The sequence below is a fragment of the Trichocoleus sp. DQ-U1 genome, assembly GCF_039961925.1.
Lineage (GTDB): Bacteria > Cyanobacteriota > Cyanobacteriia > Cyanobacteriales > FACHB-T130 > FACHB-T130.
In genome coordinates this window covers 1-49,740 of sequence record NZ_JAMPKB010000044.1, presented here as the reverse complement: position 1 = coordinate 49,740, position 49,740 = coordinate 1, and the positions used below count along the sequence as shown (strand labels likewise).

General features: G+C 46.5%; 20 protein-coding genes, 1 tRNA gene, 2 pseudogenes and 1 CRISPR repeat array. Of the genes and pseudogenes, 10 read left to right on the top strand and 13 right to left on the bottom strand.

The window, feature by feature from the left end; genetic code table 11:
• Positions 1 to 112 precede the first annotated feature (112 nt).
• Positions 113 to 1,192, bottom strand: a pseudogene (locus NDI34_RS18125) (class I SAM-dependent DNA methyltransferase); the annotation flags it as partial.
• Positions 1,193 to 1,260: 68 nt separating this feature from the next.
• Positions 1,261 to 1,689: a MerR family transcriptional regulator gene (locus tag NDI34_RS18120; RefSeq protein ID WP_348233385.1), complete on the bottom strand. Its 429-nt coding sequence runs from the start codon at positions 1,687 to 1,689 to the stop codon at positions 1,261 to 1,263.
• Between the two features lie 69 nt (positions 1,690 to 1,758).
• Here NDI34_RS18120 and cas12k point away from each other — a divergent pair, with 69 nt between their 5' ends.
• The gene (cas12k, locus tag NDI34_RS18115; protein WP_348233384.1) at positions 1,759 to 3,609 is read left to right on the top strand and encodes a type V CRISPR-associated protein Cas12k; all 1,851 of its coding nucleotides are present in this window, start codon (positions 1,759 to 1,761) and stop codon (positions 3,607 to 3,609) included.
• 535 nt (positions 3,610 to 4,144) lie between these two features.
• Positions 4,145 to 4,620: a CRISPR direct-repeat array (repeat unit 37 nt; unit sequence GTTTCAACGACCATCCCAACTAGGGGTGGGTTGAAAG).
• A gap of 222 nt (positions 4,621 to 4,842) precedes the next feature.
• On the opposite strand, the gene NDI34_RS18110 is transcribed toward cas12k, so the two are convergent.
• The 9 genes and pseudogenes from NDI34_RS18110 to NDI34_RS18070 all read right to left on the bottom strand — a co-directional run bounded on the left by NDI34_RS18110 (position 4,843) and on the right by NDI34_RS18070 (position 28,169).
• A tRNA-Arg gene (locus NDI34_RS18110) sits at positions 4,843 to 4,915 on the bottom strand.
• Positions 4,916 to 5,081: 166 nt separating this feature from the next.
• Entirely contained in the window at positions 5,082 to 12,143 is a 7,062-nt protein-coding gene (locus tag NDI34_RS18105; protein ID WP_348233383.1) for an ATP-binding protein, read from the bottom strand.
• A 400-nt stretch (positions 12,144 to 12,543) separates the two neighbouring features.
• Positions 12,544 to 13,824 carry a class I SAM-dependent methyltransferase gene (locus NDI34_RS18100; RefSeq protein WP_348233382.1) on the bottom strand — a complete coding sequence of 427 codons (1,281 nt, stop codon included), beginning with the start codon at positions 13,822 to 13,824 and terminating at the stop codon, positions 12,544 to 12,546.
• 514 nt (positions 13,825 to 14,338) lie between these two features.
• Entirely contained in the window at positions 14,339 to 18,772 is a 4,434-nt protein-coding gene (locus tag NDI34_RS18095) for a nitric oxide synthase oxygenase (RefSeq protein WP_348233381.1), read from the bottom strand.
• Positions 18,773 to 19,153: 381 nt separating this feature from the next.
• On the bottom strand, positions 19,154 to 20,080 hold the full coding sequence (locus tag NDI34_RS18090) for an acyl-CoA desaturase (protein WP_348233380.1): 927 nt from the start codon (positions 20,078 to 20,080) through the stop codon (positions 19,154 to 19,156).
• A 127-nt stretch (positions 20,081 to 20,207) separates the two neighbouring features.
• Entirely contained in the window at positions 20,208 to 21,449 is a 1,242-nt protein-coding gene (locus tag NDI34_RS18085; protein ID WP_348233379.1) for a peptidoglycan DD-metalloendopeptidase family protein, read from the bottom strand.
• Between the two features lie 241 nt (positions 21,450 to 21,690).
• On the bottom strand, positions 21,691 to 23,619 hold the full coding sequence (locus NDI34_RS18080) for a glycosyltransferase family 39 protein (protein WP_348233378.1): 1,929 nt from the start codon (positions 23,617 to 23,619) through the stop codon (positions 21,691 to 21,693).
• Between the two features lie 281 nt (positions 23,620 to 23,900).
• Entirely contained in the window at positions 23,901 to 24,443 is a 543-nt protein-coding gene (locus NDI34_RS18075) for a hypothetical protein (protein WP_190425580.1), read from the bottom strand.
• 170 nt (positions 24,444 to 24,613) lie between these two features.
• Positions 24,614 to 28,169, bottom strand: a pseudogene (locus NDI34_RS18070) (AAA family ATPase).
• Between the two features lie 600 nt (positions 28,170 to 28,769).
• On the opposite strand from NDI34_RS18070, the gene NDI34_RS18065 reads away from it, so the two are divergent.
• The 4 genes from NDI34_RS18065 (at position 28,770) to tilS (ending at position 31,620) form a co-directional block, all read left to right on the top strand.
• Positions 28,770 to 29,126, top strand: coding sequence for a DUF565 domain-containing protein (locus tag NDI34_RS18065; RefSeq protein WP_190414525.1), 357 nt, complete (start codon positions 28,770 to 28,772; stop codon positions 29,124 to 29,126).
• Positions 29,126 to 30,184 (top strand): glycerate kinase, encoded by a 1,059-nt coding sequence (locus NDI34_RS18060; protein ID WP_348233386.1) that lies wholly within the window; start codon positions 29,126 to 29,128, stop codon positions 30,182 to 30,184. Before NDI34_RS18065 ends, NDI34_RS18060 begins: the two co-directional genes overlap by 1 nt.
• A gap of 78 nt (positions 30,185 to 30,262) precedes the next feature.
• Positions 30,263 to 30,565 (top strand): KGK domain-containing protein, encoded by a 303-nt coding sequence (locus tag NDI34_RS18055; protein ID WP_348233377.1) that lies wholly within the window; start codon positions 30,263 to 30,265, stop codon positions 30,563 to 30,565.
• The gene (tilS, locus tag NDI34_RS18050) at positions 30,565 to 31,620 is read left to right on the top strand and encodes a tRNA lysidine(34) synthetase TilS (RefSeq protein ID WP_348233376.1); all 1,056 of its coding nucleotides are present in this window, start codon (positions 30,565 to 30,567) and stop codon (positions 31,618 to 31,620) included. The genes NDI34_RS18055 and tilS overlap by 1 nt, the downstream gene beginning before the upstream one ends.
• Positions 31,621 to 31,697: 77 nt before the next feature.
• Here tilS and hmpF read toward each other — a convergent pair whose 3' ends face one another.
• Entirely contained in the window at positions 31,698 to 33,509 is a 1,812-nt protein-coding gene (gene hmpF, locus NDI34_RS18045; protein WP_348233375.1) for a pilus motility taxis protein HmpF, read from the bottom strand.
• Positions 33,510 to 34,034: 525 nt separating this feature from the next.
• Between hmpF and NDI34_RS18040 the strand changes: the two genes are divergently transcribed.
• The 5 genes from NDI34_RS18040 to NDI34_RS18020 all read left to right on the top strand — a co-directional run bounded on the left by NDI34_RS18040 (position 34,035) and on the right by NDI34_RS18020 (position 47,256).
• Complete coding sequence (locus NDI34_RS18040) at positions 34,035 to 35,339, top strand: response regulator (RefSeq protein ID WP_190414519.1); 1,305 nt, start codon at positions 34,035 to 34,037, stop codon at positions 35,337 to 35,339.
• Positions 35,340 to 35,623: 284 nt separating this feature from the next.
• Entirely contained in the window at positions 35,624 to 35,989 is a 366-nt protein-coding gene (locus tag NDI34_RS18035) for a response regulator (protein ID WP_190414517.1), read from the top strand.
• A 111-nt stretch (positions 35,990 to 36,100) separates the two neighbouring features.
• The gene (locus NDI34_RS18030) at positions 36,101 to 36,631 is read left to right on the top strand and encodes a chemotaxis protein CheW (RefSeq protein WP_190414516.1); all 531 of its coding nucleotides are present in this window, start codon (positions 36,101 to 36,103) and stop codon (positions 36,629 to 36,631) included.
• A gap of 85 nt (positions 36,632 to 36,716) precedes the next feature.
• Entirely contained in the window at positions 36,717 to 39,578 is a 2,862-nt protein-coding gene (locus NDI34_RS18025; RefSeq protein ID WP_348233374.1) for a methyl-accepting chemotaxis protein, read from the top strand.
• 229 nt (positions 39,579 to 39,807) lie between these two features.
• Positions 39,808 to 47,256, top strand: coding sequence for a response regulator (locus NDI34_RS18020; protein WP_348233373.1), 7,449 nt, complete (start codon positions 39,808 to 39,810; stop codon positions 47,254 to 47,256).
• A 189-nt stretch (positions 47,257 to 47,445) separates the two neighbouring features.
• Here NDI34_RS18020 and prfC read toward each other — a convergent pair whose 3' ends face one another.
• Positions 47,446 to 49,095: a peptide chain release factor 3 gene (gene prfC, locus NDI34_RS18015; protein WP_348233372.1), complete on the bottom strand. Its 1,650-nt coding sequence runs from the start codon at positions 49,093 to 49,095 to the stop codon at positions 47,446 to 47,448.
• Positions 49,096 to 49,740: the final 645 nt, after the last annotated feature.

Below are 49,740 nucleotides of genomic sequence, written 5' to 3'. Positions count from 1 at the left end.
TATGAACTTCGGCTCAGTCAAAGGTAAGATGAGTAAAACTTATGACTGGCAGCTAGCAATCGTCTAATTTTAGACCCCATATTACCCCAGCGACGACTTTTGCAAGAGGTCTAATAAAACTTTCCCGAATCTTCTTCTCCTCACCCCCCCGAAACAGCACCCCATGCGGCATCACTGTCGCCATCATCCCATCCGTCTTCAGAACAGACAGCATATGCTGGGCAAACATCAAATCTGCCTTCTTCCCCGTTTCCGGACACCACCCATGCATAAACCGCCCCGAAAAGTGCATTCCTTCACGGATATAGTTTTGGGAGAAAGGGGGATTGCTGATTACCCGGTCAAAGTGCATCAATTCCCCGCCTTCAACGTGTAAGGGATTGAACAGCGTATCATCATTATGAATATCCGCATCCCGAATCCCATGCAAGAGCATATTAATCTTGCAAATTGCCCACACCCCGCCGTTATTATCCTGACCATTCAGTGCTAGATTTCTCGCATCACCGCCGCACTCTTCGACATACTGCTTCGACTGAATCAGCATTCCCCCAGAACCACAACAGGGATCGTAAACCGACATTCCCTCCTGGGGTTTCAACAGCCGCACCATCAACTGCACCACCTCACGCGGCGTATAAAACTCGCCTCCCTTCTTCCCGGCAGAATCGGCAAATTCCGCAATCAGGTACTCATAAGCCGCACCCAACAAGTCAGGAAAAACAAAATCCTCATTCCGTAACCGATACCTGCTGAAGTGCTTAATCAGTTCCCGCATCTTCACATCAGGAATGCGGCTTCTCCCCACCTGACGATTGAAATCAATGTGAGTCAGCACACCCGCCAGCGCCTGGTTATGTTCCTCCAGTGCTGCCAATGCCTTATTCAGTCCATCCGCCACATTTTTATGCAGCTCATCCCGAATATATCCCCATCGCGCCTTCTCTGGCACAAAAAAAGCGTTTCTGTAGCTCAGAGGATTTTCCGCCCTCTTTTGTGCTTCTTCCTCTCCCCGATGTTTGTTTCTCTCTAAAATTTCCCCGTAGTGTTGCTCGAACACATCCGAAGCGCGTTTGAGGAACAGCATCCCGAAGATGTACTCCTTGAACTCCGAAGCATCCATCTTGCCCCGCAGGATATCCGCAGCCGAGAAGAGATGACGTTCCAGTTGGGGTAGAGTCAGTTTGCCCATAGATAATGTTTACTTTTCCTCAAGATGTTCTGTGACGCGATGCTTTATCGCAATAAACGCGATCGCGCTCAACTCTTCAACCTAACCGCCAATTGCTGATGAATCTCGTCCAACCATACCGGAATTACAGGTTGACCATTATCTATAGATGAGATCGCCTCTTCCCTTTCAAACTCCTCCAACCGAAAATCCTTCTCCTTTCTATTCCAGACCAACATAAATCGCTTCTGCACCACTGGATCGGAAAAATCCGGCGCTTTATGTTTCAAAGCCTGCAAAGCCCTAGCCGCTACCTCAAAACTCAATCCCACCGATAGCCAGTATTCCATCACTGCCAACTCAGCTAACTCAGAACGAGAGTAATAAATACTCCTTCCCGTTCCAGTGGCACTAATCGGAGGTACAATAACTCCCCTTTCCCGCCAATACTGCAACTGGCGCAAACTACAGCCTGTAATCTCAGCCGCTTCCTTACTGCTAAAGAATGTTTCTGACATAACCTCTGATTTTACAGAAGGCAGTTATAATACATTTATGTGCGTATTGAACAATGATGTTCAAAAAGTATGAGCCAGATAACCATTCAGTGTCATTTAGTTGCAAGCGAATCAACTTGCCATCATCTCTGGAAACTGATGGCAGACCTGAACACGCCCTTAATTAACGAATTACTGGCGCAAATGGCTCAACATCCTGAGTTTGAAACGTGGAGAAAAAAGGGCAGACTTCCGGCTGGAATAGTCAAACAATTGTGCCAACCCCTCAAAACTGACCCTCGCTTCACTAATCAACCTGCACGGTTCTATGCAAGTGCGATTGCCGTCGTTGAATACATCTATAAATCCTGGTTTAAACTTCAGCAACGCCTAGCACAAAAACTGAGTAGGAAAATTAGTTGGTTAGGAATGCTCAAAAGCGATGAAGAATTAACCGCAGAAAGTAACACTTCTGTTGAGGTAATTCGCACCAATGCCGCCGAACTCCTCAACTCCCTATCCTCTGAAGAGGGTAGTATTTATACCAAACTTTGGAAAGTATATAACGATGCAGACGACATCCTTACTCGCTGCGTCGTCTGCTACTTATTCAAAAATAGTAATGAAGTTCCTGAAAAATCTGAAGAAAACTTAAAAGAATTTGCTGAAAACCGTCGCAAAACTGAAATTCAGATTGAACGAATAAAACAGCAATTAGAAAGTCGCATACCCAAAGGTCGAGATTTAACATGGGAAAGCTGGCTAGAGACATTAGCGATCGCATCTACAACTGCTCCCACAGATGAGTCAGAAGCTAAATCCTGGCAAAATAAACTTCTAACTAAACCAAAGCCAATACCCTTTCCAGTGGGTTATGAAACTAATGAAGATTTGACTTGGATTAAAAACGAAAAAGGTCGCCTTAGTGTTCAATTTAATGGCTTAGGCAAACATACGTTTCAAATCTACTGTGACCAACGCCAGCTTAAATGGTTTGAACGCTTTTACGAAGATCAAGAAATCAAAAAAGGCAGTAAGAATGAATACTCTAGTGGTCTTTTTACTCTGCGCTCAGGAAGGATTGCTTGGCAAGAAAGCACAAATACAAATAAAGACGACCCTTGGAAAATTCATCAACTCATCCTCTACTGCACCGTAGATACCCGTTTATGGACGGCTGAAGGCACAGAGCAAGTTTGCCAAGAAAAAGCGGAAGATATTGCCAAAACCCTTACCAACATGAAGGAAAAAGGCGATCTCAATGACAAACAGCAAGCCTTTATCCGCCGCAAACAATCAACCCTAGCTCGACTTAACAACCCCTTTCCCCGTCCCAGCCAACCCCCCTATCAAGGTCAGCCTCATATTCTTATAGGTGTGGCGTTAGAACGACATAAACCTACCACAGTAGCAGTTGTTGATGGGACAAAAGACAAAGTAATTACTTATCGTAGTTTCAAACAATTACTCGGAGATAATTACGGGCTGTTAAACAAACGACACCAGCGTAAACAAAAGGAATCTCATCAACGCCACAAAGCTCAAAGAGATGGAAGCTCCAATCAATTCGGAGATTCTCAATTAGGCGAATATATAGATCGTTTAATAGCCAAAGCTATTGTCACATTTGCTCAAACCTATCATGCAGGTAGTATTGTGTTACCAAAGCTGGGCGATATACGTGAGTCTTTTGAGAGTAAGATTCAAGCGCAAGCAGAGCAGAAATTTCCGGATCTTATGAAAAACAGAAAAGAATACCTCAAGCGCTATCGAATTCAAGTTCATCAGTGGAGCTATGGAAGATTAATAAACGATATCAAAGCCCAAGCCAGCAAATTAGGTATTGTTGTTGAGGAAGGACAACAACCCATCCGAGCAAGTCCCCAAGAAAAAGCTAAAGAAGTAGCAATTTCTGCTTATCGCAATCGTCGTAAATCTTGAAACCTAATTTAGACTCAGTACCTTGACAATAGAATATAATTATAAATGCGCCACAGGTCATGTTCGTTTGAACCTCTGATCTGGAGACAATTATGGGTTTGTTTGACTGTCGGAAGACAGTTGTACTTTCTATTCCCTAGTAGCTGTCCGTCCAGGATGCTGATATCTAAGGTTCCGGCTGTAGAAATGATTAACTTGTAAGTTGAAGTTCACTAGGACTTTAATCTTATGGGGTAGGAGCGCTCCCATGCAAACTGGATGTGGGTTTACCACAGTGATGGCTACTGAATTACTCTTGACCAAGGGGATTACTCTTGACCAAGGGGGCACCCTAATTTTTTATTTTTCGTGAACCCAAGCGGGGGCAAAATTCCTGGGAGGTTTACGAAAACTGTGAATCCCTTATGGAATATTGATTCCAGTATTTCTGTGGGATGGTTGCTCCTGTAAATACAGGACAGATAAAGCGAAAATTTTAGAGGGTTACGAAAATCGCCTCTAAAAGCTCCTCCAGGTAACTGTTGTAGCGATCGCTGTTTCGACGACCATCCCAACTAGGGGTGGGTTGAAAGGACGGCAATGCTACACAGTGCAGTCTTCTCGAAAGTGGTTTCAACGACCATCCCAACTAGGGGTGGGTTGAAAGAAGTGTTATATCGGTCATGAATAGCAGCAGTGATAAGTTTCAACGACCATCCCAACTAGGGGTGGGTTGAAAGCCAAATTATAAAGAAGGGAAGTACGGAGACTGGACGGTTTCAACGACCATCCCAACTAGGGGTGGGTTGGAAGTCGATAGAGGCTGAAGCATCTAAGCCGACCTTTGGGTTTCAACGACCATCCCAACTAGGGGTGGGTTGAAAGTTAGAGGAGTATGGTAACTTTATTAACACTGCCACGAGTTTCAACGACCATCCCAACTAGGGGTGGGTTGAAAGAATTAAGACACATCAGCCGCAATATCAACAATTATAGTTTCAACGACCATCCCAACTAGGGGTGGGTTGAAAGTTGGTTAAATATTTTTTAGGGGGTTGAAAGGATAGAGCATCAGATTCTGCTTCAAAAAGAAGTTTTTAAACTTAAAAAATAGCAGAGAATGCCTAAAGCATAGATATGCTAGGTAAATCATTAACAAGTAGTCAAATCAAGCTAACTTCAATGAGGTCAAATAACTTGACAAGACGACATTAATTTGACAACGATGACAAATAATTAGTCAATCGACATCAACGAGCATGGAGGGATTCGAACCCCCGACCCTCAGAACCGGAATCTGATGCTCTATCCACTGAGCTACATGCCCTAATAACTTGAATAGTATAACATTTTTTGGGATTTAGCAATTCGGGCATTCCAGATGCTGTTACTTTACGGTAAATTGGTCAGCGGTTGGGCGATGCCTCTCAAAGAAAATGATTCGCTTTGCACCTGACGCCAGAAGCCTTCATTTTGATTGCTCCTGGTCTATATCAGCCTTTTTTTTGCTGCTGAATCGGAATCTCAATAATAAACTCTACGCCCTGTAAGGGTGATGAAATACAGCGAATCTGTCCCCCGTGACGTTCCACCACAATCGAGTAGCTGATAGATAATCCCAAGCCAGTGCCAGCTCCCACCGGCTTCGTCGTAAAGAAGGGGTCAAATATCTTCTTTTGCACTTCCTCTGTCATGCTAGGCCCATTATTCCCAATCCGGATTGCAACCCGATCCTCCTCTACAACAGAGGTGCGAATCCAAATCGTAGGTGATTGTTCATGATTCATGGTTGATTGTTCATGGTCATGACCCGCGAACGATAAACCACAAAACTCTTCTAAGGCATCGATTGCATTACTGAGAATATTCATAAATACCTGATTCAACTGACCCGCATAACAGGCCACTTTAGGCAGGCGAGCAAATTCTTTAACCACCTCAATCCCCAATCGGTTTTTCTGGGGTTTGAGCCGATGCTGCAAAATTAACAAGGTAGATTCAATGCCTGAATGAATATCTACTGGCTTCATTTCTGCTTCATCCAAGCGCGAGAAGTTTCTCAATGACAGCACAATAGATTGGATACGTTCGGCTCCTACCTGCATAGAAGATAAGATTTTCGGGAAGTCTTCTTTCAAATATTCCAATTCAATTGTCTCAATCTCCCGCTGAATTTCTGGAACTGGATCGGGGTAAAACTGCTCATACATCTGTATAAGATTGAGCAAGTCTCGCGCATAGTCATTTGTAGGGGCAAGATTGCCGTAAATAAAATTTACTGGGTTGTTAATTTCATGGGCTACTCCTGCCACCAGTTGCCCAATACTAGACATTTTTTCTGCCTGAATCAGCTGGGCTTGGGTGCGTTGCAATGCGCTTAAAGTGAGTTCTAGCTGTTGTGCTTTCTCTCGTTCTCGCGCTTCTGCTTGCCGCAGCGCCTCCAGATTAGATAGCTGAAGATGAAGGTTGATGCGTGCTAGAAGTTCATTTTTCGAGATTGGTTTAATGAGATAGTCGTTGGCACCAGACTTAAATCCTTCTACCAGGTCTGATACTTGATTTTTGGCAGTTAACATCAAAATGGGAAGTTCGTTCAGCGAATACTGTTCGCGAATTTTCTTGCAAACTTCATAGCCAGTCATGCGCGGCATCATTACATCCAATAAAATGATGTCAGGTCTTAGCCCCTGCGCGATCGCTGCCAATGCTTCTATGCCATTAAAGGCTTGAGTTAAGGAATAGTTTTGCTCCGATAGATAGTTGACCAGCACCTGCACGTTAACTGGCTCATCATCCACTATCAAAATCTTGATGTCGCCACTTTGGGTTGCAAATTGCTGTTTAGCAGGTTGCAGGTTTCCAAGTCGAGGTTTCAATTCTTTAAACTTAAACCTTTCTTCAACCTTCAATTCTTCAACCTTCACCTCTTTCGAGAGGGGTAGGGTAAACGTAAATTGGGAACCAACGCCCATTTGAGATTCTACGCAAATTTCCCCATTGTGCAATTCCACTAGCTTTTTAGTAATCGCCAGACCAAGACCAGTCCCTCCATAAATTCTTGCTGTTGAGCCATCAGCTTGTTCAAAAGATTCAAAGATTTTGCCAAATTTCTCTGGGGGGATACCAATTCCCGTATCGGCAACGGTAATCGCTAGATAAGGTAAATATTCAGCGTTAGAAGAATCTTCCTTCTGCTCCTCCTCGACCACAGATGCCGACACTTCTACTACACCAGAATCAGTAAATTTAATAGCATTTCCGACCAGGTTGTAGAGAATTTGTTGCACCCGATCTTCATCAGCATTAACAGACGGTGTATTGGGAGAAATTTTATTGAGCAGTTGCAAAGATTTCTTACCAATTAGAGGCTGGCTGAGAGTCAGCACTACGTTGGTAATTTCTCTCATTCCCACCGGCTTGATTTTAAGTGGTAGATTTCCATGTTTCAGTTTAGAAAAATCAAGGATATCGTTGATCAAATTGGATAGCCGGTGAGCGCTCGATACTACCATCGATAGATTATAAATTGTCTTCTCAGGCAAATGCCCCGTTACACCATCTATCAAAGATTCGGTAATGCCAATGATGCCATTAAGCGGGGTGCGGAGTTCGTGGGAGGTATTTGCCAGAAACTCGTCTTTTAACTCCTCCATCCGTTTGCGTTCGGTAATGTCTTGGAATCCACTCAGCATTGCTTGCTCGCCGTTGAATGCGATTGGCTGAATGGATAAATTAATCCAAAATGGCGTTCCATCTACCTTTTTCGCCTGAAATTCGTAGTTGCGGACGTACCCATTTTTAGCCAGTATCTTCAGCAACTCTTTTCGAGCCTCAGGATCGTAATGAAATTCTTGTGCCTGACGACCTATCAATTCTTGCGTGGATAGACCCAAAGTTGAGCTACACGCCATATTCGCATACAGAATTTGGCTGTCAGATACACGACTTATCAGTAGAGGAACCGGAGTAGTTTCGGCAATCAATCGAAATCGCTCTTCGCTTTCGCGTAAGCGATTTTCTGCCTGCTTGCGCTCGTCAATTTCTTGCTTGAGGTCAGCATTTAATGCTGTCATCTCATCATAGAGTTTGGCATTCTCTAGAGAGATAGCAATTTGAGAAGACAGCATTTCCAAAACTTTCAATCGGTCAGGTGTAAAAGCATTAGTTGTCAGATTGTTTTCAAGATAAAGCAGACCAATTAGATGCGTTTGCTTAATAATGGGAAGACATAATATAGATTTAGGTTGATATTGTAAAACGTAAGGATCTGATTTAAATAAGCCTTGGTTAGTGGCATCGTTTAAAACTAAATTATTCTTCGTTCTTTTTACATAATTGACAATAGCAGGAGAAACCTTCTGACTGGATTCTACGGGAATAAATTGGAGAACGGTTACCTCAGCCCGATCGACTTCTCCCTCAGCAGCGATCGCTAAGCTGCCTGATTCTTCCAGAATGAGAAAGCCTTTCTGCGCTCCAGCATTCTCAATCACAATTTTCATCAACTTTTCTAACAACTTGTCTAAAACGATCTCACTCGCTAAGGTTTGGCTGGCTTTCACGACTGTCGTTACATCCAACAATCCCGAATCGCTGCCAGTACTAGAAGAAATTATGTTGCTCACACCCCCAGCTTTGCCGGTTACAGATACTCCGGAAAAGAACTGCGGATATTTTTCTTCCACATGATTCACTTTAGCGATCGCGCCCCATTTAAGATAGCCATAGTGAGCTTCCAGAATATGGGCTTTTGCTAGCACAGTGTATCCTTTACCGAGAAATAACTTTGCCGCTAGTTCATTGGCTATCGCTTCGTTCTGGATATAATCATTTTCTCTAGCTGAGTTAATTGACTTTTCATATAAATCCAAAGCCTCCCCCTCTTTGCCGGTAATTCGCGCTATTTCAGCGGACATTAGTAAATATTTGTGCAAAAAGTTGTCTGGGCAAGCTTCAGACCACTTCCTCATCTTTTCTAGATTTATCAATAGATTTTCCATTGCCTGCTCTTTCTCTGCTTCCAGCAAAGTAGGATAAAGAGCTGTTTGAATTAAAGTAGAATAAAAATAATGTTCCGGTATCATGATGGTCGCAAAGGGAATCGAGATCAGTGTTTCCCCTTCTGCGATCGCTTTCATCGCATCATCATATTCTTCGTATAAATAAAGTATTTGAGCCTTTAAAATACAATAAGTAACATAAAGAGCTGGAACTTTTTTCAATTCATCCCAATGCTCTTCTTCTTTAAAATTATTATCGTTAAAACTTGTTTTTTGTTTTGTTTCTCCTTTTAAACTTAAAGCAAACTTTTGGATGACTAAAAACATATCAATAAAAGAGCGTATTTTCTTTTTTGAGGTAAATTCTAAACATTTTTGGGCTTCTTGATATACTTCATCCAAATTATCTCCTTTAAATGTTAATTTAACAGCTCGGTAGTAAGCTGAATAAGTAGCCCATTGAAAATCACCAATTTCAATTCCGTCCTGAAAACCATTTTTTAGATATCCCTCACACTCTGTCCTCAAATGATTTTTCCAATGACTAATATAGGAACCAAAAATCATGTTAAGCTTACATTTAAAAGTTATATTATTAAATTTTTCATTCACTTTTAAAGCTAATTCACCATATTGATAAGCTGATTCAAACTCATCTCTTCCTGCCAGAGTCCATCCATAGGACATATAGGCAAAAGAAGTAACATTTGAATTGCCATATTTTAAAGATATATTCACCATTTTTAACATTATTGAATCAAATATATGCTTTCCAATAAATCGGGCAGGTGGAGTCATATTTATAAGAATCTTTGTAGCAGCTACTTTCTCCAAATCGGTCATATCTGGCGCATCAATCAAATCCTTAACCTCTCTCCCTGCCAGATTAGCTTTAACCTTTTGGGTCTCAGATTCTATTAGTTTCCTTAGTTCCTTTTCACCATCGGGGAGAGAGATACCAAATAACCTCAATCCTGCTTTACCGATTTCAATCGCTTCTTTAGTTTTCATCAAGTTAGTTGTATATATAATGATTTTCATAATATATACACTTGCTTTTTCTAAATTAGACGCGGCTTTATTTAAAATAATTTCAAAAAAATTTTCACATTCATCAATGTTTCCGTTCAGGTATTCGCATTCTGCGCGTTCTTTATAAAGAGATAATATTAACGGATGCTGGAATTCCCAGTCTTTCTCTGAAAGCAGTTCCATTCCAGCAGTTATATATTTTAATGCCGGTTCAAAAGCTGTAGATAGCTTTGCTTTTTTACCAGCGGTTAGATTTAAATTTGCTAGTTCATATCTTTCCTCTTGATTATTTATGATATCCTTGCCGCAATTAAGCTGATTAACTATATCAAAAATTTTGTCTTCTAGTTCTTCTCGATCTGTATTTTTAAGTAATAGCTGACCTACTTTGAGATGAACCTGTTGTTTATCAGTTTCTGGGATTAAGGAATAAACTGCCTGCTGTACGCGGTCATGCAGAAATTTGTAGGCAACAGCTAAATCATTATTGAGAGAAGCATTTAAAGTATCTTCTGTATAATCTTGAACGTATTTATATGCGTTCCCAATGGGTATAATCAGCCCTTCCTTAAGGGCTTCCCTAAGTTCACCAGAAGTTTCTACTTGAGACTTTTCATTAACAATCGATAAAACTTTTAAATTGAATTCGTTGCCAATACAAGCTGCAAGTTTTAGGGATTTCTGAGTAGACTCAGAAAGCTTTTTAACTTTTATCACCATTAACTCAACTACATTATCCGTGATTTGCATTCCTCGAATTTTTTTAAGATCCCACTGCCAACATCCCTGTTTTAAGTTAAAGTTAAACAAATTTTCTTCATAAAGAGATTTTAAAAACTGAGTTAAAAAGAAGGGATTACCATTAGTTTTATTAAAAACTAACTTTGCCAAAGAATTTGTTTTTGTTGATTCAGACTTAAATGTGTCGGCAATCAGTGAATTAACATTATTAATAACTAAAGAGTTAAGAGAGATATTATTTACTGCAATATCGCTCTTTTTCAGTTCGTCCAATGTCAGCATTAAAGGATGAGTTGCACTCACTTCATTATTTCGGTAAGCCCCAATCATGAGTAAGTATTTACTATCCGGATCGGTCATTAGCAGATAAATTAATTTTAATGAGGCTGAATCGGCCCATTGTAAGTCATCTAGAAATAAGACTAGGGGATGGTCTTTTGTCGTAAAAACACTGAGAAACTTTTGAAAAACTAAATTTAATCGATTTTGGGCTTCTGTCGGAGCAAGTTCCGGAACTGGTGGCTGTTTGCCGATAATGAGTTCCACTTCTGGAATTACATCAATAATGACTTGACCGTTGCAACCTAGAGATTCTAATAGTTGTGTTTTCCAAAAGTCTATTTTTTCTTGGGTTTCTGTTAAAAGTTGTCGAACTAATTCTTGAAAAGCTTGAATTAAGGAAGCATAGGGAATATTCCGTTTAAATTGGTCAAACTTGCCGGAAATAAAATAGCCTCTTTGCCGTACAATTGGTTTATGAATTTCATTAACTAAAGCTGATTTACCAATTCCAGAGAATCCTGAAACTAGCATCATTTCAGTCGAGCCAAGGCTGACTCTTTCAAAAGCTGCCATTAGAGAAGCAATTTCAGAGTCTCGACCATAAAGTTTTTGGGGGATTTGAAATTTATCAGAGATATCGTGTCTACCGAGTGGGAAATCGCCAATTTTCCCCGTACTTTCTAGATGAGTTAGACAAGTCTCTAGATCGGCTTTGAGTCCAAAGGCACTTTGATAGCGATCTTCAGCGTTTTTAGATAATAACTTCATCACGATGTCAGACACCGCTGGTGGAATGTTTGGATTCAGATGGTTGGGTGGAATTGGAAGGCTGGCAATATGGCAGTGAACTAACTCCATCGGATCGTTAGATTGAAAAGGCACCCTTCCAGTTAGCATTTCGTAAAAGGTGACACCTAAGGAATAAAAGTCGGTACGATAATCAATTGAGCGATTCATTCTCCCCGTTTGCTCTGGTGATATGTATGCAAGGGTGCCTTCTAGCAAATTGGGGTTGCCAATCATCTGGTTTTCTCTGGACAGACGCGAGGCAATGCTAAAATCGGTAATTTTTACCAATCCCGTTTCCGGATTAATAAGTATATTTTGAGGCTTAATATCCTTATGAATAATGTTATTTTGATGGAGTTGACTAATTGTTTCTGAAACATTAATAATTATTTGAATAATTCTTTTTAAATCAATTTTGTTTTTCAAGAGAAAATCCTGTAGCGAATCTCCTCCAAAATCTTCCAAGATTAAAAACAAATATTGATTATATTTTTCTAGTTCTAAAGGTTTAACAATTCCTGGGATAGGTAAGTTATAAGCAATTTCATATTGATGTTTAAGCTTGGCAATTTCCGTGAGAGCTGGATACTCTTGCCAAAGACTCTTAACAATAACAGGTTGCTCATCATGATGGCGATATCCTCGATAAACAACGGTTTTTGTTCCCTCGTAAATTTTTGATGTGATTGTATAACCTGGAATTTTTAGCATAATTTGGTTTGTGTCTCAACTGGTAACTAGAGTCAAATACAGTGTTCGACTGGTCAGGAATATGCCAGGGTATTTATACAGTAATCGTCCGCCAAAGTGCGGAGTTGATAATCTGGCTACAAATGTTGCTGTCAGCCTATCTTTGGTATAAGGTTAGCCAGAAAAGTAATGACGCAGACTAAATTTAAACGGGGAATCAGTGTAAGAACTTCTGTATTTAAATGTTCAATCTGCTGGCAACACAGCGTCAGAATTGCTGATTCTGCTCTTGATGCCTGAAAAACAATCCAGCTTTGCTGTTTTCTGGGCATAGTGGTCTACTAAGGCGGTGAGTATTCTGATTGTACAGAGTGACGGCTGTGGCATCACTCTGTAGTAGAAACAAGCAATATTAAAACTCTTAATATAACCAATCTTTACGGGTAAACGGCAATTTCCACGCTTTATCTGCTCGTCGCCGCAATAGGACTTGATAAAGCCCCATGTGGTTCTGTTCAAAGGCAAGAGCGAAACCGATGAGATAGAGCCGCCATAATCGGACTTTACGTTCGCTGCTGAGGGCGATCGCTTTCTCCATCACTGCATCCAAATTAGCTGCCCAACAGCGCATTGTTTTGGCGTAATGCATCCGCCAAGCATCAACATCGACAATCTCCCATCCCGTCTCTTCAGCGACAGCTAAAGAATCGGACAACCTGGACAGCTCTCCGTCTGGGAAGATATAACGTTGAACAAAGCGTTCGTTGAGGCTGGAACCGTCCCATTTTTCTGACGCGGTGATGCCGTGATTGAGAAACAAACCCCCAGGCTTCAAGGTAGATAAGGCACTTTGAAAATAAATCGGGTAGTTTTTAATTCCTACGTGTTCAACCATCCCAACTGAAACAATTTTGTCAAAGGTTGGCGTTTGGGGTAAGTTTCGATAGTCGAGAAGCTCGACTTTTAGCTGGGTGTCCAAACCTTCTTTCGCGATCGCTTGTTGGTTAAAAGCCAGCTGCTCTTTACTCAGAGTAATGCCATATCCCTTCACTCCGTAATGAGTTACAGCCCAGCGTAGCAAAGCTCCCCAGCCACAGCCAATATCTAATAAATATTCGCCGGGTTTTAATTGGAGTTTACGGCAGATCAAATCAAGCTTTGCCTGCTGAGCTTCTTGCAGGCTCATCTGAGGATGTTCAAAATAGGCACAAGAATAGACGAGTAAAGGATCGAGCCAAAGACGGTAAAAATCATTGCCAACATCATAGTGATATTGAACAACTGCCAAGTCGCGATCGCGACTATGAGCGATCAATTTCTGCCAAGGTGATTTCTCTGGCTGCGATAAAGGCAATTGGGGTAGACTCAGTGCTTCCATCCAAGCTTTGATTGCTGTGCTGCGATCGCATTGGGTAAAGGAAAGCGCTTCTAAGCGCATCAGATCGTCGATGTTACCTGTAAAGTCCAAAAAGCCCCGAAGGTAAGCTTCCGCTAGAACCAAAGGATCTTGACTCAGAATTAGACTTCGGATAACTCCAGGATGATGAATCTGCAAAGTGAGTTGAGAAAGCGAGTCATCAAAAGTTTCATTGGTCATTATCTTGTCTGTCCCCCAGCAATCGATGCAGAATTTCAGAGGCAGGAGAGAAAACCGTTCGCTCAAGATATCTCGGATGCCGGTAGGAACAGAAGAATATGACATAGTTGATTTAGCGTGTTAGTGGTTATGTGTCAGTAGCAATTGGGGATTTTGGATTTGCTCTCACCCAACGGTGAGGCAACCTTAGCCTGACGATGTAGAGCAACAACGCCGAAATGGTACTAATGCTAAGTTTTCAACTCAGCACCATTCATATCTACAGAGGAATAACCATTAATCACTAACAGCGCCTAAAATTTTTCTACACCTGTCTAATCGCAGGCGAGACGACTGCGCGAACTGACAAGTCAGCGCAACGCGATCGCATCGCAAAATATATAAACACGGCAGTAGAAAATAAACCTAATTTGTACCGGAGTGCAGGGTAAGGGACAAGCAAGTAAGCTAAAAGTCATCAAACCATTGCTCTACAAACAAGTCCCATGCAGTTCGGCTTAACCCTCACCCAGGTTTCTTCAGCGACAGCTTTTCATCGCATCAATCAATTTAAACAAAATTAAGGAGCCGGAAACGAAAAGACTTCAGGCTCCTTTTGTTAATGCTTGCCGCCCCAAATTTAGACAGTTAGCGGTTGCACCAATTCCTTGACTGGTGCTTCACTGTCACCTGGCTGCTGGACTCGAATTAGCCACCCTTCAGCTTTAGAGTAGTTATCTTTTTGCACTTGTTTGATAGCCTGTTTGAAGTTCAACTGCACGCCCCAAACATCGCTCGTGAAGCGCTTTTCTTGCTTCATCTTGTCGAAGAAACCGACGGCTTCGGGGTGTGATAAACCACCTTCGGTTTTAGCAATAGAGAGCATCACGTCAAACACATCATCCGCCATCTTCGCATCCCCACAAACGTAGTAGTGACACTTGGGATGACTTAGCTGTTTCCAGACATTCTGGGACTTCTGCTGCATCAAGTTTTGCACGTACAGTTTTTGGTCGCCAAGACGGGAAAATGCTACTTCCAGACCGGAAAGAACCCCTTGATTCTGCCACGTCTGCATTTGCTCCTGATAAAGGAAGTCACTATGGTTGCGACAGCCAAAGTATAAGGTAGCATCGCCCAAGGCTTGTCCTTGTTGCAACAAGGCATCCCGGTATTGAAGGAAAGCAATCAAGGGAGAAACTCCCGTACCGGGTCCCACCATCAGCATCGGTGCATCGAGTTCGCTAGGCGGACGGAAGCTAGAAGTACGGACACCGATGCGAACCTTTGCTCCTACTTCCAGCCCAGCTAAGTAGTTTGAACAGAGTCCTTGGCGGACTTTGCCTGCGTCGGTTTTAATTTGCAGCACCCCAACGGTGATTTGTAGGTGCTGAGGATGGAGCAAGGGAGAGGAGGAAATCGAATAGAGGCGAGGCTTTTGCTTCGGTAGCAACTCCAGTAAAGCAGCTAGGGTAATCTCTGCCGAGGGAAACTCATCGAACAGATCGACAACACTCATGCAGTTGTCCGCAATCGTTTTCTTGAGCGAAACATTGTCGGGATTATCGTCTGCCTGCCGGAGAATCTCCAGCCAGGTTTCCAGGCGATGTTTCTCCTGGGGATTTTGGGCTACGGAGTACAGGTAGGAAAGCAGTTCGTTGAATGGTTCCCTCAAGGCTAGATCGAGTTCTTCGGAGAGAACCTGACCTACGGTTGTAGGGACGGCAATGGGAGGTTTATCCTCGATTTGAGTGCCATCTGGAGTTACGTAACCAGCTGTGAAATAGGTGTTAGGGGTGACACCGACGCGATCGCACAATCGCTGGACTAACTCCGGTGGATTGCAAGGATAAATCGCAACGTGATCGCCCGTCTCGTATTGCAAATCGCTATCAGAAATATCGAACATGATGTAGCGAGTAGAACGACTGCCAGGAATCACTTCTAGAAGCAGTTCTTGATTTGCAACGACAGGAACTTCGACACCTCTATCCCCACTGACTGCCACAGGTGCAACATTTGCCAATTCCGCCTCACTCAAAAACGTGACGTTCAGCTTAGGTGCGGTGGCGGTTGTGGCATCGGCGGCGGTGACATCCTCACCTAACACCCGAGAGACGAGTCCTAGCCACTGTTTGAAAGTGTCGGCTTGTCCCTTAATTTCATCACCTTTATGCAGTGGCACAATGCGGTTAGCCCCTGCCTTTGCAAGTGCCTTATCTAATGAAATTCCGGCAGCACAGAAGTGTTCGTAAACGGTGCTGCCAATTCCTAGGATGGAATAGTTCAACCCCTCAAGGGAACCCGTCGGCTGTTTCTTCAACCACTGAAGGAATTTTTTGCCGTTTCCGGGTATTTCACCATTACCGAAGGTGGACGTCACGATCAGGAGGAGTTTCTCATAAGCAAGGGTATCGGCGTTGTATTCATCCAGTGCCATCACTTTCGCTTTGTAACGCTGGAGTTGACGGGCAGCTTTCCGCGCAAATCCCTCGGCAGTACCCGTCTCGGAAGCATAGAGAATCAGGATGCGGTCTTGCTTATCGTCGTCCTCGTCAGTCGTGGTGATGAATTGTTCTAGATCGATGCCGTCTTCAACTGCCCAACGATCGGCAGCATGGTGATAGGCAGGATCTAGGTAAAAGTCCCGCATCTGATGATGCCAGACCGGGCAGGTACTCCCGCCTGCTGGTGGCACAATCCAACCCGAATCTCCCGGACACTCGCGTCCTGCTTTCTTTTCCCGTAAATCGTGGGCGAGGAACTGTTTAGAGGCAGACTGGTGATCTACCATCGACACTTTCGCTTTCTGGAACGAGTACAGGATGGCGACATTGAGTTCCAGGGCTACGCGATCGCGCCATAAGGTTTGCTCAGAACTCGTATCCAGCTTGAGCAATTTGGCGATGTCCTCTGTCTTGTCGTAGCGCCAATCTTCCAGGAAATCCCGCATAATCTCAGTACCCATGTACCAGCCATTGAAGGGAAGACAGCCGTAGGTAACGCCGCCAATGTCCATGCGGAAGTTGCTGATGGCAGGAATGGCATACCACCGAAAGCCGAGTGACTTGAACTCTGGAATCGAGGGATGCTCAATTTCCACTTCCAGGACATCGTCCTTGTTAAACTCATACAGCTTCGGCTCGGTGCCTGCGGCTTCAATCACCAAGGGCAGGATATCGTAGGGTGTGCGGGGTTCCGGCGGTTGCCAGCCGAGCTTCATAATGGCTTTGGTTAGCTCGAAATTGGCGCGATCGCCCATAACACTCCCGTCCGGTTGCTCATACGCGGCATAGCGAATCAGTTGGGAATTCCAGATGCGCGGTCCCCAGCGTTCTTTCGGCTGTTTGGGACGGAAGACGGTCATGGTGATTTGGATGTTACCGCCGTTAGTGGCAAACCGCAGGTGTTCTTCTAACTCGCGAAACATCTCGTCAGGGTCGGTGACATGGCGGCGATCGCGTACCACCATATTGTTCCACTGAATTCGGGCAATACACTTGGAAGCATTGCGCCACGACAACTGCGCCCCATACGCCAATTCTTCGTAGGTGTGGGTGTAAGTGCCTGTTGCATTTACTTCCTCCTGAATTTCTGCCCAGCGTCGTGCTTTATCCTCCGGTTCCCACGCCTGCTCAAGCGCAATCTGATCCAAATACTGCTTGGCTTTTTTGAGCAATCGCTCCTCATTTAGCTTGGGCAGCTTGATGATATTCGTAACGCGATCGAACAACGTCTGCCACGCCTGCCGTAACTCTGGAGAAAAGTCCGGTACATACTTCTCAAACAGGACAAACATGGTATCAGAAATAGCCGGATAGGCACAGGATGGCACTCCGGCGCTGCCATGTACCTGTCCTAAGAAGCGTAATTCCCGCATCATGTCATCGGTGCTGTCACTGCTGAGGCAGCGCATCAGAAATTCTAGCGACTGGAACAAATGCAGGGACAGATAATCCATATCTGCCCGTCCGAAAATGGGTAATACAAAAGGATACTTCTCAAACAGGATTTGATAAAACTGCATCCCCATCTCTTGCTTGTTCTGGCTGAACACTGTCCAAGAGTCCGCCATCCGTTGCAGCATTTCGGGGGGCAGCGCTTCTTCATAGCGACGCATTGCCGCCACCATTGGCACAATCACATGAGTGTTGAAAAAGCGGTAGACAGCCGATTGGGTTCCTTGTGCTAAATCTTCGCGATCGTACTCTTCTAGGTACGGAATCGACGGCAGCATCCACATCCACACCTGCCGTGCCTTCAACCAGTGATGAGGACGCATCCCCATATCGGCAAACAGCGCTCCGTAATCCTCAACCGAATCGAAGCTATCCCCTTTTTCTGGAGGCACCCCCATCAAGGGCTCTGTAACTACATTCTGGGTATAAGGCTGAAGCTGATGTACGCAACAGTCAAAGAATTCATAGAAGTAGTCGCTGATGCTGTCCAGTGCTTCCCCGAAAATGTACTCTAGTTCTGGCTCCTCCAGCAAGAGGCGCTTCATGAACTTTTCCATTTGCAATTCTTTCCACGCCCGCAGCTTGTTCCACACATCTTTGACAATGACTTCCTCTTGCGGTGTGAGGGGAACCGCTTCGGGCATCTGGAATTCAGTTTTGCCGTTGCTCTGAGTTCCTGCTGCATGGAGGCGACGATTTCCATTCTGTCCCAACAGCGTCAACGTGCTGCTACTTCCTTCGCTGGTACTTTGGGTGAGGCGCGTTTTCAGCTTTAACTGAGGTGCAAGATTCCAACTGGTGATGGGAAATTCTAATTCAGCGCTGCTTTCACCATTGAGGCAATCCTGCGTCGCTAATGTCACCGTTGCCGCATCTTGCCAGGGCTGAGTGATGTCCCCTTCCCGATAGCATAGGGTAATCGCGATCGTGCAGTCTCCCTGGTTTTTCAGATCCAATAACCAGCTTGGCTGCTTGCGGCTAAATGAATCCTTTTGCAACAAAGACTGTCCCTCATCGGACATCTGCACCCGGCACTTGTACTTGTAGTAGTCGGAAGTGGGGAAATCGGTCGCCGAGACTTCGGTCAAGTGGATAATTCGTTGATTGTCGTGCATACCTGGCAGGAGGATTGTGTGCGGAGAGCAAGCAGACTACGTGTTTCGTACTGATTTAGCAAAAGCTTAAACTATCTTAAGTATGAAAAACAGTCAGCGATCGCTCTAGCCTTCATACTACTCAAGGAATACTCAATGTGCTGGTCGGCAGCATTGAAGTTTTCTTTTCACTTGCAACCTAGAGTTCACCATTCGCGGGCGCGTTATGGAGGCGGGTAATCTCCAAAAACAAACATAGGGGCACGGCATTGCCGTGCCCCTAGGAAATTTTCGGATGTCAGGGTGTAACCCTTTCTAACTTCATTAACAACATCTTTTAGTTGTTAGACGTTTTTACTAAAGTTAAGATGCTTTCAGTAGCGAATCGGTCAATTTTACAAATTATCCCGCTGAAGAAGTGATGCTTTTCAGTTCGATTTCGCTTGAGGATGGAACTTTGACATTCCAGACAAGCCCTAAGCGATTGAGGGCGAGGATACCTAACCAACCGAAATCAAGTTGCCACCATCTGAGTCCAAACCTTGCCGAGTGCTGGAAAGCATGGTGGTTATTGTGCCATCCTTCACCGAGGGTCATGATGGCGACGAAAAGGTTGTTTTTACTTTGATCGTCTGTAGGAAATTGGCGTTTTCCCCAAAGGTGGCAGACTGAGTTGACGCTAAAAGTAAACTGGTGCAAGAGGAAAATCCGGATACCTCCGCCCCAGATTAAGCCTCTCAATGCTCCCGACCACGACCCGGTTAAGACTCCACCCAGAAGCGTCGGAATTAACAGAGAAAGTAGCACCCAAAGGATGTAGAGCTGGTCGATTTTTTGGACAACTTTGTCACGATTGAGATCCGAGACATAGGGGTATGGGGGCGTCCAATCGACGTTTAGCAGCCAGCCAGTATGGGCGTGCCAAAAGCCTTGAACAACTCCCCAAAACCCTTCTCCGTGAATATTTGGTGAGTGGAAGTCTTGTTGAGTATCTGAGTAGAGGTGATGACAGCGATGGTGGCTCACCCAGCTGGCGACTGGGCCTTGACCTGCCATGCAGCCAGCGATCGCTAAAAAGGCACGCACAAATGCCCCAGCCTGAAAGGCACGATGGGTGAAAAACCTGTGATACCCCACAGTGATGCCAAAGAAAGTCAGGGCATACATTCCTACGAGTAGACTGAGATCCAGCGGCTGGACCCCACGTTCCCAGAAGATGATAGCCAGGGTCGCAGCAATAAATCCCACCACAGGCATGGCGACGACGATGACATTCAGTGTTTTCTGAAAATTGTTGATTTTAGAAGGATTGGAGAAAGAGATTGACACTTGTTTGGTTGAAATAGACTACTCGCGCAATAAAACTAAGAATATCTGATTGTTTGCCGTTAAATTCCCGAATAATTGTCCATTTTAGGGCTGATACGAGTCTGTTTCCATAAGCCTAAAGGAAGGTCTAAAGGAAGGTAATCGGGTCTACGGGTGTACCATTTTTACGGACTTCAAAGTGGAGATGGGGTCCCGTAGAAAAGCCAGTAGAACCAACCGCCGCGATCGCATCGGCTCGGTTTACAGATTGTCCTTCCGAAACATAGATTTCGCTGGCGTGACCGTATAAGGTAGTGATGCCATTGCCGTGGTCGATGATTACCGCCTTCCCGTAACCTCCATACCATCCGGCAAAAATTACCTCTCCGCTGTTGGCGGCGCGGATCGTGCTGCCATAACTTCCCCCAAAGTCAAGACCAGAATGGAAACGGCGGTAGCCCAGAATCGGGTGGACTCGCCAACCAAAATTGCTTGTAATTCCCGCATCGCTGGGGTAGCTGAAAATACCCGATCCGCGAATAATGTCGCGACCGCGAAGAATCGCTTTGCTCGCTGCCGCTTCTCTTTCTCTTTTTGCCTTCGCTTCTGCAACTCGTTTTTGAATGAGAGTGCTAATCCCTGCGGAATCCTCTGCTAAAACGTTCTCGGCGGCTTCTAAGGCTTGCCGGTTAGTATTCAAGCGTTGAATGAGCTGCTGCTGAGCCTGTGTCTGAGCTTCAAATTCGGCTTTTTGTGCCAGCAATTGCTGGGTAATCAGAGCAATTTGGTTTTTCTGCTGTTCGATCTCGGTTTTTTGGCGATCGATTTGGTCAGCTTCCGCCTTCAAGTTTTTCAAGATTTGTTGGTCGGCTTGAAACACCAATTTGATCTGGCGACGCCGGTCGGAAAATTGACTGAGATTTTGGCTAGAAAGCAGGATTCCCCATCCTTGGTGAGAGAGTTGCTGGCGTTGCAGGAAACGCAAACGGGCAACTGTGGCGGCTTGCTTTTGTTGATAAGAGCGTTCCGCGATCGCCAGATCCTCTTGTAACGTCTTTAATTCCTGAGTGGCTCTTTGTAATTGGTACTGGTAGTCATTAAGCTGGGTACCTGTTAATTCCAGGTTTTGCTGCAAGCCACTGAGTTGTCCCTTCGCGGCTTTTTGGAGTTTTGATAAGCGATCGCGTTCTTTAGAATAATTAGACCGCTGCCGATCTAGTTGTTGCTGCATCTGTCGCAGCGTTTCTATTGTGACGGGTGACGGCGATGGTAAATCTTCAGCGAGCACCGGCATTGCTAGCAAAAGCCAAAGGAAAATTAGGCAACAAACAACCGGCAATCGGCACTGATGCCAAAAATTTTTCCTTTTTCCTGAAAATGGTGCTTTCATCCTTTCAAACTCAGTCGTGCCAAAACGCCGAATTTCATCATGATGCCACCAGAAATTTTATTCACCTAATATTCCAGCCGGCTTGCCGAACAAGCATTGCCGAACCACTGCTTTTCCTGTCCCTCTCCACCCCCAACCCCTAAGCGAAAAGACAGAGGGATTGGGCGTGAAGTGTTCTAATCACGGGCAATGATCCAGGCTTGATATGACTGCAAGCTGCGGCAGTTTAACAATTTAGCATTTAGCTAGAGTGTCGATGCTGGACACTGGCGACGATTTGTTTTGACAACCGAATGAGTTGATAAGCACCAGCTTTGCCTAAATTTTGGTACTCCTTGGGCTGTATTTTTGTGTTCTCTAAATATTTAGGCTCAGTCAAAATCAATACCGAAGGTGGCTTGGGTTGAGTCGCCGCGATCGCTTCAATGTATTCCATTGCCGAGCTAACTTTGGCAAAGTAATTCACCGGGCGCTGCGTGTAAAATACGACACTCGGTTTTTTGAAACCAATCATTAATATGGCTTCCCCTGGCTGCTGGACTTGGGCGATCCGTGCCGATAATTCCCGCAGCGGCATCTGACGTGCTTGATCCATCATGAAGTAGGCAGGCGTTACCACAAAGATGATAAAAGCCATAAATCCGATTAGATTTGAAGTCCACAGCCAACGCCACCGCCGTCGTTTCAGCAGCAACAGCCCTGTCCAAATAGCGGTTGCCCCCCAGATGATGCCTCCCCACACCGTCAAACCAGATCGTTGAACCATTTGGCGCAGATCGGGCACGGCAGGGTCATATCCTAAGAAGTTTGGGCTGTATAGAAGCGCACCTGCCAGAACTGATAAAAACACCACATTGACAACGCCACTCCAAAACAAAGGACGGAGGAATGAGGGCTGAGGACTGAGGACTGAGGACTGAGTGGGGAATTCTCCTTCCGGCTGGTTAACTGCTAATTCTGAACTACCGACTTCTTCCTCAGTTCTCAATCCTTTCACCCCAGTCCTCAATTGGTCGCTGAACAAAAGTGCCACCAAAATTCCTGCTGCTGGCATTAAAGGCAGCACATAGCTGGGGAGTTTTGTCACCGCAACGGTGAAGAAGCCAAAGATCCCGGCAAACCAAAACAGAGCAAATAAACCTAAATGAGTGGAACGGGGGGAGTCCCGCCATTTGCCGCGCTGCCAAAAGCGGAGACGGGCGATCGCTACCGGCAAATAAATCGACCAAGGCGCAAAACCCAGCAGCACCACTAGGAAGTAAAAATACCAGGGTGCCCAGTGGTGATTAACAACGCCTGTGAAGCGTTCCAAGTTGTGATAACCAAAAAACTTATTAACGTAGTTTTCGCCGTTCCGCAAAATCACCAAAACATACCAAGGCACTGCCAAAACCAACACCAGTGCCAAGCCCCGAATCGGAAACATCTCCCGCAACACTTCCTGAGCCTTGCCCAGGTAAAGTAGAAAAGCCCCAATAATCAGAACGGGTAAGACAATGCCGACCGGCCCTTTCGTCAAGATTGCCAAGGCAACTAGCACGTAGAAAGCGAGATACCAACGAGTTTGGATCGCGGGTTGGTTGGTGTTGACATAGCCAAGAAAAAAAGAAAGTAGCGCACAACCCACGCAGCCGGTTAGCAGCATATCAGAGACGCCTGTGCGTCCCCAGACAATCATTTCTGGATTTAGAGCGATCGCAGCCGCACCTAGTAAAGCCGATAGCCACAACTGACGCTGCGTTATCATCCCATCCCTAGCTTGCCCCGTCACCGCACTCGGAGAAGGAAGCCCATAGTAGCGCAACGTATAGAAGCCTAATCCCGTCACAGCGATCGCAGACAGCGCCGAAGGCAATCGCACCGCCCATTCATTGACGCCAATCAGTTTATACGCGATCGCCATCAGCCAGTAAACTAACGGCGGCTTATCAAAGCGCGTCTCCCCGTTAAAATACGGTGTAATCCAATCTCCCGTTACCGTCATCTGGCGGGCAGCTTCAGCAAACAGCGGCTCAGTTTCATCAACCAGACCGATATTCCCTAAATTCCACACAAAAGCCAGCCAGCAAACCACCAGCACCCACAGAATCGATAGACCCGCCAGCCTGCTGGGATGCTTCTCCCAAGATTTCCACCAACTTCTAACCGTTCGCTCAACCCTAAATTTCATGAACCCCCGAACCGTCCGTCAGTAATGGGCAACCTCAAAAGGCATTTTCCCAGACCTTAATCTAGCTGGAAATGCGACGCCAGCGCACCCATTGCAAGATGTCATGACTCCCGCCTACCCAGCAGCACTTCCTGACTCTGGCAAAACCTATGTGTTCCCTAAATTGTCAGCGGTGAATGGGTACATTGATAAGAAGTCATGGGTAATTCGTCCGTAGAGGAGAAACAACAACTGACTCCTAACTGCTGACTATAAACGAATGACCCCTGACTATCTACGACCTAAGATTGCAAAACCAGTTGCCATTCCGACACCTGAGCATTCCAGACAGGCAGAGGCGTCTCACCTACAACATACGGTCCCCAATACCGGCGGGAACCATCTTGGGCAAATGCCACCAGAATATCCCCCTTTTTTAGCTGCAAATCCCCTCCAGGCAGCGATAAAGTCACGCCCTGGCTTCCCCCTTCTCCTGGGGCAAAATCCCAGTGTGCTGGCTCTCCATAAGATGTCGTTGGTGGCTGATAAGTCAGCAACGCCAGCCGTAACGGATACTCCGTTTGATTCGTCACCCGTAAAGGCCCTTGACGAGTCGTAATGAGCGGGATTTGTCGATCGTCTGTAGGTGAGGCAACTGGTGTAGAGTTCGGCAACTTTCCCGCGCCGGGAGGATTTTCCCGCAGTGAAGCATTCGTTTTTGAGAGCAACGAAGCATCTAACTTTACCCAATTGAGTTCCACCCGCTCCTGAAGCAGTCCCAGCCCCAACCCGATGAGTCCTAAAAGCACAGCAATCAGAAACCCAGGGTAAACCTTTAAAATCATAAGCTTTTGGATAGTCTTTCAGGAGTTTACCTTCCTTGATGGCAAAAAGCTCCGCCAAAGACGGACTCTTCGCGTGAGCGATCGCGCCAATCGCCATTTTTCATCTACGCCACAAAACAAGAATCTTGGGTGACGCTTCTAGACACTCAAGCTTTGGGCGTTTCCTGCCCCTATAACACTTTTGAGAGGGCTGCCTTGAGCGGAATCTCAATCATAAACTTCGTCCCTTCTCCTGGCGCTGAGATACAGCTCAATTGCCCACCATGTTTATCTACGACAATCTGATAGCTAATGGATAAACCTAGCCCCATCCCCTTGCCTACCGGCTTCGTTGTAAAGAAGGGTTCAAACAGACGTTGCCGAACTTTTTCCGGCATTCCCAGTCCATTGTCAGCAATCTGAATCGCTACTTTCTCACCATTAATTACTTCCGTGTGAATCCGAGTCTTTGGCAAGGGATAATTCGCCCTTTCGGGTCGATTATTGATTCCCCGTATCTTCTTACTCATTACCTCATCGATTGCATCAATTGCATTCGCCATAATATTCATAAACACCTGGTTAAGTTGTCCGGTGTAACATTCCACTAACGGCAACTCACCATACTCTTTCACCAGCTCAATTGCCGGACGCTCCACGCTCGCTTTTAGACGATGGTGTAGAATCATCAACGTGCTTTCTAACCCAGCATGAATGTCCGCAGGCTTTCCGATTGCTTCGTCAACCCGCGAGAAGTTGCGTAAAGACTGCATGATCTCTCGAATTCGGTCAGTCCCTACTTGCATCGAAGTGAGCAATTTGGGCAAATCTTCCATCAGATAATCCAGCTCGATTGTCTCAGCTTCCTCTTCAATTTCGGCAGGTGGATTGGGAAAATGTTGCTGATAAAGATTAACTCAGTTAAGTAAATCATGTACATACCCAGAAGCATGATGCAGATTACCGGAAATGAACCCAACAGGATTATTTACTTCATGGGCTACCCCCGCCACCAGTTGTCCTAGGCTAGATATTTTTTCAGTTTGAACTAATTGAGTCTGAGTTTGTTGTAACTGGTGAAGGGCTTGTTCTAGTTCCTGGCTTTTTTGTGATAAATCGCTATTCTTAATTTCCAGTGCGTGAGAGTAACCTTGCAGGTTTTTGTAAAGTTGGGCATTTTCTATTGAAATGGCGACTTGGGATGTCAATACTTTTAGAACTTCTAAGCGTTCTGAAGTAAAAGCTCCTTTAGCTAAGTCATTTTCTAAGTAAAAAATCCCCGTTAACTGTCTTTTGTGAAAGATAGGCAACCCTAAGATAGACTTGGGTTGGTTTTTCAGAATGTATGGGTCATTGATAAAGAGTCCTTCTGTAGTTGCGGAGTCTACAACCACCGTCTCTTTAGTTCTTTCGATGTATTGAATTAACGAAATCGGTAAATCATCGCAACTTTTAAGGGAAATTAAAGGTAAAGCCAAACAACTTTGTTTGCCCAAAAGTTTTTTAGCAACTAGCAACCATTGATTTGCTTTTTTTTAACAGAAGAATTCCTTTTCTCGCTCTGGCTGTCTCAACCAAGATATGGATCAACTTCTCCAGCAATTGTTCGAGAACAAGTTCTGATTAAATCGCAATTGACGCCTTTACAATTGCTGCCAAATCTAGTGCAGCAGAACCTGTTCCTGTTGTGGAAGTTGTTGTCAAAGTTCTCTCAATGCTAATCGTTTCTCTAACAAGTAGCCAGGAGAAGAAATCCTCACGGGGTGACAACCCCGTGAGCTGAAGCGCCTCCCACAAATCGTCAGCAGTATTGATTAAAGATTGCTTATTGACAATGGATAGAGCCTCTAAAGTAAATTGATTTCCAATGCAAGCAGCTAATTTTAGAACTTCCTGGGTTTTTTCCGACAATTTTTGAATATTTCTGGCAACCAGTTCGACGACGTTATAATCTGTAATCCCGATCCTTTAGATTCGATCTAGATTCCAGAGCCAGCGACTTTCAACAAAGTCAAAATGTAAAAAGCGTTCAGAGTGAAGCGTCTGAAGCAGTTGAGTTAAAAAGAAGGGATTGCCTTGAGTTTTATGAAAGACGAGTTCAGTAATCTCTTTCGATCTTTCGGTTTCTTGAAGGGTATCAGCTACTAATTAATAGACATTTTCAATGTCTAAAGGACGAAGAATAATGTTATTGACAACGGCTTCTGTTTTTTGAAGTTCGTCCAAAGCTAGCATCAACGGATGAGTTTGACTAACTTCATCATTATCTCGATAGGCTCCAATCATTAACAGATATTGACTGTCGGGGTCAGTCATCAGCAGTTGGATTAATTTTAAAGAAGCTGAATCTACCCACTGTAAGTCACCTAAGAAAATAACCAGCGGATGTTCTGGTTTTGTAAAGACATGAATAAACTGTTGAAACACCCGGTTAAAGCGATTTTGAGATTCACTGGGTTCTAGTTGTGGAACTTCTGGCTGAACTCCAGTAATTAGTTCGACTTCGGATATAACATCAATAACAATCTTACCTTGCGATCCCAAAGCATTTTCTAGCTTTTCTTTCCAAAAAACTATCTGCTCCTGACTTTCTGTTAATAGTTGCCGGATTAATTCTTGCAAAGCTTGAATCAGAGCAGCATAAGGAATATTTCGCTTAAACTGGTCAAACTTACCCGCAATAAAATATCCGTGCTGACGCACAACGGGTTTATGAACTTCTTGAACCAAGCAAGATTTACCAATGCCTGAATAACCAGAAACTAGCATCATCTCAGTAGTTCCAGCACTGACTCGGTCAAAGGCATCCATTAGGGTGGATACTTCAGTTTCACGACCATACAGTTTTTGGGGGATAAGCAATTGCCCAGATTTATCTCGCTGACCTGGAAGGAAGTATTCAATTTTGCCATTTCTTTGCAATTGAACGAGGCATTCCTCTAAATCTACCTTTAATCCTTGGGCGCTTTGATATCGAGCTTCAGCGTTTTTAGCTAATAATTTCATTACAATCGCTGAAATTGATGCCGGGATGTTTGGATTGATTTGGTTGGGAGAAGCAGGTTGTTTAGCAATGTGAAAATGAACGAGTTCCAGCGGATCAGTAGAAGAGAAAGGTAAATTTCCCGTCAGCATTTGATAAAAGGTGACGCCTAACGAGTAAAAGTCGGTACGGTAGTCAATCGACCGATTCATTCTCCCTGTTTGTTCGGGCGACATATAGGCAAGGGTGCCTTATAGTAAAGTGGGATTACCTTGTGTCTGAGTTTCTCTAGAAAGACGCGATGAAATGCTGAAATCTATAATCTTAACTTGACCAGTTTTAGAATTCATCAGGATATTGTTTGGTTTAATATCTTTATGAATAATCTGGTTTTGATGCAAGGCGGCAAGGGTATCTGCTAGCTTAATAGCAATCGGAATAAACTGGTTTAAATCAGTTTTTAGGGGAGATTTGATAACTTTTTCTAGAGATTCTCCGTCAAAATATTCTAATACTAACGCTAGACCGTTGTTATAGTTTTCTAATGCCAGTGATTTAACAACCTCTTCTATATCCAAAGGAAGTAAAATTTTATATTCATGTCTCAATCGAAAAATTTCTTCAAGAGCGGGATATTCGGCTTTAAGGGCTTTTACACTCACAGAGGTTTGTTCAGCCTCTCTATTACCCTGATAAATAACCGTTTTGGCTCCTTCATGAATGGGCAAAGGAGAAAGCTGATAACCCGTTAGGTTGATGCTAATTTTTGGAAGTTAGATAAGTATAGTATTGATGTGTGATATTAATAGATTCTAGGAGAGGAGACTTCTTTCGAGAAATTTCTCCGGCATAAGTTGTCGCGAAATTGACACAAATTGAATTTATACCTTTTTTTCTATAAACTCCGAATTCAATCCTTAAATCTTATAGAGCGTATGAGAGGTGTTGAGTTTTGGTTATTGCGTTTTATAAGTTACTCACGATTAGAAAATGAATTTGGAGGAAGTGCAAACCTTTGCTGAATATGTAAAATGGAGCGATCGCTACCCCATTGCCGCAGCGCGATCGCTCCAATCCTAAGTTGTCTCCTGATTACCGTTGCCAGGGCTACCTGTATGCTTGTTGGCATAGGAGAAGGCACGGACACATCATCTCATCTGTATTGAGAATGCCCTTACTTTTAAGAAATTTTTTGATTCTAAATAAATCTCTATATTACAAACACAAATCTTTATTAAGGCGGCGCTTAGCGCGATCGCCGTCTCTAGCTTTAAAAACTTCCCAATCGAGGAAGTGGTAGGAGCATCAGATAATTAAAAAAAGCTTTTGGAAAGCAGGACATTACTTCGGAGTCAGCCTCAACGATGCAAAGGACTCGTCTCAACAATCTCTTTGATGTTGTCAGCCAACAGCTGAGGCGATGGTTTCGCAATCCCTGGCGACGGATATCGCTGGTGGTGATGAGCCTATTAGTGGGCGTGTTTCTAGGAACCGCTATTCCCACAACAGCGGGACAAACCGCTAACTGGGATGTGATTGCCGCTGGATTTTTAATTTTTTTCACCGAAACCGTGAATCGGTTCGTTTACGGCAGAAACCGGCGAGTTGTGCCAACAGGTGAAGGCGTTCCCAACCGCTTATTAGTGACAGAAATGTTGAATGCGCTGAAAATTGGTCTGACTTACAGTTTATTTATTGAAGCCTTTAAACTTGGTTCGTGATGGACTCTCTTCGCCAAATTTTTAACGATTGGATCGCTAGAAAAACGCCGACTTCAGCACAGTTGGAACATTTGGCAGCACAGGCGCTAGCAGATGACTTCCGGGCGAAAGCTTTTGGGATCGCACCCGCCAATGTGGAGGAAGTCATCCGCAAGCGATCGCATTTGTTCCTCTTAACCTATCCCCATCTTTCCTCAGTCCTTAGCCCGCAGTTCCTAGTCCTTAGTTTAGAAACGCTCTGGAACCTCTGGCTTCCCTTAGCCACAAAACTAGCGCAGGATCGGCAACAGTTAGGACGCCCCCTCATCCCGGGGATTTTTGGGGGACTGGTAACTGGAAAAACGACTCTGGGAGCCGTCCTTACCTTAATTCTCAAACACCTAGGGAACTCGACACTCAGCCTATCCTTGGATGACCTTTACAAAACCTATCGCGATCGCCTTGCCTTAAGAAAGCAAGATCCCCGCTTGCTCTGGCGCGGACCACCTGGAACCCACGATATTCAATTGGGTTTAGACGTTTTGGACTGTCTGCGTCAGCCATCCGGGCAACCGATTCCAGTCCCCCGCTTTGATAAATCTGCCTGGGAAGGTGCCGGTGATAGGACGCAGCCAGAAATTGTCCAAGACATCGATATCATCCTGTTTGAAGGGTGGTTTGTCGGCGTCCGTCCCATAGACCCCGCTGCCTTTGACAACGCGCCACCGCCGATTCTAACCGCCGCTGAGCGAACGTTTGCCCGTGACATGAATGCCCGATTGCAGGACTATGTACCTTTGTGGGAACGGTTAGATCGGCTGATGATGCTGTATCCCGTTGATTATCGTCTGTCTGTGCAGTGGCGACGGCAGGCAGAACACGACATGATTGCCGCTGGTAAATCTGGCATGACCGATTCAGAAATTGATGAATTTGTCAAGTATTTCTGGAAATCGCTCCACCCAGAGTTATTTATCAAACCGCTGACGAGAAATTCCAGGACGGTAAACTTGGTGGTTGAGATTAATCCCGACCACTCTCCCGGTGACGTTTATCGACCGAGCGATCGCACTGATTAAAACCAATAGCAGCCTAACAAGTAAACTCGCGGCTACTTCTGAAAAAATCTAGAACAAGTGCTGGAACTGGAGATTCACATGAACAATGGATTCGAGCGGATAGAAGCGGACAATGTTTTGTGTGTTAATACAAATACTCAGAGACTTTTAATTAATCACTCCACTTTCCAAGTGGGTGAGTTCATCAACCAGATGCAGGCTCAGGTAGGAGCCAGAGGTGAGCAATTAAGGTGGTTTCGTGAGGGTATAGATTGCAAGGTTCTAAGACCCGGTGCTAACTGGAAACAAGGAAAGGTTAGAGTAACTCTAGAATTTTGCCCGGATGAGCCAGAATCACCACTAGAGGATATTCGTCAGCAACTCAAAGAAGATGATAGCTAATGCCTAATCTTCCCCCTTGGACGCCTCTCCATGCCCAATTGCATCGAATTTTACGCGATCGCCATCTTTTACCGCGAAACCAGCCCCTATTAGTTGCAGTCTCTGGGGGACAAGATTCTCTCTGCTTAATCAAATTACTGCTAGATTTGCAACCAAAGTGGGGATGGCATCTGGGAATTGCTCACTGCGATCATCGCTGGCGTCCGGATTCCCAAGCAAATGCTAACCATGTGGAACAGTTGGCGAGAATTTGGCAAGTCTCCTATTACTTGGAAACCGCCCCAGAAACGCCATCTATCACCTCAGAGGCAGCGGCGCGGCAGTGGCGTTATCAAGCCTTGAGTGCGATCGCCCAAACCAACAATTTCCCATACATTGTCACAGGTCATACAGCGAGCGATCGCGCCGAAACCCTCCTCTATAACCTGATGCGCGGCAGTGGTGCCGATGGATTACAAGCCCTAACCTGGCAGCGTCCGCTGACTCCAACACTGCATCCAACACTGCAACTGGTGCGCCCTCTTCTAGAAGTTACTAGGGCACAAACCGCTCAATTTTGCCAAGAATTTCAGATTCCCGTTTGGGAAGATTCCACCAATCAAGACTTCAAGTATGCCCGTAACCGCATCCGCCAAGAGTTACTGCCATACTTACAAACTCACTTCAACCCCCAAGTTGAGCAAACACTGGCGAAGACAGCGGAACTTTTACGGGCAGATGTGCAATATCTTGAAGAAGCCGCTCAGAAGCTGCTGCAACAAGCCCTAGAAAACGAAGACTCGCCACTTATCTCTCAGCATGGGCAGGGAGACGGCTCTACAGCACTCAACACTAACAAAAGACTCAATCGTTTCGTATTGCGTCAAGCCCCCCTAGCCCTGCAACGTCGCGTCATGCGGCACTTCCTCGCCTCAGTTCTACCCATCGCCCCCAGCTTCGAGCAAATCGAAAAACTGACTGCCTTAATTACAGCCCCCAACCGCTCTCAAACCGATCCCTTTCCTGGGGGCGCGATCGCACAAGTAGATGGAGTTTGGATTTCAATTAAAAATTAAGAATCCAAAATTAAAAATTCAGAACGATTCATTTTTAATTTTGGATTTTTAATTTTTAATTCTCATGCCGCATTCAACTAACCACCGATCAAGGTGAGGAGAACTTGCCGCATCTCAGTAATTGATTGCAGCTGATAGTCACCCGTTTCCTGAACCTGAGCCAACGTCCCCACGATTGCCTCCAACTTCTGCCGCATCTCATTCAGGCGATCCTGCATTGGCTGTAGCGTTTCCTGATAGGTATTTACCTTGCCCACGAGTTCCGCCGCCGCCACCCTCATTTCCTGCAATTTCTGCTCTAGTTGCTTAATCTGCTGGCGCTCTTGCTCCTGTTCGCCAGCTTGATGGTCAATCATGCCTTGAGCTTGCTGAATGCTCATCCGCACCTGCTCAATCTGGCTTTCCAGCTTTTGTAGTTCCTCTGCCTGTTGTTGTCGTTGTCCCTCCAATTGACTCAGAACTGGACCCAAATCAATCTTTTGATTGTCCTGCCCTTCATTGTCCACAATTCCTTGCCGTCGCCGCAGCACCCGCAAGTGTTGATTTAAAACTTCTTCTCGCTCCCGCAGGTAGATGCGTTGGCCCACCAGCGTCTCATCCAGCATTTGGTAGCAATCCTGCTCCTCTGCTAGCTCATTTTCCAAACTGAGGCGGTCATACTCGCTGGCTTGCTCGATCTTCGTCTGCAATTCCTCAACCGTTTGACGCTGCAAGGTCAACTCTTCTTCTTGGTCATTGACAAAGCGCATCACTTTTTCCAAATCTTGCTGAAGATTTTGCACGGTTTCTTGCAGCTCGCCTAGGGGCATTTTCTCCAGCGCTTCCAGATCGACCTTTTGGCTAATCTTGACACCCGTTGAAGTTGTTGCCAGACGGTGAAGTTGCTCGTACAGCTCCTCCTGATTTCGCAACTGGAGACTCTGCATCTGAGCATACTCCTGCTTGATCTCCAGGGAATTTTGAAGCACCATCCGCTCTAAACGCACTTTTTCCAGAGCCTCTTGAGCCTGCTTTAACTCCTCCGTGCGTCTTTGCAGTTCCTGAGTTTGCTGGTCTACTTCCGCTTGCTTCTGTTGGGCATTGTTGCGTTGTTGCTCCAGATTTTGCCAGTGCTGGTCTAGGGTTCCCTGCTGCCCGTTGACAATTTCAAAAGCCAGATTCAGTTGTTCTCGCACTGCTTCCGTAGGAGCGATCGCCGAAGCTAAACGATCTAGTAATTCCCGAATCTTTTGACCTTGTTCCTCATCTAATACCGTTCCCTGTTGGAACTCCGCCTGTCGTTCCTCCAAGCGGCGCTGCTCGCCCCGCAAGTGTTCCCACGCTCCCTCCATCTCGATGCGGTTGCGATCGCACTCTTCCCGCAGTCGCTCAATTTCCTCCCGCGAACTGTCAATTTCTTGACGTTGCGCCTCCAGCCGTTCAAAGTCTTCCTCCAACTGTTGCAGCTGTTCCACCCGCGCTTCCATTTCCATTTCGCGCCGGTTTAACTCCTGACTCTGATAAGTCAGCGACTGCTTCCACTGTTCAATTTCTTCTTCCTGAGTTTTCGACTTTTCCAGTTGGCGAGAGAAATTCTGCAAAATATTCACCAACTGACGCCCCGCCTCTGTCGGCGGACGCTGCACTTGCCGATTCCCGCTTAGCTCAACCAGCACCAAGACGCCACCATTAAAATTATTGGCTTCTTCAGGAGCGGGAATCACTTCATCAGACGCAGCACGCCAACTCTGGTCATTCTGCTGACAAGCCAGCAGTTTTAGTTCGGCCTTGCCACCACCAAAAACACCGCCACTCTTTTTTTGTACTTCTGCTAGATACAGCACGCTGATGGTCCTCTTGATGTATCTTGTGCCCGCTTGTTGACCGATCTCTGGTCCCACCAGAGCCATGCCGCCATAATTCTCGCCCAGGCTTCATAACCAGAACGATCCTAACCTTTTCAGACCTTGTTGTGGAAGTGCCGACCCACGAGGCGCTTCCACCTTTGAATTCACACCCCGATCTAAAACGCGATCGCCTTTTGGTCAGTTTCTCCCTGAAGACTCCGTAATTTAGCCCGTGTTGGCAGCCACGTCAAGTCTTAAATTAAACTAAATATGTTTCGATTTCTTTCTTATTTAATATTTAACTTGAATCCTAGGCAATCCTGCCACAGACAATTCTCGGCTAGTTCCATTTCTAATTGAACCCGGCAAAAGCAACCAGACAAATAACTTGCATGGGTTTGACTTTTGTCAGTAAAGATTGCGCCTTCGCCAGAATCTCTTTCCCTGGTACTGTATTATCTGGCTCCATCCTTTACTCAAAGAAAAACTACCTAACTGTAAAGATTTTTATAGCAGGCACCGCGTAAAACTTGACAAATGCCACATTAACTCAGATTCAAACGGTTATTAGGAGCGCATTTTCATTACATGCAGGGAACGTTAAATGAAATTGATATACGCAGCATCCTGCAACTGATCGAATTAGGTCAGCGAACAGGTGAATTATTCGTGGAGGCATACAGCTCACCCGTCCAAGGAACTGGTGAGCATGTAGGGGCGCGACGTACCAGCATCCCCTACCGAGACGCGAAACTCAAAGAACCAGGGCCGTTTTGGTTTGTCTTCTTCCTCAACGGACAAATCGCCTATGCTAGCGATGGAACCGGCAGTTTGTTGCGTTTGCGCGACTACCTACGCCGTTATCGAGCCGAAACCTCCCTCAAAACTCTGGAAGTCCCCTTAATTGATGCGATTAATGCGCCCGAATACGGCTACTTGTGGGCACTGTTGGAAAATCATATTTTGACCCCTGCTCAAGGGCGCAGCATCATCCGCAGTATGGTGCATGAAACCTTATTCGACCTCCTTAGCCTTCATCAAGGCTCCTTCATCTTCGACATTGGCCCAGCGCTAGCACCGCAACTTACCACCCTAGAAATTGCCCCCCTCGTCGCCAAGATCATGAAGCAGGTGCAGGAGTGGAAACAATTTCATCCCCACATTCAATCTCCCAATCACTGCCCAGTCATTGCCGATGCAGTTTCTTTACGCGCTGCCCTGCCAGAAAATGCTTTTAAAACCCTAGATCGCCAGCTAGATGGAAAAACCTCCCTACGGCAGCTAGCCCGATATCTGAATCGTGAAATTTTAACCGTGGCAAGAGCAATTTATCCCTATGTACAACAAGGTTGGGTACAACTGCAAAGTTGCACCAGCGACGAAACAGCAGCCAGTCGCCGAGTCGGAATTAGCATAGAATCCGATTCGACCCCAGCCAACAAAATTCCTCGCGTTGTCTGTATCGATGATGACGTTGCCATCGGTAAAACCGTCGAATATATCCTAAAACCACAAGGTTATGAGGCAACCGCGATTAGCAATCCTCTCAAAGCACTCAGTCTCGTCTTCCAACTCAAACCCGACTTGATTCTTTGTGATATTGCAATGCCCGACCTCGAAGGCTATGAGATTTGTGCCATGCTCCGGAAATCAACCGCTTTTCGACAGACCCCCATCATCATGCTGACTGGCAAAGATGGATTTATCGATCGAGTCAGAGCCAGGATGGTAGGCGCAACCGACTACCTAACCAAGCCTTTTGGAGAAAGTGAGTTATTAATGCTACTAGAGAGATATATTGGCCCTGGTGAAAAGGAATCAACGATATCAGAACCTTTAGACCCTACAGAGTTAAATCGAGAGATAGAAGAAACAGATGTACGAGTCGGGTAAAATTGCCCCACCGATAAGGCGGGGCTTCATTCAATGATGAAATTAGGAATAGACTATGGACTAGGGACTATCAACGACGGGCTACCGACTACAGATACTAAGCAAGTCGTGGGGGCAATCGTTTACCAGCGACTCTCCAAAGCAGGGGAGATATCTCGTAAACAGCGCCCGTACAGGAGTCTAAAGTTAGATGGGATACTTAAGTCATGACATGGTTGAGGGGTGAACCAATCGTGGCTTACGAGCGTTCATGTTTGAACCGGCAGACAGGTAGGTAGGGAGTTATGAGTGTAGTTCTGGTTGTAGAAGACAGTCCCGCACAACGGGCAATGATCTCAGACCTCCTCAAGGGAAGTGGGTTAACCGTAACGATTGCCACTGATGGTGTCGAAGCCTTGGAACAAATTCTCAAGTCTTGTCCCGACTTAGTGGTATTGGATATTGTCATGCCCCGAATGAACGGTTATGAGGTATGTCGTCGGCTCAAAGCCGACCCAAAAACCCAGAATGTTCCTGTGGTAATGTGTTCGTCGAAAGGAGAAGAATTTGACCGCTACTGGGGGATGAAACAAGGTGCAGACGCTTACATAGCCAAACCCTTTCAGCCAACCGAGCTAATAGGGACGGTCAAACAGCTGCTACGAGGCTAACAAGCCATTAGCCATTAGCCCAAAACTACTAACCTCCAAAGTTCTAGTAGCTTTTAGGTTTCGAGAAGTAACAAAAGCTAACAGCTAACAGTTAACAGCTAAGGAGATAGAATGGTCGGCAATCCGGACTTTTTAACAGGCAGCGGTCAAGATCACTCACCCGGATTTCAGGAACTGGAGAGTCCTGAAGGTGAATTACACCTGCGGTTTTACGTTCCATCCGGTAACGAATTTGCCCTAGGAGCCAGTGGAATCCGTGAAGTGGTTTCTCCATCACCAGACAGGATTACTCCAATTCCCAACGCTTCTCCCCTCCTGTTAGGAACGCTGAACTGGCGCGGGCAAGTGATTTGGGTCGCAGACCTCGGGCAGTTTTTAGGGGATTCATCTGCCCTGAACACAGACAAACCTGAGATTCCAGTGATTGCCGTTGAAGACCAGGACACCATGTTAGGCTTAGCCGTTGAGCGTATTGTCGGCATGGACTGGCTCGATATCGATCAGGTACAGATGCTTACTAACGTTCCAGACAGTATGGCACCTTTTCTTAAGGGTGAGTGGTTATTAGACAAAGAGAAAAATCAGTTTCTCCGACTATTAGACCAAGTCGCAATTGTTCGCTCAGCGCGATGGGCAGCATGAAATCAATTAAAAATTAAAAAGTAAAAAGGCAAAATGAATTTTTTAATTTTTAATTTTTAATTTTTACTTGTTTTGGGGGAAGCAAATGAAATCAAGTACAGATTACACACAAGAATATCAACACGCATTTTCAGCCTACACGCTGGGCAACTACGAAGAGGCAGCGGCCATCATCGATCGGTTAGTCGAAAATTTTCCCAATGACCCAAATGCTCGGATTCTACGGGGTCATATTTACTGTTATGGATTACAGCAGTACGCGATCGCGCAAGAACAATACGAGTTGGTGCCTCAGCTCACCGACGACCAAGAGTTTATCGATTGTGCCAACAACGGAATAGAATACGCCCTCTCTTGCCAAAACTACTCCGAATCGGTTGGTGCAACTTCCGATCCCGTTGGTGGCGAGTTGGAACCAGACGAATTTGCACTCAACCATGATGATTATGCGATTCCAGAAGCCAACGCAGCATGGCCATCCCTAGAAGAACCAGAGATGGCAACTCAGGACATCTCTTCTCTAGATGATTTCGACTCCGGAGATTTTCAGGATATAGAGTCTTACTCAGCGGCGAATCCGTTTGTCAGCTCGGACTATACAGATAGTGCAACAGCACAAACACCAGAAGCCTATCACGACCCCTTTGCACAATCATGGTCGCCCAGTTCTCTGGATGACGAGGCTGGATCGCCCGCAACCAATACAGATTTTGATGCAGAGGCATTTCCGCTCGACGCCTTTACTGACTTCGATCAAACGGCGGATCGTGAATTTCAAATGCCATCGGGCAACTTCGAGAATGACAATTCGACATTTGAAATTCCCAATTCTTCCGACACTTTAGAAGAACCCAATTTCAATTACTTTCCTCTGGAAGACGAAACACTGTTAATGAGATCCGGAGAGCTGGAATCCAGAAGAACAGAGGAGGAAAGTTTCGGATATGACAGTCAGGATGCCTTAGGCGATACCGAACCTTATACCAGTAGCAACGATCCCACTAGATCCCGTCACCGCCCGTTTGAGACTCATCCCTACGAAGACGATGCTACTTATGTCGCCCATTCCGATCAAAACGGGAATACCCGAAATGACCAATTTGACTTTGAAGCCTTTGACGATGCCATTGGCTATGACTCGTTCTCCTCAGAAAATCAACAGCGCAACCGGCTCAATGAAAGTAGCAGCGACTTCTTAGACGAATTTGGTGATTTTGGAGACGATTTAGGGAGCATTCCGGATTTCGATCTGTCCCATTCAGAAGGCAATAGCCAAGGATTCTCCGCAGGAATTTCCGACTTGGGAACCTCTTCAAGAAGGGCATCTGGAGATTCCAAGCGGAAGGTAGAGACGCGAACTTTTACCGAATCTTCCGGAAGTTCAAGCTTGGGCGTTCACGATGATGAATTCAGCATCACCGGAACCTCCGAACAAAGCCCCGGAACGATTTCCTTTACTCCAGAAGGCTCCAAAGCAGAGCCAAATGTCACCATTGAACAAGGCCCTTTAGCTGCCTTTGAAAACGCCCCTCTGAGTAAAAAGCCGCTGATCTCTGCCGCCGCTGCCGGAATTGTCTCCGCCGTTGTCGTTGCACTTGTCAGCTTCATCTCCGCGAGTGCTGCTCCCCAAGACAGTAAAAACACTACAATCTCCCATCTCCGTAACACCAGCTGGGTGATGAGTCTGGCAGCGGGTGCCGCCACCTTTGGGACTACCCTGGCTTTAGGACGAATCACGACTCGGCAAATCAAAAAAACCACCGAAGACCTCCAAGCCCAGTTTGAGTCTGTCTCTGGTGGCAATTTTAATGCCCAGGCAACCGTTTACTCGGAAGACGAATTCGGTTCCCTTGCCGCTGGGTTCAACCAAATGGCTCGCGTCATCCTGACCACTACATCCGAAGCTCAACGCAAAGCTGAAGAGCAAGAACAAGCAAAAGAAGACTTGCAACGTCAAGTGATTCGACTGCTGGATGATGTAGAAGGTGCTGCCCGTGGGGATCTGACCGTGCAGGCAGAAGTCACCGCAGACGTTTTGGGAGCCGTTGCCGACTCCTTTAACCTGACCATTCAAAACCTGCGGGAAATCGTTCAACAGGTGAAGATGGCGGCTCGACAAGTCAGTAGAGGAGCGACTGACAGTGAAGTATTTGCTCGCGGTTTGTCTTCCGATGCGCTGCGACAGGCAGAAGAGCTGGCGGTGACTCTCAACTCGGTTCAGGTAATGACTGGCTCGATTCAGCGGGTTGCTGAAAATGCGAGAGAAGCAGAAGAAGTCGCCCGCGCCGCCTCTGCCACAGCCTTGAAGGGTGGTGAATCCGTAGAACGAACGGTGGCAGGAATTCTGCAAATTCGGGAAACCGTTGCAGAAACGACTCGAAAAGTCAAGCGCCTTGCTGAATCTTCTCAGGAAATTTCTAAGATTGTCGCGTTAATTTCAGGGATCGCTTCCCGAACCAACCTCCTAGCACTCAATGCAAGTATTGAAGCAGCACGCGCCGGTGAGGCGGGTCGGGGCTTTGCTGTGGTGGCAGATGAAGTGCGACAACTTGCAGACCGAGCTGCGAAAGCTTTGAAGGAAATTGAACAGATTGTGCTGCAAATCCAGAGCGAAACGGGTTCGGTGATGATGGCAATGGAGGAAGGTACTCAACAGGTAATTGATGGAACGAAGCGGGCAGAACAGGCGAAGCGGAGTTTGGAAGACATCATTCAGGTGTCAAATCGGATCGACGCCCTGGTTCGCTCGATTACTGCTGACACCGTGGAACAGACAGAAACTTCTTCTGCTGTTGCCCAGGTGATGCAATCGGTGGAACTGACCGCGCAAGAAACTTCCCAGGAAGCGCAACGGGTATCCACTGCGCTGCAAAACTTGGTCGGAGTGGCACGAGACCTGCTAACTTCCGTCGAACGCTTCCGCATCGAAGCTACTGAAGGGAAATAAATTGAGAAATCAGAAATTGTGGGGCAAAAACGACTGAAAATTACCCTGGAAACGCGATAAATGGGGTTTCTACAAATCGAGCAAAAATCAATGATGTCGATTCTGTATAGATTGGGTACATTAAAAGCAATCTAGTGGAGAAAAAATCTTCTTTCTCCTACTCAGCACTCCCTACGGGAAGCCGCCGTATGGGCGTCAATAGGACTCAGCACTCTCGAAGGATACTGCTATGCAGCCGGAGCAACAACAGCGAATCATGGGCTACTTCATTGAGGAGGCGAAAGACCACCTCAATACCATTGAACAGGGATTGGTGAATCTGCAAAGCACCATTGAAGATTCTGAAATGGTGAATGAAGTTTTCCGCGCCGCCCATTCGGTCAAAGGCGGGGCGGCAATGCTGGGAATCAACAGTATTCAGAGAACCTCCCACCGCTTAGAAGACTGCTTCAAAGTCCTCAAAGAGTGTCCGGTGAAGATTGACCAAAAACTAGAGTCCCTCTTTTTGAAGGTTTCCGATACCCTCAAGGAACTGATAGAACAACTCAGCGGCCCATTTGGTTTAACTGAGGAGATTGCTAACGGTATCATGTCAGGCGTCGAGCCGGTATTTGAGGAACTGAACCAGCATATGGCATTCCTAGTGAATGGGGCTGGCGGGAATGTCTCCTTAGAGGCGGCTAGCGGCGCTCAAGAGACAGGGGCGGCAACGGCGGCAGGCGGCTACCTTCGAGATGGGCAAGCCCAAAAACGCTTTCAAAGCGACGTACTCAACCAGCTGCGCGAAATGTTGCAGCTATTTAAACAAACCGACCAACCCAGGTGCAGACAACAGCTTCAGGAAATCTGCGGCTCTTTGGAACGGATGGGCGAACAATATGAATGCCCGAAGTGGTCAGAACTGATTCAGGCTTCGGCAAGCGCGATCGCAAATCCAGAAAATTCCTATCGCACTCTGGCTACGGTCGTTATTAAAGAAATTAAACAAGCCCAAGAACTGGTGCTAGCAGGTCGCGCTAGCTCAATTGAGCCGAGTTCTCAGCTCAATGCACTCCTACCATCCTCCGCCACTCCATCGCTTTTAGCTCAACTGGATGCCGAACCCGCGCTCATCTATTCAACCCAAGAGCTAGCTGGAGCAACGACTGCGATTGTACAGACCCGAATCGCGTCTGTACAATCGCAGCATTCTATGACCCCAACAGAAGCTGGGAATGCCCGTCAAAGCCGACCAAAAGCAACCGACCGTTTCAACTACTCAGAGACCTTTATCCAAGAAGAACGGTTTGGATCTGGTGAATCGGGGGCTGGGTTGAAGGAACCCTCTTTCACTTCCGCGAATTCAGAGACGACGTTCTCTCAACCGAGTATCAAATCAGGGCGGGGTAAGGAATCTGCTAATCATCCAGCCGATCCCAACGGGCCGGAAGTCGGTATGGCAGAACTCAATAGCCTTGCTGATTTGTTTGAAGGGGAAGCCCCGGATCTGGACGAAACCTGGCAAGAAGAACAAGTCATTGGCGATGGGGCAGAGAATATGGGCACAGAGCGTCAGGAATGGTTAAATCTTGAACAAGAAAACGACTTTTCTGACTTACTGGGTGGTGATACAGATGGGTTAGGAAAATCTACCACTCCAGCAACCGAGGAAGATGATTTGACTCTATTTGGATTTGGAGAAGACTTAGTAGAGGAAGGCGAAACGCCTTCAGCGGAAAGCGAACGGGAAGATGCCGCACAATTGTTCGCAGATAGCGTGTCAGATGGAGATGGAAATGCAGATGAAGATGATTTTTCTGACCTGCTGTTTGCGGCAGATGCCTCAAGCGCAGCTTCAGAAGCAACCCCGTCAGAGAATTTAGCCAATCTCTGGAGTGACAGTTTCCTAGAAGATGAAGGCTTTGAGCAACAGGAGAATACCAACCCGCTTAGCGAGTCGCTTTCGACTGCTACAGACGAAGATTTATTAGGCATTCTTACCTCTGAGAATTTGGACTTGGCACTCTTGGCGACAGAATCTGAAGCGTTAGCGTCGGATTCGGATGAATATCTGTTCGGTGCTGCGGGTATAGATACTAACGAAAACGAAAATGACTCGATCGAGGCAGCAGCGACTAATCAGGAGTCGTCAGACTGGGAATTGATGACAACAGGAACGCTGTTTGGCGAAGCAGCCGAGAATAGCAACCAGGAAGTTTTAGAAGAGTTAGAAACTCCATCGATCGTGTCTACAGAAGGGTCGGACTGGGCTACAGATTGGTCGAGCGAGGATTTGCAGGTACTCGATAGTGTTTCTGCCGCCGAGCCAATCGCCGCTACTGGTAACGATTTGCTAGATTTTGTGTTTGAGGATGAGCAGAGTACGAGTACAGCTTTGACAGGCGATTTGGAGATGGGTAGCCTGTTAGAAGATGAAGTTGATTTAACGGCAGCGGGTTGGGAAGAAGAACCCGACTTTAGCAACTTGGATCTGTTTGAAACCCCACAGGCCAGAGCAGACAATGGCGATGTTCTCGATGAACTGATGTTGGATGACAACACAGATTTGTGGCTTGAAGAAACAATGCCGAGAACCGAAGCAGACGACCTGCTGGACTTGAGTGCAGCGATAGGAACTCCTTTTGAGTCAGAGGCGATCGCACCCGAAATCGAAGCGGATGCGGTAGGAGATGTTAACCTCGACTTTAATTGGCCTGCCATACCAGGTGTGGAAGATATCGATGCCAGTACAAGCAGCGTTGACAGAGCTTTCCTAGAGGATTGGTCAGCAACAGACTTGGCGTGGGACGAGACAATCCAACCCGCGGGCTTCTCAGAAGTAACAGCAGCTCAAATGCCAGGAACGGCACGAGAAGACCTAGAAGATTGGGAAAACCAACTGGAGTTCAATGAAACTTTGGTTGAAGAGCCATTCTCAGCTTTAGACGATTTAGATATTCCCAGCAATTGGGCGTCTCCAGATGCATTTGCACTGGATACAAGCGCCTCAGACGCAAGGAACGAAGAAGCACTGGACTTGTTGGAGTTGGACAATCCACAAACCAGTCCCTTTAGCCTGGATTGGGAAAGTGAAGCGGAAAGCACTGGTAGCGAGATCGAGAACCTAGCGCTACAAGAAGATGCAGATGCGAATGGGGCGCTAAACTCTGTTCCTAATCTTACCGAAACTGTCTCGGTAGATGAGTTAGGTGATTTCTTTGGGTCGCAAGCAGCAGAGCTAGAAACAACAGAATTCGCATCTTTAGATGAATCTCTTGACATGAATGGGGAAAGCCATGAAGTGCCCCAACTTGACGCATTAGATAACTTCTTTGAGGCAGAGCCAGAAGCAACTGCAACAACTGAGTGGGATAGTTCTCTGGACTTTGCCAGCATGAGCCTATCCAATGGAAATACAGATGCTTTTGATGCTAGCCTAGGCGAGCCGTTATCCAGTTTGTTTGATCCTAGTCAGGAAGAGTCCCTTGTTTCGGCAGACGCCTCCGATGATTTCTTCGCTACAACCGATGCGTTTTTAGAGCTGCCGTCAGAGGAAACATCTCAAGAATCTCTGGATGCCGCAGAAAATCTAGAAACAATGTTAGGCGATGAGCCATCTTCCAGTACCGATGCGCTGGATGCGCTGGATTTGAATGAAGAAAATCTGTTAGCTACTGAATTCGACGCTGAGTGGGGAATCGACTCAGCAGCAGTACCTGTCGACGCAGCTTTCGAGCTTGATGAGGATCTCTTAGATTCCTCGTTGCCTGCGGAAGCCCCAGAGAATCTGGAAGCAATGTTTGGAGAAGCACCTGCACCAACTCCAGAAGCGCTGGAATTAGCAGATTCAGACCTATTTGGCAGCGACATGGACGATGCTGAGTGGGGAATCGACGTGGCGGCGGTGCCGGTGGAGTCAGACAATTTGGAAGCAATGTTTGGAGAAGAAGCATCATCTGCACCGACTCCAGAAGCGCTGGAATTAGCAGATTCAGACCTATTTAGCAGCGAACCGGAAGCTGAGTGGGGAATCGATTTAGCCGCGATGCCGGTGGAGTCAGAGAATCTGGAAGCAATGTTTGGAGAAGAAGCATCACCTGCATTGACTCCAGAAGCGCTGGAATTAGCAGATTCAGACCTATTTAGCAGCGAAACGGAAGCTGAGTGGGGAATCGACTTAGCAGCAGTGCCTACGGAAGCCCCAGAGAATTTGGAAGCAATGTTTGGAGAAGAAGCATCATCTGCATCGACTCCAGAAGCGCTGGAATTATCAGATTCAGACTTATTTGGCAGCGAAACGGAAGCTGAGTGGGGAATCGACTTAGCCGCGATGCCGGTGGAGTCAGACAATTTGGAAGCAATGTTTGGAGAAGAAGCATCATCTGCACCGACTCCAGAAGCGCTGGAATTAGCAGATTCAGACTTATTTGGCAGCGAAACGAGCGAAACGGAAGCCGAGTGGGGAATCGACTTAGCCGCGGTGCCGGTAGAGTCAGAGAATCTGGAAGCAATGTTTGGAGAAGCACCTGCATTGACTCCAGAAGCGCTGGAATTAGCAGATTCAGACCTATTTAGCAGCGACATGGACGATGCCGAGTGGGGAATCGACTTAGCAGCAGTGCCTGCGGAAGCCCCAGAGAATTTGGAAGCAATGTTTGGAGAAGAAGCATCATCTGCACCGACTCCAGAAGCGCTGGAATTAGCAGATTCAGACCTATTTAGCAGCGAAACGGAAGCTGAGTGGGGAATCGACTTAGCCGCGGTGCCGGTGGAGTCAGAGAATCTGGAAGCGATGTTTGGGGAACAAGAAGCACCAACTCCAGAAGCGCTGGAATTAGCAGATTCAGACCTAGACCTATTTGGCAGTAACGATACGGAAGCTGAGTGGGGAATCGACTTAGCTGCGGTGCCAGTGGAGTCAGAGAATCTGGAAGCGATGTTTGGAGAAGAAGCATCATCTGCATCGACTCCAGAAGCGCTGGAATTAGCAGATTTAGACCTATTTAGCAGCGACATGGACGATGCCGAGTGGGGAATCGACTCAGCAGCGGTGTCTCAAGAGGCAGCTTCCGAGTTAGAGGATCTCTTAGGTAGCGAACCAGTAGAGTTTGGGGATGGATTGGATTTTGAAGAGAATCTGTTAATTGGAGAAATTCCTTCAGAAAACCAAGCGTCTGACGCAGATGAGTTGAAGGAAGTTGACGATCTCTGGGACTTAGTGACAGAACAACAAGAGATTGCAAATCCTTCAGAGGCTGCTGTTTTAGATGAGTTGTCTTTGCTAGAGACAGTTGGAGAACAAGACCAAGACTTAGCCATCTCATTAGTGGAAAACGATGAGTTTGACGAATTAGAGGCAATGTTGGGTGAGGAAGTGTTCGCAGAACCAGCATCTAACTTGGCAAGTAACGATGAGTTTGACGAGTTGGAAGCACTGCTAGGCGAAGAGGAATCCGTGCCAGCGGCTTTTGATGCAGAAGACATGAATGAGTTTGCTGACTTGGAAGCTCTCTTGGGGGATGATGAACCTCAGCTTGTTCCTCAATTTGCTCAATCGCAGCGTTCTCCTACGAAGCCGATAGCTGAAACACCTACATCCGCAGACGCCCTTGACGATGGATTTGGGGATTTGGAGGAACTGTTGGGACAGGCTGAGGAGACGATGGGTGGGCCACGTAGTGTGAAAACAAGCCCAGGCCAAGTTCGCCCGGTTAATCGTCCCCGTCCGGTTAAAGTGTTTGAACAGACCATGCGGGTGCCGGTTAAGCACCTAGACAACCTCAGCAACCTGGTGGGGGAATTAGTGGTGAACCGGAACACTTTGGAACAGGATCAAGAACGCCTGCGACAATTTCTGGATAACTTGCTGCACCAGGTACAGCAACTCAGTGACGTGGGAGCGAGGATGCAGGATCGGTATGAGCGATCGCTCCTAGAAAGCTCTCTACTCGCCAGTCGTCAAAGCAATCGGTTCAACGCCCGACCTGACCATACGTCGGCAGCGCAGGAGGCTCCCGCCAACAGCCGTTTTGGTTTGGGTGAATTGGAACTCGATCTGTTTACGCCTTTCCACAGCCTTTCCCAAGAAATCATTGAGCTAATTGTCCGCGTCCGAGAGTCGGCGGCTGACATTGAATTCCTCGTTGATGAAACCGACCAAGTCGCCCGGATGCTGCGGCAGGTGACGACTCAGTTGCAAGAAGGATTGACGCGATCGCGCATGGTGCCTTTTGCCCAAACTGCCGACCGCTTGCCCCGTGCCGTCCGCGAGATTTCTCTCAAGTGCGGCAAACAAGCCGAGCTACAGATTGAGGGTCGGGAAACCTTGATCGATAAAGTGATCCTGGAACACCTCTACGATCCGATGACGCACCTGGTGAACAATGCCATCACTCACGGCATTGAACCGCCAGAAGTGCGTATAGCCGCCGGAAAGCCTCCCGTAGGTCGGATTACCATCCGAGCCTTCCATCAAGGCAACCAAACCGTTATCTCCGTCTCGGATGATGGCGCAGGCATTGATTCAGAACGGGTAAAGGCAAAGGCAGTCGAAAAAGGGCTGATTACCGCATCTGAAGCCAAGTCCATGACCCGTCTGGAAGTCTACGATCTGCTCTTCCATCCTGGTTTTAGTACCAAAGACAAAGCCGATGACTTCTCAGGTCGCGGCGTCGGGATGGATGTGGTTTGCACCAGTTTGAACGAAATTCGCGGTGTAATCACAACAGACTCCACCCTAGGCAAGGGCACTACCTTTACCGTTCGTCTGCCCCTTACCTTAAGTATTTGCAAAGCACTTTGTTGCCTGAGTGACAAAGCTCGCATTGCCTTCCCGATGGATGGGGTGGAAGATATGTTGGATGTGCCCCAAGACCGCATTCAAACGAACTCAGAAGGTGAGACCTGTATCTCTTGGCGCGACTCTCTCATGCCCTTCCAACCTCTAGAGGAACTACTGACCTACCAGCGTCACCTCAGTCGAGGTACCGTTTATGGTGGAAACAGGGAAGATGACATGATTTCGGTTGTCGTGCTACGCAGTGCTGGCAATTTTATCGCCGTCCAAGTAGATCAGGTGCTGGGAGAACAAGAAATTGTGATTAAGCAACTGGAAGGCCCTGTGCCCAAGCCCCTAGGCGTCGCAGGTGCTACTGTCTTAGGGGATGGTCGGATCATGCCCATTGCTGACGTTCTAGAGCTGATTGACTTAGCGACGGGTCGGATTGGCAAAGACCGTAACGTTTCTCTGTGGGATAAGGCGGGTGTTTCCCTTCCTGTAGAGGCTCCAGCAGTGAAGACCGATCCGATGGTCTTGATTGTAGATGACTCAATTACGGTGCGCGAACTTCTCTCCATGACCTTTAACAAGGCAGGATACCGAGTGGAACAAGCCCGTGACGGTCAAGAAGCTTGGGATAAACTTCGCTCGGGTCTGCCTTGCGAGATTGTCTTCTGCGACATTGAAATGCCTCGCATGGACGGACTGGAGTTGCTCTCACGGATTCAGAAAGACCCCAGCCTCAACCATCTGCCGGTAGCCATGCTAACTTCTCGTGGCGCTAGCAAGCACCAGCAAATGGCAGCTCAGTTGGGAGCCAAGGGCTACTTTACCAAGCCTTATCTGGAAGAAGCGCTCCTCGATGCCGCCCAACGGATGATCAAAGGTGAGGTGCTGCTGAGTATTAACACGAACGCCTAATAGTAGGGGCGGGGTTTCCCCGCCCTTTCTAGATAAAACGGAAGATGAGAGTAGGTAAGGTGGGCAAGTGTCCACCTTTTTTGATATCCGGCTCCGGCGAGACGATGGCACCCAGCCTGTTTCAGGCTGGGGAACATCAATCATGACTCAGAAAACCAGTGACTTATTGGCTTTTACCAAGCGCTTGGGTCAAAAATCTACTGGTTGTTGCCCCGCCGCTACAGGCGCTACAGAATTTAACTTCAACTCTGGATGATCCGCTTGCACCTGCTGACAATTCCATTCGTTTCGGAACAACAGCACCGGACGCCCCCAGCTATCCTTCACCGTTACGGTGTTGAAAAGACGTCCCACTTTTTGCAGAGCCTCCCAGCCACCGGCTACCCAACGAGCCACACTATAAGGCAATAATTCTGTGTGAGTTTCAACACTGTATTCATTCTGCAAGCGAAATTGCACTACCTCAAATTGCAATTGTCCCACCGCTGCTAGAATTGGGTCGCGTTTGCCTTCATCCACGGAGTACATGATTTGCACTGCACCTTCTTCCCGCAATTCCGAGACGCCCTTGTGGAATTGCTTGAACTTAGAAGGGTTGGGGTTTTTCAGATAAGCAAACAATTCCGGAGAGAAGCAGGGAATACCTTCGTACTCTAGCTTCTGACCCGTATAAATCGTATCGCCAATTGCAAAGACGCCCGGATTGTTCAATCCAATAACATCGCCGGGATACGCTTCTTCAATCGATTCTCTATCTTGAGCAAATAGTTTCTGAGGACGAGACAAGCGAACGGTTTTGCCAGTACGGGCATGATTCACTGTCATGTCTTTTTCAAACTTGCCGGTACAGACGCGCACAAAGGCTATCCTGTCGCGGTGCTTCGGGTCCATATTGGCTTGCAGCTTGAAGACAAAACCCGTGAATTCTGGGTAAGTGGGTGGAATTGCACCATTACTGCTTTGCCTGGAACCGGGTTTGAGGGCGTAGTCGAGAAACGCATCCAAAAATAACTCCACCCCAAAGTTGGTCATGGCGCTACCAAAAAACACGGGCGTCATGGTGCCATTGTGAACGAGGTCTAGATCCAGTTCTGAGCCAACGCCTTCCAGGAGTTCTAAATCTTCTTTGAGTTGATAGTAAAGTTCTTGCTCTAGCAGTTCTTCAATTCGGGGATCTCCCATGTCTACAACGGTATCCAGGGCTTCCCGCTTGCCATGTGCGCTGCGCTCAAATAGGTGAATTTTCTGCTGGCGTCGGTCGTAGACGCCCTTGAAGCGATCGCCCATTCCTATTGGCCAGTTTACCGCATAGGTTTGCAATCCCAATTCCTGCTCAATTTCATCCAGCAGTTCCAATGGTTCCCGTCCGGGGCGGTCGAGTTTATTCACAAAAGTGAAGATGGGGATTTTTCTCATCCGGCATACTTCAAATAGCTTCCGTGTTTGCGGTTCCAAACCTTTCGCTGCGTCAATCAGCATCACCGCATTATCTGCTGCCGCCAGCGTCCGATACGTATCTTCACTGAAATCTTGGTGTCCCGGAGTATCCAGCAAATTAATCTGACAGTTGTGATATGCAAACTGCAACACCGTCGAGGTAATCGAAATTCCCCGCTGTTGCTCCATCTCCATCCAGTCAGAAGTCGCCTTTTTTTGCGCCCGACGCGCTTTCACCGCCCCCGCTTCGTGAATCGCACCTCCGTACAGCAACAGCTTTTCGGTCAGCGTTGTTTTACCGGCGTCGGGGTGAGAAATAATCGCAAAGTTACGCCGACGCTCAACAGCTACTTGTATTTCAGATTGAGTGGTTGCTTCTGGGGACTGGAAATCAGTAAACATTCGGATGCCTGGTTCGGTACTTTCAACAAAAATTATAAAAGGTTAGATTGTGAAACGATGAAGCGTATCCGTATACAACAGACGGAACAACCCAAACCGGAGATAGCCTTTTTACTTTTATTCGTTCTAGGGTTCCGATTGGACTAAGACGCGATCGCTTCTTTCAGTAACATTCCCGATTAACAACTCTTACCTTCATCAAAAATTTAGATTCACTCCTGCTAGCCGCAATTCGCTAGCAGTTTTGTCTAAGGAGGTAAGTCCAAGTAACCGGAAGACCTTGCCCATTCGCCTGCTGTGTTGACAAGCTTTGCTCCTCCATTCGCGAGAACCTAATGCTAACAGAGGAAACCTCTGTTTAGACTTTTCGCCCCAAGAAAGGGAGAAAGTTTCTCTCTTTCGTCAATAAAAATTCTCACCCTTCTTCCCCCGACTTGTGGGTGAACTGAGAACGCAGGGAAGTTTCGTTTAAGGTTGCACTTTCTTTATATCTATCTACTTAATTTAATTCTAAGCGGATATATTCCGTTAATAAGTAGCTAGGATGATTTAAACCTAAAACGCTCTAACGTATATCCCCCTTGTTCACTCCGTGATTCCATGCCGTCCATTACAGCAAGGGCTAAATCATATTCATTGTCGAAC

Bases quoted from the DNA above. Each gene is read 5' to 3' on its own strand.
- NDI34_RS18120 (WP_348233385.1), bottom strand. From the start codon at position 1,689: ATGTCAGAAACATTCTTTAGCAGTAAGGAAGCGGCTGAGATTACAGGC.
- cas12k (WP_348233384.1), top strand. From the start codon at position 1,759: ATGAGCCAGATAACCATTCAGTGTCATTTAGTTGCAAGCGAATCAACT.
- NDI34_RS18105 (WP_348233383.1), bottom strand. From the start codon at position 12,143: ATGCTAAAAATTCCAGGTTATACAATCACATCAAAAATTTACGAGGGA.
- NDI34_RS18100 (WP_348233382.1), bottom strand. From the start codon at position 13,824: ATGTCATATTCTTCTGTTCCTACCGGCATCCGAGATATCTTGAGCGAA.
- NDI34_RS18095 (WP_348233381.1), bottom strand. From the start codon at position 18,772: ATGCACGACAATCAACGAATTATCCACTTGACCGAAGTCTCGGCGACC.
- NDI34_RS18085 (WP_348233379.1), bottom strand. From the start codon at position 21,449: ATGAAAGCACCATTTTCAGGAAAAAGGAAAAATTTTTGGCATCAGTGC.
- NDI34_RS18080 (WP_348233378.1), bottom strand. From the start codon at position 23,619: ATGAAATTTAGGGTTGAGCGAACGGTTAGAAGTTGGTGGAAATCTTGG.
- NDI34_RS18075 (WP_190425580.1), bottom strand. From the start codon at position 24,443: ATGATTTTAAAGGTTTACCCTGGGTTTCTGATTGCTGTGCTTTTAGGA.
- NDI34_RS18065 (WP_190414525.1), top strand. From the start codon at position 28,770: ATGCAAAGGACTCGTCTCAACAATCTCTTTGATGTTGTCAGCCAACAG.
- NDI34_RS18060 (WP_348233386.1), top strand. From the start codon at position 29,126: ATGGACTCTCTTCGCCAAATTTTTAACGATTGGATCGCTAGAAAAACG.
- NDI34_RS18055 (WP_348233377.1), top strand. From the start codon at position 30,263: ATGAACAATGGATTCGAGCGGATAGAAGCGGACAATGTTTTGTGTGTT.
- tilS (WP_348233376.1), top strand. From the start codon at position 30,565: ATGCCTAATCTTCCCCCTTGGACGCCTCTCCATGCCCAATTGCATCGA.
- hmpF (WP_348233375.1), bottom strand. From the start codon at position 33,509: ATGGCTCTGGTGGGACCAGAGATCGGTCAACAAGCGGGCACAAGATAC.
- NDI34_RS18040 (WP_190414519.1), top strand. From the start codon at position 34,035: ATGCAGGGAACGTTAAATGAAATTGATATACGCAGCATCCTGCAACTG.
- NDI34_RS18035 (WP_190414517.1), top strand. From the start codon at position 35,624: ATGAGTGTAGTTCTGGTTGTAGAAGACAGTCCCGCACAACGGGCAATG.
- NDI34_RS18030 (WP_190414516.1), top strand. From the start codon at position 36,101: ATGGTCGGCAATCCGGACTTTTTAACAGGCAGCGGTCAAGATCACTCA.
- NDI34_RS18025 (WP_348233374.1), top strand. From the start codon at position 36,717: ATGAAATCAAGTACAGATTACACACAAGAATATCAACACGCATTTTCA.
- NDI34_RS18020 (WP_348233373.1), top strand. From the start codon at position 39,808: ATGCAGCCGGAGCAACAACAGCGAATCATGGGCTACTTCATTGAGGAG.
- prfC (WP_348233372.1), bottom strand. From the start codon at position 49,095: ATGTTTACTGATTTCCAGTCCCCAGAAGCAACCACTCAATCTGAAATA.